The sequence below is a fragment of the Pseudomonas sp. S9 genome (assembly GCF_000222125.1).
In the GTDB taxonomy this organism is placed as follows: Bacteria; Pseudomonadota; Gammaproteobacteria; order Pseudomonadales; family Pseudomonadaceae; genus Aquipseudomonas; species Aquipseudomonas segetis.
In genome coordinates this window covers 230,686-287,049 of sequence record NZ_AFFX01000003.1, presented here as the reverse complement: position 1 = coordinate 287,049, position 56,364 = coordinate 230,686, and the positions used below count along the sequence as shown (strand labels likewise).

Annotated in this window: 51 protein-coding genes, 4 pseudogenes and 1 riboswitch (2 of these 56 cut by a window edge); of the genes and pseudogenes, 28 read left to right on the top strand and 27 right to left on the bottom strand. The window is 57.3% G+C overall.

The features are described from left to right. The 3 genes in view from PSES9_RS0108035 to adeC are tightly spaced (at most 12 nt apart) and all read left to right on the top strand, a layout consistent with a single transcriptional unit that may run on beyond the window. Nucleotides 1–930, top strand: the 3' portion of a protein-coding gene (locus PSES9_RS0108035; protein ID WP_010485814.1) for an efflux RND transporter periplasmic adaptor subunit. Its footprint begins 255 nt before the window's first position; the window shows 930 of its 1,185 coding nt (coding positions 256–1,185); the start codon falls outside the window, past its left edge; its stop codon occupies nucleotides 928–930. Between the two features lie 12 nt (nucleotides 931–942). After that, nucleotides 943–4,080, top strand: a complete 3,138-nt coding sequence (locus PSES9_RS0108030; protein WP_010485813.1) for an efflux RND transporter permease subunit — start codon at nucleotides 943–945, stop codon at nucleotides 4,078–4,080. Continuing rightward, nucleotides 4,077–5,507, top strand: coding sequence for an AdeC/AdeK/OprM family multidrug efflux complex outer membrane factor (adeC, locus tag PSES9_RS0108025; protein ID WP_010485811.1), 1,431 nt, complete (start codon nucleotides 4,077–4,079; stop codon nucleotides 5,505–5,507). Before PSES9_RS0108030 ends, adeC begins: the two co-directional genes overlap by 4 nt. A gap of 13 nt (nucleotides 5,508–5,520) precedes the next feature. Here adeC and PSES9_RS0108020 read toward each other — a convergent pair whose 3' ends face one another. Further along, nucleotides 5,521–6,111: an NAD(P)H-dependent oxidoreductase gene (locus tag PSES9_RS0108020; RefSeq protein WP_010485809.1), complete on the bottom strand. Its 591-nt coding sequence runs from the start codon at nucleotides 6,109–6,111 to the stop codon at nucleotides 5,521–5,523. A 165-nt stretch (nucleotides 6,112–6,276) separates the two neighbouring features. Between PSES9_RS0108020 and PSES9_RS0108015 the strand changes: the two genes are divergently transcribed. From PSES9_RS0108015 to mdtD, 5 genes are all read left to right on the top strand, one after another. Next, nucleotides 6,277–6,612, top strand: a complete 336-nt coding sequence (locus PSES9_RS0108015; RefSeq protein WP_010485806.1) for a putative quinol monooxygenase — start codon at nucleotides 6,277–6,279, stop codon at nucleotides 6,610–6,612. Between the two features lie 79 nt (nucleotides 6,613–6,691). Next, nucleotides 6,692–7,282, top strand: coding sequence for a transcriptional regulator BetI (betI, locus tag PSES9_RS0108010; protein WP_010485805.1), 591 nt, complete (start codon nucleotides 6,692–6,694; stop codon nucleotides 7,280–7,282). A 299-nt stretch (nucleotides 7,283–7,581) separates the two neighbouring features. Then, nucleotides 7,582–9,054: a betaine-aldehyde dehydrogenase gene (gene betB, locus PSES9_RS0108005; protein ID WP_010485803.1), complete on the top strand. Its 1,473-nt coding sequence runs from the start codon at nucleotides 7,582–7,584 to the stop codon at nucleotides 9,052–9,054. 114 nt (nucleotides 9,055–9,168) lie between these two features. Continuing rightward, on the top strand, nucleotides 9,169–10,869 hold the full coding sequence (betA, locus tag PSES9_RS0108000; protein WP_010485801.1) for a choline dehydrogenase: 1,701 nt from the start codon (nucleotides 9,169–9,171) through the stop codon (nucleotides 10,867–10,869). A gap of 312 nt (nucleotides 10,870–11,181) precedes the next feature. Then, complete coding sequence (mdtD, locus tag PSES9_RS0107995) at nucleotides 11,182–12,603, top strand: multidrug transporter subunit MdtD (RefSeq protein WP_010485799.1); 1,422 nt, start codon at nucleotides 11,182–11,184, stop codon at nucleotides 12,601–12,603. Nucleotides 12,604–12,666: 63 nt separating this feature from the next. Here mdtD and PSES9_RS0107990 read toward each other — a convergent pair whose 3' ends face one another. Continuing rightward, a complete protein-coding gene (locus PSES9_RS0107990) occupies nucleotides 12,667–14,352 on the bottom strand; it encodes an aspartate:alanine antiporter (RefSeq protein WP_010485797.1) in 1,686 nt (561 codons plus the stop codon). A 242-nt stretch (nucleotides 14,353–14,594) separates the two neighbouring features. Between PSES9_RS0107990 and dbpA the strand changes: the two genes are divergently transcribed. From dbpA to PSES9_RS0107970, 4 genes and pseudogenes are all read left to right on the top strand, one after another. Then, entirely contained in the window at nucleotides 14,595–15,932 is a 1,338-nt protein-coding gene (gene dbpA / locus PSES9_RS0107985) for an ATP-dependent RNA helicase DbpA (RefSeq protein WP_051120954.1), read from the top strand. A gap of 100 nt (nucleotides 15,933–16,032) precedes the next feature. Further along, nucleotides 16,033–16,494, top strand: coding sequence for a DUF302 domain-containing protein (locus PSES9_RS0107980; RefSeq protein WP_010485793.1), 462 nt, complete (start codon nucleotides 16,033–16,035; stop codon nucleotides 16,492–16,494). A gap of 33 nt (nucleotides 16,495–16,527) precedes the next feature. Beyond that, nucleotides 16,528–17,787, top strand: a pseudogene (locus PSES9_RS23165) (NAD(P)/FAD-dependent oxidoreductase). Nucleotides 17,788–17,965: 178 nt separating this feature from the next. Further along, on the top strand, nucleotides 17,966–19,813 hold the full coding sequence (locus PSES9_RS0107970; RefSeq protein WP_010485791.1) for an SLC13 family permease: 1,848 nt from the start codon (nucleotides 17,966–17,968) through the stop codon (nucleotides 19,811–19,813). A 20-nt stretch (nucleotides 19,814–19,833) separates the two neighbouring features. Here PSES9_RS0107970 and ald read toward each other — a convergent pair whose 3' ends face one another. The 4 genes from ald to PSES9_RS0107950 all read right to left on the bottom strand — a co-directional run bounded on the left by ald (nucleotide 19,834) and on the right by PSES9_RS0107950 (nucleotide 23,200). Continuing rightward, nucleotides 19,834–20,955, bottom strand: a complete 1,122-nt coding sequence (gene ald, locus PSES9_RS0107965; protein WP_010485788.1) for an alanine dehydrogenase — start codon at nucleotides 20,953–20,955, stop codon at nucleotides 19,834–19,836. A gap of 165 nt (nucleotides 20,956–21,120) precedes the next feature. Further along, entirely contained in the window at nucleotides 21,121–21,810 is a 690-nt protein-coding gene (locus tag PSES9_RS0107960; protein WP_010485785.1) for a glutathione binding-like protein, read from the bottom strand. An 18-nt stretch (nucleotides 21,811–21,828) separates the two neighbouring features. Continuing rightward, nucleotides 21,829–22,509, bottom strand: a complete 681-nt coding sequence (locus tag PSES9_RS0107955) for a glutathione S-transferase family protein (RefSeq protein WP_010485784.1) — start codon at nucleotides 22,507–22,509, stop codon at nucleotides 21,829–21,831. 46 nt (nucleotides 22,510–22,555) lie between these two features. Then, nucleotides 22,556–23,200: a TetR/AcrR family transcriptional regulator gene (locus PSES9_RS0107950; RefSeq protein ID WP_238530373.1), complete on the bottom strand. Its 645-nt coding sequence runs from the start codon at nucleotides 23,198–23,200 to the stop codon at nucleotides 22,556–22,558. A gap of 134 nt (nucleotides 23,201–23,334) precedes the next feature. Between PSES9_RS0107950 and yccS the strand changes: the two genes are divergently transcribed. Continuing rightward, nucleotides 23,335–25,512: a YccS family putative transporter gene (gene yccS, locus PSES9_RS0107945; protein WP_010485779.1), complete on the top strand. Its 2,178-nt coding sequence runs from the start codon at nucleotides 23,335–23,337 to the stop codon at nucleotides 25,510–25,512. 26 nt (nucleotides 25,513–25,538) lie between these two features. Here yccS and PSES9_RS0107940 read toward each other — a convergent pair whose 3' ends face one another. Further along, nucleotides 25,539–25,769 (bottom strand): hypothetical protein, encoded by a 231-nt coding sequence (locus tag PSES9_RS0107940; protein WP_010485777.1) that lies wholly within the window; start codon nucleotides 25,767–25,769, stop codon nucleotides 25,539–25,541. 171 nt (nucleotides 25,770–25,940) lie between these two features. On the opposite strand from PSES9_RS0107940, the gene PSES9_RS0107935 reads away from it, so the two are divergent. The 4 genes from PSES9_RS0107935 to PSES9_RS23155 all read left to right on the top strand — a co-directional run bounded on the left by PSES9_RS0107935 (nucleotide 25,941) and on the right by PSES9_RS23155 (nucleotide 28,153). Further along, complete coding sequence (locus PSES9_RS0107935) at nucleotides 25,941–26,423, top strand: GreA/GreB family elongation factor (protein WP_010485775.1); 483 nt, start codon at nucleotides 25,941–25,943, stop codon at nucleotides 26,421–26,423. A gap of 62 nt (nucleotides 26,424–26,485) precedes the next feature. After that, the gene (locus PSES9_RS0107930; protein WP_010485773.1) at nucleotides 26,486–26,719 is read left to right on the top strand and encodes a DUF2789 domain-containing protein; all 234 of its coding nucleotides are present in this window, start codon (nucleotides 26,486–26,488) and stop codon (nucleotides 26,717–26,719) included. Between the two features lie 88 nt (nucleotides 26,720–26,807). Then, nucleotides 26,808–27,587: a DUF2092 domain-containing protein gene (locus tag PSES9_RS23160; RefSeq protein WP_010485771.1), complete on the top strand. Its 780-nt coding sequence runs from the start codon at nucleotides 26,808–26,810 to the stop codon at nucleotides 27,585–27,587. Continuing rightward, nucleotides 27,584–28,153, top strand: coding sequence for a hypothetical protein (locus PSES9_RS23155; protein WP_010485769.1), 570 nt, complete (start codon nucleotides 27,584–27,586; stop codon nucleotides 28,151–28,153). Before PSES9_RS23160 ends, PSES9_RS23155 begins: the two co-directional genes overlap by 4 nt. Nucleotides 28,154–28,166: 13 nt before the next feature. Here the strand turns inward: PSES9_RS23155 and PSES9_RS0107915 are convergent, their stop codons facing one another. The 10 genes and pseudogenes from PSES9_RS0107915 to tkt form a co-directional block, all read right to left on the bottom strand. Next, on the bottom strand, nucleotides 28,167–28,670 hold the full coding sequence (locus tag PSES9_RS0107915) for a M48 family metallopeptidase (protein ID WP_010485766.1): 504 nt from the start codon (nucleotides 28,668–28,670) through the stop codon (nucleotides 28,167–28,169). Nucleotides 28,671–28,717: 47 nt separating this feature from the next. After that, nucleotides 28,718–29,830, bottom strand: a complete 1,113-nt coding sequence (locus PSES9_RS0107910; RefSeq protein WP_010485765.1) for a PQQ-dependent sugar dehydrogenase — start codon at nucleotides 29,828–29,830, stop codon at nucleotides 28,718–28,720. A 26-nt stretch (nucleotides 29,831–29,856) separates the two neighbouring features. Further along, nucleotides 29,857–30,300 (bottom strand): hypothetical protein, encoded by a 444-nt coding sequence (locus PSES9_RS0107905; RefSeq protein WP_010485762.1) that lies wholly within the window; start codon nucleotides 30,298–30,300, stop codon nucleotides 29,857–29,859. A 202-nt stretch (nucleotides 30,301–30,502) separates the two neighbouring features. Next, nucleotides 30,503–31,592 (bottom strand): annotated as a pseudogene (locus PSES9_RS23150) (class II fructose-bisphosphate aldolase). An 89-nt stretch (nucleotides 31,593–31,681) separates the two neighbouring features. Then, nucleotides 31,682–32,011, bottom strand: coding sequence for an MliC family protein (locus PSES9_RS0107895; protein ID WP_010485757.1), 330 nt, complete (start codon nucleotides 32,009–32,011; stop codon nucleotides 31,682–31,684). A 12-nt stretch (nucleotides 32,012–32,023) separates the two neighbouring features. Beyond that, nucleotides 32,024–32,248 (bottom strand): hypothetical protein, encoded by a 225-nt coding sequence (locus tag PSES9_RS0107890; RefSeq protein WP_029529438.1) that lies wholly within the window; start codon nucleotides 32,246–32,248, stop codon nucleotides 32,024–32,026. A 27-nt stretch (nucleotides 32,249–32,275) separates the two neighbouring features. Further along, entirely contained in the window at nucleotides 32,276–32,470 is a 195-nt protein-coding gene (locus PSES9_RS0107885; RefSeq protein WP_138943046.1) for a hypothetical protein, read from the bottom strand. 68 nt (nucleotides 32,471–32,538) lie between these two features. Beyond that, nucleotides 32,539–33,717: a phosphoglycerate kinase gene (locus tag PSES9_RS0107880; protein ID WP_010485751.1), complete on the bottom strand. Its 1,179-nt coding sequence runs from the start codon at nucleotides 33,715–33,717 to the stop codon at nucleotides 32,539–32,541. 4 nt (nucleotides 33,718–33,721) lie between these two features. Further along, complete coding sequence (gene epd, locus PSES9_RS0107875) at nucleotides 33,722–34,780, bottom strand: erythrose-4-phosphate dehydrogenase (RefSeq protein WP_010485749.1); 1,059 nt, start codon at nucleotides 34,778–34,780, stop codon at nucleotides 33,722–33,724. Between the two features lie 83 nt (nucleotides 34,781–34,863). Continuing rightward, nucleotides 34,864–36,861: a transketolase gene (gene tkt / locus PSES9_RS0107870; protein ID WP_010485747.1), complete on the bottom strand. Its 1,998-nt coding sequence runs from the start codon at nucleotides 36,859–36,861 to the stop codon at nucleotides 34,864–34,866. Nucleotides 36,862–37,233: 372 nt separating this feature from the next. Here tkt and PSES9_RS0107860 point away from each other — a divergent pair, with 372 nt between their 5' ends. From PSES9_RS0107860 to PSES9_RS0107845, 4 genes and pseudogenes are all read left to right on the top strand, one after another. Further along, on the top strand, nucleotides 37,234–38,271 hold the full coding sequence (locus PSES9_RS0107860; RefSeq protein WP_010485745.1) for an ArsR/SmtB family transcription factor: 1,038 nt from the start codon (nucleotides 37,234–37,236) through the stop codon (nucleotides 38,269–38,271). A gap of 12 nt (nucleotides 38,272–38,283) precedes the next feature. Next, nucleotides 38,284–39,474, top strand: a pseudogene (gene metK / locus PSES9_RS23145) (methionine adenosyltransferase). 141 nt (nucleotides 39,475–39,615) lie between these two features. After that, a complete protein-coding gene (gene ligB, locus PSES9_RS0107850; protein WP_010485739.1) occupies nucleotides 39,616–41,310 on the top strand; it encodes an NAD-dependent DNA ligase LigB in 1,695 nt (564 codons plus the stop codon). A 99-nt stretch (nucleotides 41,311–41,409) separates the two neighbouring features. After that, nucleotides 41,410–41,811, top strand: a complete 402-nt coding sequence (locus PSES9_RS0107845) for a DUF1090 family protein (protein WP_010485738.1) — start codon at nucleotides 41,410–41,412, stop codon at nucleotides 41,809–41,811. Nucleotides 41,812–41,911: 100 nt separating this feature from the next. Here PSES9_RS0107845 and PSES9_RS0107840 read toward each other — a convergent pair whose 3' ends face one another. Continuing rightward, nucleotides 41,912–42,361 (bottom strand): c-type cytochrome, encoded by a 450-nt coding sequence (locus PSES9_RS0107840; protein WP_010485736.1) that lies wholly within the window; start codon nucleotides 42,359–42,361, stop codon nucleotides 41,912–41,914. A gap of 153 nt (nucleotides 42,362–42,514) precedes the next feature. Beyond that, a complete protein-coding gene (locus tag PSES9_RS0107835; RefSeq protein ID WP_010485733.1) occupies nucleotides 42,515–42,901 on the bottom strand; it encodes an MAPEG family protein in 387 nt (128 codons plus the stop codon). Nucleotides 42,902–43,204: 303 nt separating this feature from the next. Next, nucleotides 43,205–43,288, top strand: a riboswitch (S-adenosyl-L-homocysteine riboswitch). A 23-nt stretch (nucleotides 43,289–43,311) separates the two neighbouring features. Here PSES9_RS0107835 and PSES9_RS0107830 point away from each other — a divergent pair. The 3 genes from PSES9_RS0107830 to PSES9_RS0107820 all read left to right on the top strand — a co-directional run bounded on the left by PSES9_RS0107830 (nucleotide 43,312) and on the right by PSES9_RS0107820 (nucleotide 47,786). Continuing rightward, nucleotides 43,312–44,721, top strand: a complete 1,410-nt coding sequence (locus tag PSES9_RS0107830; RefSeq protein ID WP_010485731.1) for an adenosylhomocysteinase — start codon at nucleotides 43,312–43,314, stop codon at nucleotides 44,719–44,721. 61 nt (nucleotides 44,722–44,782) lie between these two features. Then, a complete protein-coding gene (gene metF, locus PSES9_RS0107825) occupies nucleotides 44,783–45,628 on the top strand; it encodes a methylenetetrahydrofolate reductase [NAD(P)H] (RefSeq protein ID WP_010485729.1) in 846 nt (281 codons plus the stop codon). Between the two features lie 289 nt (nucleotides 45,629–45,917). Next, nucleotides 45,918–47,786 carry a DEAD/DEAH box helicase gene (locus tag PSES9_RS0107820; protein ID WP_010485728.1) on the top strand — a complete coding sequence of 623 codons (1,869 nt, stop codon included), beginning with the start codon at nucleotides 45,918–45,920 and terminating at the stop codon, nucleotides 47,784–47,786. Between the two features lie 129 nt (nucleotides 47,787–47,915). Here the strand turns inward: PSES9_RS0107820 and PSES9_RS0107815 are convergent, their stop codons facing one another. After that, nucleotides 47,916–48,494 (bottom strand): YceI family protein, encoded by a 579-nt coding sequence (locus PSES9_RS0107815; RefSeq protein WP_029529436.1) that lies wholly within the window; start codon nucleotides 48,492–48,494, stop codon nucleotides 47,916–47,918. A gap of 100 nt (nucleotides 48,495–48,594) precedes the next feature. Further along, nucleotides 48,595–49,143 (bottom strand): cytochrome b, encoded by a 549-nt coding sequence (locus PSES9_RS0107810; RefSeq protein ID WP_010485723.1) that lies wholly within the window; start codon nucleotides 49,141–49,143, stop codon nucleotides 48,595–48,597. A 319-nt stretch (nucleotides 49,144–49,462) separates the two neighbouring features. Between PSES9_RS0107810 and PSES9_RS0107805 the strand changes: the two genes are divergently transcribed. From PSES9_RS0107805 to PSES9_RS0107795, 3 genes are all read left to right on the top strand, one after another. Continuing rightward, nucleotides 49,463–50,869 (top strand): adenosylmethionine--8-amino-7-oxononanoate transaminase, encoded by a 1,407-nt coding sequence (locus tag PSES9_RS0107805; protein WP_010485721.1) that lies wholly within the window; start codon nucleotides 49,463–49,465, stop codon nucleotides 50,867–50,869. A 58-nt stretch (nucleotides 50,870–50,927) separates the two neighbouring features. After that, nucleotides 50,928–51,614, top strand: coding sequence for a CatB-related O-acetyltransferase (locus PSES9_RS0107800; RefSeq protein WP_010485711.1), 687 nt, complete (start codon nucleotides 50,928–50,930; stop codon nucleotides 51,612–51,614). Between the two features lie 289 nt (nucleotides 51,615–51,903). Next, nucleotides 51,904–52,206, top strand: coding sequence for a hypothetical protein (locus PSES9_RS0107795; RefSeq protein WP_010485710.1), 303 nt, complete (start codon nucleotides 51,904–51,906; stop codon nucleotides 52,204–52,206). A gap of 75 nt (nucleotides 52,207–52,281) precedes the next feature. Here the strand turns inward: PSES9_RS0107795 and PSES9_RS0107790 are convergent, their stop codons facing one another. From PSES9_RS0107790 to PSES9_RS0107770, 6 genes are all read right to left on the bottom strand, one after another. Further along, nucleotides 52,282–52,674 carry a DUF2846 domain-containing protein gene (locus PSES9_RS0107790; RefSeq protein ID WP_010485705.1) on the bottom strand — a complete coding sequence of 131 codons (393 nt, stop codon included), beginning with the start codon at nucleotides 52,672–52,674 and terminating at the stop codon, nucleotides 52,282–52,284. A 481-nt stretch (nucleotides 52,675–53,155) separates the two neighbouring features. Further along, complete coding sequence (locus tag PSES9_RS0107785) at nucleotides 53,156–53,542, bottom strand: DUF6960 family protein (protein WP_010485703.1); 387 nt, start codon at nucleotides 53,540–53,542, stop codon at nucleotides 53,156–53,158. Next, on the bottom strand, nucleotides 53,532–53,804 hold the full coding sequence (locus PSES9_RS0107780) for a hypothetical protein (protein WP_010485702.1): 273 nt from the start codon (nucleotides 53,802–53,804) through the stop codon (nucleotides 53,532–53,534). The genes PSES9_RS0107785 and PSES9_RS0107780 overlap by 11 nt, the downstream gene beginning before the upstream one ends. 1,073 nt (nucleotides 53,805–54,877) lie before the next feature. After that, on the bottom strand, nucleotides 54,878–55,285 hold the full coding sequence (locus PSES9_RS0107775; RefSeq protein ID WP_029529434.1) for an Imm63 family immunity protein: 408 nt from the start codon (nucleotides 55,283–55,285) through the stop codon (nucleotides 54,878–54,880). A 2-nt stretch (nucleotides 55,286–55,287) separates the two neighbouring features. Beyond that, a complete protein-coding gene (locus tag PSES9_RS25680) occupies nucleotides 55,288–55,404 on the bottom strand; it encodes a hypothetical protein (RefSeq protein WP_443216052.1) in 117 nt (38 codons plus the stop codon). A gap of 49 nt (nucleotides 55,405–55,453) precedes the next feature. Further along, the gene (locus PSES9_RS0107770; RefSeq protein WP_010485698.1) at nucleotides 55,454–56,152 is read right to left on the bottom strand and encodes a transposase; all 699 of its coding nucleotides are present in this window, start codon (nucleotides 56,150–56,152) and stop codon (nucleotides 55,454–55,456) included. A 143-nt stretch (nucleotides 56,153–56,295) separates the two neighbouring features. Here PSES9_RS0107770 and PSES9_RS23140 point away from each other — a divergent pair. Then, a pseudogene (locus PSES9_RS23140) lies at nucleotides 56,296–56,364 on the top strand (IS5 family transposase); its annotated part runs 435 nt beyond the window's last position; the annotation flags it as partial.

The window sequence follows — 56,364 nt, the reverse complement described above, 5'->3', positions numbered from 1 at the left end:
GCAGGCCAGGTGCTCTACCAGATAGACCCGGCCACTTATCAAGCAACACTGAAGAGTGCCGAGGCGACGCTTGCTTCAGCCAGGGCCAAAGCCAAGCGCTACCAGTTATTGGTCGCCAGCCAGGCGGTGAGCCAACAGGATTACGAAGCCGCACGGGCCGCCAGCCTCGAGGCCGAAGCCGCAGCGGACCAAGCCAGGATCAACCTGCGCTATAGCAAGATCACGGCTCCCATCAGCGGCCGCATCGGGCGCTCGGCCATTACCGAGGGCGCGCTGGTGACCAATGGCCAAAGCACCGCCCTGGCCACCATCAAGCAATACGATCCTATTTATGTCGACGTTACCCAGTCGGTCAAAGACCAACTGGCGCTGCGCTCGGCCATCGCCGCAGGAGAGCTCGACAAGGCCGGCAAGAACCAGGCGCAAGCCCGGCTGATTCTTCCGGACGGCAGTCAATACCAGCACACTGGCACGCTACAGTTTTCCGAGGTTTCTGTTGACGAGACCACCGGCTCGGTCACCTTGCGTGCAGTATTTCCCAACCCCGACCATATCCTGCTGCCCGGGATGTTCGTGCATACCAAGTTGATTAGCGGCGTGCGTAAAAAAGCCATACTCGCGCCCCAGCAAGGCATTACCCGCGACCACAAGGGCGAGCCTGTTGCCATGTTGGTAGATGCAAACAACAAGGTTGTGCTGCGCCCAATCACGACCCACAGCACCTCCGGCAGCAACTGGCTGGTTACCGCAGGGCTCAAGGAGGGCGACCGCCTGATCACCGAAGGCCTGCAATATGTATTGCCTGGCGACAGCGTCAAACCTGTACCAGCCCAGAACATCAAGGCCGAAGTTGAAGCTGAACCGCAAGCCGAGGTCGAGACAGAAGTCGACCCTGCCACCATTCCGGCACCTGCCGCTGACCCTCAATAAGGAGCGGCACGCATGTCTCGTTTTTTTATCAACCGGCCGATCTTTGCCTGGGTCATTGCCCTGATGATCATGCTGGTCGGCAGCCTGGCCATCCTCAATCTGCCAATCAACCAGTACCCGAACATCGCCGCACCGGCCATCGGCATCAGGGTCAACTATCCCGGCGCCTCAGCACAAACCGTCCAGGACACTGTCGCCCAGGTGATCGAGCAGCAACTCAATGGCCTCGACAACCTGCGCTATATCTCCTCGGAAAGTAACTCAGATGGCACCATGACCATCACGGTGACGTTCGACCAGGGCACCGATGCCGATACCGCTCAGGTACAGGTGCAGAACAAGTTGCAACTGGCAACGCCTCTGCTGCCGCAAGAAGTGCAGCAGCAAGGAATTCGTGTCACCAAGGCCGTGCGTAACTTCCTGATGATCGTCGGTGTGGTATCGACAGACGGCAGCATGGATCGTGACGACCTCGCCGACTACATAGTCTCCAATATCCAGGATCCACTGCTGCGGGCCAAAGGCGTCGGCGACTTCCAGATTTTTGGTGCGCAATACGCCATGCGTATCTGGCTCAACCCGGAAAAGCTGAACAACTACCAACTGACGCCGGTGGATGTCAAAACCGCCATTCAAGCGCAGAACGTGCAAATTTCATCGGGCCAGTTCGGTCAATTACCCGCCCAGTCTGGCCAGCAACTGAATGCGACCATCATTGGCAAAACCCGGCTGCAAACCCCGGAGCAATTCGAAAACATCCTGATCAAGGTCAACGCTGATGGTTCCCAGGTCCGTCTTGGCGATATCGCCAAGGTTGAACTGGGAGGAGAAAACTACAGCACCTCGGCAGAATATAACGGCAAGCAAGCCGCTGGCATGGCCATCAAGCTGGCCACTGACGCCAACGCGCTGGAGACGTCAGCAGCCATTCGCAGCACCCTCGAAGACCTCAAGCCATTCTTCCCGAAAGGCCTTGAAATTGTTTACCCCAACGACACCACTCCAGTGATCGCCGGCTCGATCAAAGAGGTGATTTTCACCCTGATGGAAGCCATAGTCCTGGTGTTCTGCGTGATGTACCTGTTCTTGCAGAACTTCCGCGCCACGCTGATCCCGACCCTGGCCGTGCCGGTTGTGTTGCTTGGCACTTTTGCGGTGCTCGATGCATTCGGCTTCAGCATTAACACCCTGACCATGTTCGGCATGGTGCTGGCCATTGGCTTGTTGGTGGATGACGCCATCGTAGTGGTCGAAACCGTTGAGCGGGTGATGGCCGAGGAAAAGCTCTCCCCGCTTGAAGCCACACGTAAATCCATGGGCCAGATCCAGGGGGCGCTGGTCGGCATTGCCTTGGTGCTGTCTGCCGTATTCCTGCCGATGGCGTTCTTCGGTGGCTCGACCGGCGTTATCTATCGTCAGTTCTCAATCACCATTGTTGCCGCCATGAGCCTTTCGGTACTGGTTGCACTGATCTTCACCCCAGCGCTGTGCGCGACCCTGCTCAAGCCGATCAAGGACGGCCAGGTTCACAGCAAGCGTGGCTTCTTCGGCTGGTTCAACAACACCTTCGAGCGCGGCGTAAGCGGCTATGAGCGTAGCGTTGGCAGTATTCTCAGGCACAAGCTGCCCTACCTCATCCTCTACGCATTGATCCTGTGCATCATTGCCTGGATGTTCAGCCGTATTCCCAGCGCCTTCCTGCCCGAGGAAGACCAAGGCTCGTTCTACGTTCAGGTGCAAACACCCGCAGGCTCCAGCATGGCCCGGACCAAGGATGTAGTGGATCAGGTGCGCGATTATCTGCTCGATGAAGAAGGCGATATCGTCGAGTCGGTGTTCAGCATCAGCGGTTTCAACTTTGCAGGGCGCGGTCAAAGCTCCGGCATGGCCTTTGTTACCCTCAAGCCTTGGGAAGAACGTCCCGGCGAGGTCAACAGCGTGTTCAGCCTGGTAACCCGCGCCCAGGCGCGCTTTCGCTCGATCACCGACGCCCTGGTGTTTGCCTTTGCCCCGCCCTCGATCCGTGAGCTGGGTAACTCCAGCGGCTTTGACATGTTTCTGCAAGACCGTGCAGGCGTCGGCCACGAGGTCATGACTGAAGCGCGGGATCAGTTGCTCAGGATGGCACGTGAGAACCCGGCACTCGCCGGCGTGCGGGCCAACGGCCTGAAGGACGAGCCGCAATACCAACTGGAAATCGACGATGAGCGAGCGCGAGCCCTGGGCTTGAGCCTCAACGACATCAACAACACACTGTCGATTGCCTGGGGCTCCAGCTACGTTAACGACTTCATCGACAAGGGACGGGTAAAGAAAGTCTACCTGCAAGGCGAAGCGGCGGCACGCATGTCCCCTGAAGACTTGAACAAATGGTATGTGCGCAACAGCGACGGCAAAATGGTGCCTTTCAGCGCCTTTGCTGGCGGCAAATGGGTCTCGGGCTCACCAAAGCTGCAGCGCTATAACGGCGTTTCAGCCATGGAGGTTCTCGGCGCGCCAGCCGAGGGCTACAGCACTGGCGATGCCATGCAGGCGATGGAGGAAATGGCCGCCAAGCTGCCGGTGGGCGTGGGTTATTCCTGGACGGGCATATCCTATGAAGAACGGCTTTCTGGTTCACAAGCTCCAGCGCTGTATGCCTTGTCGATGATCTTTGTGTTCCTGTGCCTGGCCGCACTGTATGAAAGCTGGACCATTCCGCTGGCGGTCTTGCTCGTGGTGCCGCTGGGCATCGTCGGTGCGCTGCTGGCGACCAGCATGCGCGGACTGTCCAATGACGTGTTCTTCCAGGTTGGCCTGCTCACAACCATTGGCCTGGTGGCAAAGAACGCCATTTTGATCATCGAGTTCGCCAAAGAACTCAACGACCAGGGCAAGGGCCTTGTCGAGGCCACGCTGCAAGCCTGTCGCATGCGTTTGCGGCCGATCATCATGACCTCGCTGGCCTTTATCCTCGGCGTGGTGCCACTGGCCATATCCAGCGGTGCAGGCGCGGGCAGCCAGCATGCAATAGGCACAGGCGTTATCGGCGGCATGCTTAGTGCCACCCTGCTGGCCATCTTCTGGGTGCCATTATTCTTTGTCCTGGTCAGTTCCTGGTTTAAACCCAAAAGGCGTGCAAGGACTGCGCAGGATGAGGTGCGGCCATGAATAAATTTACCCTGAGCCTGCTCAGCCTCGCCCTGCTCAGCGGCTGCTCGATGAACCCGGAATACAGCCAGCCGGAGTCACCGGTTACTGCAGTTTACCCAAGTGCCGGTGCTTACCCCGCCCAGGGCACTACCGAAGCGGCGCAACTGCAGGAATGGCGCAGTTTTTTCAAGGACCCTGCGCTGATCAAGCTGATCGAGCAATCACTTAACAACAACCGCGACCTGCGTGTTGCGGCCTTGAATGTAGAGGCGTATCAGGCGCAATACCGCATCCAGCGGGCCGAACTCTTTCCCGAGGTAAACGCCAATGGCACGGGCACCCGCCAGCGCATACCGGAAGGCGTCAACCAGAGCAGCGACTCAAGCATCAACAGCCAATACAGCGCCACCTTGGGTGTCAGTGCCTGGGAGCTGGATTTCTTTGGCCGCCTGCGCAGCCTTAACCAGGCGGCGCTGGAGCAGTACTTCGCGACTATCGAGGCGCAACAAAGCGTGCGCATCAGCCTGATCGCCAGCGTTGCCAATGCCTGGTTTACCTTGCAAGCCGACCGACAACTGCTGGAACTCACAGAGCAGACGGTCAAGACCTACCAGGACAGCTATGACCTGACCAAGCGCAGCCTGGAAGCAGGGGCTGTTTCGGCGATTGTTCTGAGCCAGGCGAAAACCTCACTCGATAGCGCCAAGGTGGTATTGGCCCAGTATCGTCGGCAAGTGGCACAAGACCAGAATGCACTGGTGCTATTGCTCGGCAGCAACCTGCCGCAAAACCTGCCAGCCAGTCCGCAGCTGAGCGACACGTTGCTCACGGAAGTACCGGCCGGCCTGCCCTCGCAACTGCTGCAACGTCGCCCGGATATTCTTCAGGCAGAACACCGGCTCAAAGCCGCCAACGCCAATATTGGCGCTGCCCGCGCGGCCTTCTTCCCCAGCATCAGCCTGACCGCCAATGCAGGCACAATGAGCTCGTCACTGTCGGACTTATTCAGTGGTGGCAGCGGCACCTGGCTGTTCCAGCCAGAAATCAACCTGCCGATTTTCAACGCCGGACGCCTGAGGGCATCACTGGACGTGGCTGAAATCGAGAAAAACAGCCAGGTCGCGCAATACGAAAAAGCCATTCAACTGGCCTTTCAAGAAGTCTCGGATGGCTTAACCGCGCGCCTGACCTACAAAGAGCAGCTCGCAGCGCAACAGGCATTACTCGACAGCACCCAGCAGTACTTCGATTTGGCGCAGCAGCGCTACCATGGCGGGGTCGACAGCTACCTGATCTTCCTTGATGCCCAGCGCTTGCTGTTCCAGGTGCGCCAGGACTTGATCAGCGACCGCCTCGCCCAGCTCAGCAGCGAAGTGAACCTGTACAAAGCCCTGGGTGGAGGCTGGCAACCGGGAAGCGAGCTCGCCGACGGATCAGAACCCTAACCCGGGCTTGCCCTTACTGCGCCAGTGCGAACACCTCGGCCAGGTGCGCCGCATAGCGTTTGCGATCCTGTTCGATTGCCGGGGCCTTCATCACATCGTTACAGATGAAGGTCGGCAGGCCACTCATACCCAGAAACTGGTTGGCCTTGTGAAACGGCAGGTACACCGCATCAACGCCTTTGCCAGCGAAGAAGTCAGACGGGTCATCAAAGGCCTGGGTTGGCGCATTCCAGGTCAATGAAAGCATGTACTGCTTGCCCTGCAACAAACCACCGCTTCCGTATTTCTGCGAGCTGTCGGAGCGCGTTCGCCCATCATTGGCGTAGAGGCTGCCATGGCCTGCGGTAAACACTTCGTCTATGTACTTCTTGACAGTCCAGGGCGCGCCCATCCACCAGCCCGGCATTTGATAGATGATCACGTCTGCCCAGAGGAATTTCTCAACCTCCTGCTGAATATCGTAGCCCTCATCGATACGGGTTGTTTTCAGCTCAAGACCTGCGTGATCAAGCACCTGCAACGCAGTCTCATGCAGGGTGCTGTTATAGCGCCCTGCTGAGTGAGCGAACTGTTTACCACCGTCGAGCAGCAAAACTTTTTTCATAGTGTCGGCCATCCAATAAGTTCAAAGTTGCGCGCAGTCTAATGGCCCCGCGCGCAGCTAAAAACAGGCTGCCGGGCAAATAATAATTGCTTAAAAATCACGAATAAAACTTAATTTACTGACTTAAAGTGAAGCTATCAATCCAGCCTTCCTTGAGTGCATCTTATGAACCAGCCATACGCATTTATCCTCGACGCCTACACCCAGCCGGAACAGTCTGAGGCGTTTGCCGAACTGTTCGCCGGTTATATCCAGTCAAGCCGCGCCGAAAGTGGCTGCATCGAATACCACATGCTGCGCGATCCAACTGAGCCAAGCCGTTTTACCTTTTATGAGGTTTGGCAAGACCAGGCGGCCTTCGACAAACACGTCGCCCTACCCCACATGCGCCAATTCCATGAGCAACGCATGAACTACCTGAGTCGCGAGTTGCAGGTGCGCATGATCAATCCCATCACGCCATCCACCTGGCAGCCGATGCCGCCGGTTGGCAGCGCATAAGCGAGGCTAATATTGATTGATCGATCAATAAAAAAGGCCATAGACTGGCGCTCCTTTCATGTACCCGTTGGAGTCTCTGATGCCCAAGGTCGGAATGCAGCCGATCCGCCGTTCACAGCTAATAGCCGCCACGTTGCAAGCTGTTGACCAGGTTGGCATGAGTGACGCCAGCATTGCCTATATCGCCAAGCTGGCTGGCGTTTCCAACGGCATCATCAGCCATTATTTCCAAGATAAGAACGGCTTGCTCGAAGCCACTATGCGCCACTTGATGCTGGCCTTGAGCGATGCGGTCCGCTCAAGGCGCAGCGTGCTCAAGGACAACAGCCCAAGGGCTCACTTGCGTGCAATCATCGACGGCAACTTTGATGACAGCCAGGTCAACGGCCCGGCGATGAAAACCTGGCTGGCCTTCTGGGCCAGCAGCATGCACCAACCTTCGCTGCAACGCTTGCAACGGGTCAACGACCACCGCCTTTACTCCAATCTTTGCGGGCAATTTCGCCGCGTGCTGCCTCAAGAACGGGCACGCACCGCCGCACGGGGCATGGCCTCGCTGATCGATGGCCTATGGCTGCGTGGCGCATTGTCCGGCGAGGGTTTCGATACCGCCGAAGCACTCAACATCGCCTATGACTATCTCGATATGCAGCTCGGCGACGCTGCCTGACTCTCTGCACAACAGCGAAATACTCTGCAAGTTGCCAGCTCGCTGCAGGGCTGAGCACTGCTCTGGCTCGGCACTCAACAACCTGTAAACCGCGTAGAGCCTGTCGCTAACAGAGCGGTTTCGGTCGCCCGCAGGATTTTTGTTGATTGATCGTTCAATAAAAATAACGTAGCCTAATGGCATCATTTCCGGCCGTCACAACGCAGCTAAATACGCACTGCTCAACCGCCGACATATCCGACAAATGCGCATCAAGCATTTTGTCTGCCTTGCACAGCACCACGAAAAGAGGATTTCCCATGGCTCGTTTCGAAGACCAGAAACTCTATATTGGCGGCCGCTACGTCGACTCCAGCAGCGGCGCCATATTCGAAAGCATCAATCCCGCCACCGGTGAAGTCCTGGCCAATATCCAGCAAGCCAACCAGCAAGATGTCGATCAGGCGGTAGCCAGCGCTAGCGCAGGGCAAAAAGTCTGGGCCTCCATGACTGCCATGCAGCGCTCAAGAATTCTGCGCCGCGCTGTCGATATCCTGCGCGAACGCAACGATGAACTGGCTGAACTTGAAACCCTAGACACCGGCAAGCCCCTGTCGGAAACGCGCTTTGTCGATATTGTCACCGGCGCCGATGTACTTGAGTACTACGCGGGCTTGATCCCGGCTATCGAAGGCGAGCAGATTCCGTTGCGTGACAGTTCATTCGTCTACACCCGCCACGAACCCCTTGGCGTAGTGGCCGGTATTTGCGCGTGGGACTATTCAATCCAGATCGCCATGTGGAAATCCGCACCAGCACTGGCGGCTGGCAACGCGATGATCTTCAAGCCCAGTGAAGTCACCTCGCTGAGCGCGGTGAAACTGGCTGAAATCTACACCGAAGCCGGGGTTCCGGACGGTGTATTCAACGTCCTCACCGGAAGCGGCAGCACGGTTGGCCAGATGCTGACCGAGCATCCGGGCATCGCCAAGGTGTCTTTCACCGGCGGCACCGTCACCGGCAAGAAAGTCATGGCCAGCGCCTCCAGCTCCTCGCTGAAAGAGGTGACCATGGAGCTGGGCGGCAAGTCTGCATTGATCATCTTTGAAGATGCGGATCTCGACCGCGCCGCCGACATTGCGATGATGGCCAACTTCTACAGCTCAGGCCAGGTCTGTACCAATGGCACCCGGGTGTTTGTGCCACGCATGCTGCAATCGCGCTTCGAGAACAAGATTGCGGAGCGGGTCAAGCGTATTCGCCTGGGCGATCCGCAGGACGAAAACACCAATTTCGGCCCCCTGGTCAACGAAAACCACATGCACAACGTGTTGCGTTATATCGAGACTGGCAAGGCCCAAGGCGCACGTTTGCTCTGTGGCGGCGCACGCGTGACCGAGGGCGAATTTGCCAAAGGCACATATGTGGCGCCAACCGTATTCACCGATTGCACCGATGACATGACCATCGCCCGCGAGGAGATCTTTGGTCCGGTCATGAGCATTTTGGTCTACGACACCGAAGATGAAGTGGTGCGCCGCGCCAACGATACCGACTATGGCCTGGCCGCTGGCCTTGTGACCCGTGACCTGAACCGTGCCCACCGGGTTATCCACAAGCTCGAAGCCGGTATTTGCTGGATCAACACCTGGGGCGAGTCTGCCGCCGAAATGCCGGTGGGCGGCTACAAGCAGTCTGGTGTTGGCCGCGAGAACGGCCTGAGCACATTGACCCACTACACGCGCATCAAGTCGATTCAGGTTGAATTGGGCGATTACGCCTCGGTTTTCTAAACGCCAGCCACAGGGCCGGCAGCGCTGGCCGGCCCTCGTTTAGCACGACGCTCCAGGCAGTGCAGTCATTGTGCAGAGCGCGCCATCGCAACCGCCGCAACGCAGGTAAAGATCATGAAGCAGGAATTTGACTACATCATCATTGGCGCTGGCTCAGCTGGTAATGTGCTGGCCGCCCGACTCACCGAAGACAGCGATGTCAGCGTACTGCTGCTTGAGGCCGGTGGCCCGGATTATCGCCTGGATTTCCGTACGCAAATGCCTGCTGCGTTGGCCTTTCCCCTGCAAGGCCGTCGCTATAACTGGGCGTACGAAACCGACCCGGAACCGCATATGAACAACCGGCGCATGGAATGCGGTCGCGGCAAGGGCCTGGGCGGCTCATCGCTGATCAACGGCATGTGCTACATCCGTGGCAATGCCATGGATTACGACGGCTGGGCAAAAAATGCCGGGCTCGAAGACTGGAGCTATCACGACTGCCTGCCGTATTTTCGCAAGGCCGAGAGCCGCGACATTGGCGCCAATGCCTATCATGGCGGCGATGGGCCTGTGAGTGTATGCACGCCGAAAACCGGCAACAACCCGCTATTCCAGGCCATGATAGAGGCCGGAGTGCAGGCTGGTTACCCCCGCACCGACGACCTCAATGGTTTCCAGCAGGAGGGCTTCGGGCCAATGGATCGCACGGTCACGCCAAAAGGCCGTCGCGCCAGCACCGCTCGCGGCTACCTTGACCAGGCCCGTGAGCGCAGCAACCTGACGATAGTCACCCATGCCCTGACCGACCGTATCCTGTTCAGCGGCAAGCGTGCGACTGGCGTGGCCTACTTGCAAGGCGACAGCAATACCCCGGTGAACGTCACTGCACGCCGAGAAGTGCTGCTGTGCAGTGGCGCGATCGCTTCGCCGCAAATACTGCAACGCTCGGGTGTTGGCCCGGCAGCCTTGCTCAAGGAGCTGGACATTGCCCTGGTCCACGACCTGCCAGGCGTGGGTGAAAACCTGCAGGACCACCTGGAAATGTATCTGCAATACAGCTGCAAACAGCCGGTGTCGCTCTACCCTGCCCTCAAGTGGTGGAACCAGCCGGGCATTGGCGCCAAGTGGATGTTCATGGGTGATGGTGTTGGCGCCAGCAACCAGTTTGAAGCCGGTGGCTTTATTCGCTCACGCGAAGAGTTCGAATGGCCAAATATTCAATATCACTTCTTGCCCGTGGCGATTAACTACAACGGCAGCAATGCGGTCAGCGAGCATGGTTTCCAGGCGCATGTGGGTTCCATGCGTTCACCAAGCCGTGGCCGTGTGCGCGCCAAGTCTAAAGATCCACGCCAGCACCCAAGCATCCTGTTCAACTACATGGCGCACGAGCAAGACTGGCAAGAATTCCGCGACGGCATTCGCATCACCCGCGAGATCATGGCGCAAGTTGCGCTAGACCCGTACCGTGGCCGCGAAATCAGTCCTGGTGCCGATATCACCAGCGACGCGCAACTGGACAACTTTATCCGTGAACATGCCGAGACCGCATTCCATCCATCCTGCTCCTGCAAGATGGGTGAAGACGAGATGGCAGTGGTTGACGGCCAGGGCCGAGTGCATGGCCTGCAGGGCTTGCGCGTAGTCGATGCCTCGATCATGCCGCTGATCACCACCGGTAACCTGAACGCCCCAACCATCATGATGGCCGAGAAAATCGCCGATAAAATTCGCGGCCGCGAGCCTCTACCGCGCAGTACCGCCCCTTACTTTGTTGCCAATGGCGCGGCGGTGCGCGGGCCAGCCATGCGTACAACGGCAACCGCTCGATAAGCCGGCAAACAGCAGGCCGCGACAACGCGAAGCTTGTCCAGCGGCGTTCAATCAATAGCCGCAGGTTTGTCCTGTGGCTGGACACTGCTCGCGTATCTGCGAACAACGCTGGATAACGCTTTCTTCGGCAGTGAAGATTCGCTCTTTGGCTGATCGTTAGCGGGCTTATGTGCATGGTCGGCAAGCTTCGCGTTGCACAGCCTGCTCGTTGTCCCCACACCGTAAGCCGAACCCTCTAGCCCGCTGCATTGCTCAGCAAGGGTTCACAGATTGCATTACAGTTGTAAGGATCTGCTGTGACCGAGGTTCTCTATGCTGCCGCTTGACGCACGCACAGCCCGCCTGCTGCCCTGGATTGTTGCCATCGCGTTTTTCATGCAACCGCTCGATGGCACCATTCTCAATACTGCCCTGCCGAGCATGGCCCATGACCTGGCCGAAGACCCCTTGCGCATGCAATCGGTGGTCATCGCCTATATGCTCACCGTGGCCCTGCTCATTCCTGCGTCCGGCTGGATTGCCGACCGTTTTGGCACCCGGCGAATATTCTTTGGCGCAATCTTGTTGTTCAGCCTCGGTTCGCTGCTGTGCGCACTCTCGCAATCACTCAACATGCTGATCGGTGCCCGGGTCATCCAGGGCCTTGGCGGCGCCCTGATGATGCCGGTCGGGCGTCTGGTGGTGCTGCGAGCCTACCCGCGTAGCGATCTGGTGAGGATCATGAGTTTCATCACCCTGCCGGGCTTGCTGGGGCCCCTGATTGGCCCAACCCTGGGCGGTTGGCTGGTTGAATACACCAGTTGGCACTGGATTTTCCTGATCAATCTACCGGTGGGCGCACTGGGTTGCTGGGCAGCATTCAAGCTGATGCCTGATCTGCGCGGGCCGCACCGCACACGCTTTGATGCCATAGGTTTCATCCTGTTCGGCACCTCAATGGTGCTGATCACCATTGCCCTCGAAGGCTTGGGTGAGTTGGGCATGGCCCATGTCCGAGTGATGTTGCTGCTACTTGGCGGACTCGCCTGCCTGGCCGCTTACTGGCTCAGGGCCGGGCGCACGGAAAACGCGCTGTTTTCGCCCAAACTGTTTAACACCCGCACATTCGCCGTCGGGATACTGGGCAATATGTTCGCTCGACTGGGCAGCGGCTCGTTGCCGTTTTTGACGCCGTTATTGTTGCAACTGGCCATGGGTTACTCACCGTCTCAAGCGGGCATGAGCATGATCCCGCTGGCGCTCGCGGCGATGCTTATGAAGCCGCTGGCCAAACCATTGATTGATCGCCTCGGCTACCGCCGCATCCTCACGGGCAACACCTTGCTGCTCGGCGCGCTTATCGCCAGCATGGCCCTGGTTGATGGCAATAGCTCGCCACTACAGCTCATCGTCCAGTTGTCGCTCATTGGTGCCTTCAACTCACTGCAATTCACCGCCATGAATACCGTGACCCTGATCGATCTGCGCGACGATGAAGCAAGCAGTGGCAACAGCTTGCTGTCGGTGGTAGTGCAACTGTCGATGAGTATCGGGATTGCAGCGGCGGCGGCGTTATTGAGTGGTTTCAGTGCAGAAAACAAAGGTAATCCCGATGCGGTTGCCTGGGCGTTCCAAGCCACCTACCTGTGCATCGGTCTACTCTCGATGTTCGCGGCCGCGATCTTCCTGCAACTTTCCCCGGCCGAAGGACGCAGCCCAAGGCGGGCCAACCCTGAAGTCGACCCACAGGACTAGCCAGCCTGGCTCGCGAAATGCTGTGGCATGCGCAGGCGGCGACCTGTAACCCAGGGCGCGGCTTCAGCTGTAGAGCAAAATAACCACCAGCGGCCCAAGTGCGGTAAGCAACACGTTGGCAATCGCATAGGGTACGGTAAAGCCCAGTACCGGCAAGGTGCTGCCAGCGGCGTCAGATGCAGCAATCATCGCCGCGTCCTGGGTTTGCGAGCCTGCCAGCGAGCCGACCAGAATCACTGTCGGAATCGCCAGCACGAAGCGACCAAAAAACAAGCCGACCAACAGCGGGATAAACGTCACCAAGGCGCCACAGCCGAGCACCAACAAGCCCTGGCTTTGCAATGCGGCGTAGGCTTGCGGGCCTGCAGATAGGCCCACCGCGGCGCAAAACAGGGCCAACCCCAAATCCCAAAAGACGCGCCCAGCCGGTGCGGGCATGGCGGCATTGCGTGGTGAGCGCGCGTTCCACCAGCCAATCACCAAGCCGGCAACCAAAGCACCACCGCCACTGCCCAAAGTCACCGCCACGCCGCCGATAGTCACCGCGGCCAAACCAAACACCGTGCCGACACCCAAGCCAAGGCCCAGCCAGACCAGATCCGTGCGCTCATCACGCGACACAATCGGGCCAATCATCTGCTGGATCCGGGCGATATCTTCCGGCAATCCCGAGAGCACCAATACATCACCGTTAAGCAGCACCAAATCCTGATGCATGGGCAACTCACGCCCTGAGCGGGTGACACGCTCAAGAAAAACCCCACGCGCCATCTCGCCTGCGCGCAGGGCGATCTCATGCACGGGCAGGTTGTGGTATTGATGGTTACTGAACACCAGCTCAATGGTTTCGATGGTCGCGCCCAGCAGCTCGGGTTCCTGAACCTCGCGTCCGACTAAACGCCGGGCCTGGATAAGATCTTCCCGGCGCCCGACCATCAGCAATAAATCGCCGCGCTGCAAAACCACCCGGCCAACGGTTTCTATCCAGGCATTGCCGCGTTTAATCCGCTCGCAGGACGCGCGCCCCGGAAGCATGGCTTCGAATTCAGCAATGGTTCTACCCGCCAGGCGCCTTACTTTGTAGACCCTGCGCTCCACCGGCCGCAGATTCAAGCCGATGGTGTCGCCCTCGATATGCTGCGCCTCATAGCGTCGCGCATCTTCAGCCAGGTCGACCCCAAGCAGGCGCGGGCCGATTTGCGAACAGAACAGGACCACGCCCACGGTGCCGAGAATATAGGTCAGGGCATAAGCCACCGCGGCATTGCCCTCCATCAGCATCAGCTCATCATGACTGATTGGCAGCGAAGCCAATGCGCCATACCCCGTACCGAGCATGGCGGTCTGGGTCATGCCGCCTGCCGCCAACCCCAAAGTGGTGCCGATATCCAGCTGGAAATACCAGGACAACAGCATCGCTGTGCTCAAGCCGGTTGCGGCAATAACCAGGGTCACCACGGCCTGCTTCAAAGTTCCAAGGCCAAGGGATGCAAAAAACTCAGGCCCACCCCGGTAACCGACGGCAAATACAAAGAGTGAAAAGGCCAAGGTCTTGATTTGCCCCGACAAGGCAAAGCCATCGTCACCACCGAGCAGGCTGCTCAACACCGCAGACACCAACAGCACCCCGGCGGCATTGCCCAGGCTGAAGCCAAACAGCTGTATCCGGCCCAGGCCTACACCCAGGGCCAGGCTGAAAAACAGCATCACTTCGGGATGCTCACCCAGCCACTGGATTAAGACGTCCATTACAACCTCCTGTTGGCAAGCCAGCGGTACCCTGCGCGAAAGTTTCCGGATTCAAGGCTACTGTTCCAAAGCATAGGCGCAGATTTAAAAATCCCCTTGCCGGCATCCAACTATTTTCCGGTGCTTCGGTCGGCCCGAGCACAGTGCCGGGCGCCGCACCTGTTACACTGCGCGCCATTTCGTTTTTGCAGGTCTTTACCGTGACTAACACCGCCTTTTCATCTTTGCCACTTTCGCCCGCCATGCTGGCGAATCTAGAATCGCTCGGCTATGCGCAGATGACCCCGATTCAAGCGCAAAGCCTGCCGGTGATACTCAAGGGCATGGACCTGATCGCCCAGGCAAAACCCGGCAGTGGTAAACCCGCCGCCTTTGGTATTGGCCTGCTCAACCCGCTGAATCCTAGATTCTTCGGTTGCCAGGCACTGGTGATGTGCCCGACTCGCGAGCTGGCAGACCAGGTGGCCAAGGAAATCCGTCGTCTGGCGCGTGGTGCTGACAACATCAAGGTATTGACCTTGTGCGGCGGCGTGCCGTTTGGCCCGCAGATCGGCTCGCTTGAGCACGGCGCACAGATCATCGTTGGCACGCCGGGGCGTATTCAGCAGCACCTGGCCAAAGGCACGCTCAAGCTCGACGGCCTCAACACGCTGATTCTCGATGAAGCCGATCGCATGCTCGACATGGGGTTCTACGACAGCATCGCCGAGATCATCAGCCACACCCCGGATCGCCGCCAGACGCTGTTGTTCTCGGCCACCTATCCGAGTGCCATCAAGCAGTTGTCGGCCTCGTTCATGCGCGACCCGCAGCGGGTAAAAGCCGAAGCCCTGCACGATGACACGCAAATCGAGCAGCGTTTCTATGAGATCTCCCCGGAGGAACGCATGGATGCCGTGGTCAAGGTGCTGGCAAGCGCTCGCCCGGAATCAGCCGTAGCCTTCTGCTTCACCAAGCAGCAATGCCAGGAAGTGGTTGACCACCTGAGCGCCAATGGTATTTCCGCCGGTGCGCTCAATGGCGACCTTGAGCAGCGCGACCGTGACCAGGTGCTGGCGATGTTTGCCAACCGCAGCCTGAGCGTACTGGTGGCAACCGATGTGGCAGCGCGTGGCCTGGATATCGATGCCCTCGACATGGTGATCAACGTAGAGCTGGCCCGCGATTCGGAAACCCATATCCACCGCGTTGGCCGTACCGGTCGCGCAGGAGCCAAGGGTGTGGCCGTAAGCCTGGTTGCGCCACCTGAAGCGCACCGCGCCCAAGCGATTGAAAAGCTCCAGCAAGGCGCCCTCAACTGGCAGCCCCTGAGCAGCCTCAAGCCCCTGGTCGGCGAACCCTTGCAGCCACCGATGATTACCCTGTGCATTGGCGCCGGACGCAAGGACAAGCTGCGTCCCGGCGACATTCTCGGTGCACTGACTGGCGATGCCGGTATTGCTGGCACCCAGGTCGGCAAGATCGCCATTTTCGACTTCCAGGCTTACGTGGCAGTCGAGCGCGGTGTTGCCAAGCAGGCCCTCAAACGCCTCAACGACGGCAAGATCAAAGGCCGCAGCCTGCGCGTTAGAGCGCTTTAGGCCCGTCGACCCAGCAGTTTGCCAGTCAAGCGCTGAAACAAAACGGCCAGCGCTCGCTCTATTGCCTTGATGGACTCTCCAATCAAGGCAGGAGCAGCACATGAACGCTCGCAAATTATTTACCAGCCTGATCCTGATGGCGGTCAGCTCGATGAGGGCTGCAGCCGAAGGACTGGTTAGGCTTAAAAGCCCCTACGATGTCAGCCAGACGATGCAACGTGTCGAGCATGCAGTCGGCACCCGTGAGCTGACGGTTTTTGCCAAGGTCGATCATGCTGCCGGCGCGGCGAAGGTCGGCTTGCCCCTGCGGCCGACCCAACTGCTGATTTTCGGCAACCCCAAAGGTGGCACGCCGCTGATGGAGTGCGCGCAGACCTCGGCAATCGATTTACCGCTCAAGGTGCTGGTCTGGCAGGATGCCTCGGAACAAGTCTGGGTCGGTTACAACGATCCGGCGTACATAGGCGCGCGGCACAGTGCCGGCGACTGCCCGGTGATTGGCAAGCTGCAAGCCGCTCTGCAGGCCATCGCCGATGAGAGCGTCGCGCCTCAAGCACCCTGATCCGGCGATACGCGGCTGGCGCCTTCGGGTAATATGCCCGCACTTTGTGCCTGGGTTGAGGAAGTTGCTGTGCTCGCTGCGAATGTTGTGATCATCGGTGCCGGCGCCGCCGGACTTATGTGCGCCCTGACTGCGGCGGGGCGGGGGGCCGGACTTATGTGCGCCCTGACTGCGGCGGGTCGGGGTCGTAGTGTTCTGTTGCTTGACCACGCCAACAAAGGGGGCAAGAAGATCCTTATGTCTGGCGGTTGGCGCTGCAACTTCAACAACATGTATTGCGAGCCGGCCAACTTCCTTTCGGGCAACCCGCACTTCTGCAAATCAGCCCTGGCGCGCTACAGCCAGTGGGACTTTATCGGCCTGGTCGCCAAGCATGGCGTGCCCTATCACGAAAAAAAGCTCGGCCAGCTGTTTTGCGACAACAAGTCCAGTGACATCCTGCAAATGCTCTTGGCTGAATGCGCGGAAGCTGGCGTTGACCTGCGCCTGGATACCTCGTTCAAAACCATCAGCAAGCAAGAAAGCGGCTACAACCTTTAAACCACCCTTGGCCCGGTGCAATGCCAGTCGCTGGTCATTGCCACGGGCGGGCTTTCCATCCCGACCCTGGGCGCCACTGGCTTTGGTTATCAGGTCGCCAGGCAGTTTGGCCATGAGCTGCTGCCAACCCGCGCAGGCCTGGTGCCATTTACCATTACCGACCCGCAACTCAAAACCCTGTGCACGGAACTGTCCGGCACTTCGGTTGAAGACTGCATGGTCAGTTGCAACGGCACCAGCTTCCGCGAAAACATCCTGTTTACCCACCGTGGACTGAGTGGCCCGGCCATCCTGCAGATTTCCTCGTACTGGCAACCTGGCGACAGCATCGCAATCGACCTGCTGCCCCATATCGATCTTCCCCAATGGCTGGCCACCCAGCAACTTGAACGCCCTAACTCCGAACTCAAGACCCTGCTCGCGGAGCTTTTCACCAAGAAAATGGCAGCTTTGCTTGCCGACAGCTGGTTTGCCTCCAAACCCATGAAGCAGTACACACCGGGCGAACTGAAGACTATTGCCGAGGCGCTATCCAACTGGCAATTGGTGCCCTCAGGCACCGAAGGCTACCGCACGGCGGAAGTCACCCTGGGCGGAGTCGACACCCGCGAGGTTTCATCGAAAACCCTTGAGTCGTTGAAGTCCCCAGGGCTGTACTTTATCGGCGAAGTACTGGATGTCACCGGCCACCTGGGCGGGTTCAACTTCCAGTGGGCCTGGGCATCAGGCTATGCAGCCGCCCAATATGTCTAACCACTGAGCCGGGACCAAACCGACCTGAATAGACGGCTCGGCAGCCCAGAACTCTGGCGCAAATTAATCCTGGCATGGAACTGCCGCTTGGCTGTGTGATCTGCTTTATTAGATAGAGTATTTGTAGCACGAGTGTCTCGCTGACAGTTTTCCGACCCTGCACAGGATTATCCGCTACATGACTCAAGACCAAGGATTGATCTTTGCCATTCTCGCCATCACCATGGGCTTGTTTATCTGGGGTCGCTGGCGACACGACATAGTCTCGCTCGGCGCATTGCTTGCCTGTGTTATCTGCGGCCTGGTGCCCGACCGGGACGCCTTCGCCGGCTTCGGCCACCCTGCGGTAATCACGGTCGCCTGCGTGCTCGTGCTCAGTCACGGCCTGCAGATTACCGGCGCGGTGGATGCCTTGGCGCAGCGGGTTATCCCCAAGAAAGCCGGGCCATTGCTCACCATGGCCGCACTGACCATTCTCGGCGCCATGTTGTCGGCCTTTATGAACAACGTCGGCGCGCTCGCCTTGCTGATGCCGATCGCCTTGCAGGTCGCCAACAAGCAATCGATGCCGCCAGGCCGCGTCCTGATGCCGCTCGCCTTCGGCACCATCCTTGGCGGCATGACCACCTTGATCGGTACGCCACCCAACTTGATAGTCTCCAGCTTCCGCGCGAAAACCGATGCGGGTCCATTTAGCATGTTTGACTTCAGCATGGTCGGCGTCGCTGTCGCCCTGATCGGCATTGCCTTTATCTTGCTGATTGGCTGGCGCCTGGTGCCAAAACGTCAGGTCGGCAATGCGGCCAGCTTCGAAACCGGCACCTACCTCACCGAAGCACGCGTACTCAAGGGCGGCAAGGCCGTTGGCCAGAGCATTCGAGAAGTCGAGCAATCGCTGGAGGAAGCCGACGCACAGATTGTAGCCATGGTGCGCAACAAAATGCGTCTTTCCGCGCCCAACCCGCGCCGGGTGCTTGAGATTGACGACGTGCTGGTGATCGAGGCCGAACCCGAATCATTGGGCAGCGTCTTGAGTAATCTCGGGCTGACCCTGGAAGCCAGTGACTCGGCGAAAAAGAACAAGGAAGCAGACCCGAAAAATGAACGCGAGCCCAGTACCGGCGAAGACCAGCCCGAGGCCGAGGATTCGGACAAGAAGGACAATGGTGAAGCCAGCGTGCTGCAGGAGCTATTGGTCAGGCCTGATGCCCAGCTGATCGGCCGCACGGCCAGCGGCACCAGGTTGCGCAGCCGGTACTCCATCAACCTGCTGGCCATTTCCAGGCAAAGCCACCGCTCTGTCAAACGCCTGCGCTCGACACAAATCCAGAGCGCCGATGTATTGCTGATGCAGGGTTCATTGGATGACATTGCCGAGTTTGCCGCAGACTATGGCTGCGTGCCCCTGGCTGATCGCGCAATCAGCATTCCCAACCCGGGTCAGGCCGGGCTGGCCATTGGTGTAATGGTCTGCGCTATTGCCCTGTCTGCGTTCGGGCTGTTGTCTGCTGCGGTTGCCTTTGCCTGCGGGGTACTGGTGTTTATGGTGATGCGCGTGGTGCCGTTGCGTTCGCTGTACGAGTCGATCGACTGGCCGGTGATTGTCTTTCTCGGCGCCTTGATCCCCGTGGCTGGCGCCATGTCCAGCAGCGGCGCGGCGGACTTGCTGGCCCGGCTGCTGATGGAAAACATCGCGCAGGGGCAACCTGTCGTGGTGCTTGCGGTATTGCTGATCGTCACCATGACCCTGTCAGACTTTATGAATAACGCCGCTACCGCCGCCGTGATGTGCCCGATTGCGTTGAGCCTGGCGACTCAGCTTGAGGTCAACTCAGACCCCTTGCTGATGGCGGTGGCCATTGGTGCATCCTGCTCCTTCCTCACCCCAATCGGCCACCAGAACAACACTTTGATCCTCAGCCCTGGCGGGTTTCGCTTTGGCGATTACTGGCGCCTCGGTTTGCCGCTGGAAATTGTCGTGGTGTTGGTCAGCGTGCCAATGCTGCTGTGGGCCTTGCCGCTGTAACGACCAGGCCCGCAAGCAACTCAGAGCTGTTCAAGCATGCCGGTTGCGCTGTGATACTCCAAGCCATGGGCTTCTGCCACACTGGAGCAGGTCAGCCTGCCCTTGGCAACGCTGAGGCCGTTGCACAGGTGCTGGTTTTCTTCGAGGGCACGACGTGGCCCCTTTTGCGCCAACTCGATAACAAAAGGCAGGGTTGCGTTATTGAGCGCCAGTGTCGAGGTGCGCGCCACAGCGCCCGGCATATTGGCCACGCAGTAATGCACCACATCATCGACTACATATGTTGGCTCTGCATGGGTTGTGGCTTTGGATGTTTCAGCGCAACCGCCCTGGTCAATGGCAACATCCACGAGTACGGCACCTGACTGCATCTGCTTGACCATTTCGGCACTGATCAACTTCGGTGCAGCAGCCCCTGGAATCAGCACCCCGCCGATTACCAGGTCGGCCGCCAGGATCTGCTCACGCAAGGTCGAACCCGTCGAATACAGGGTAGTGATGCGGTTACCGTATAACGAGTCGAGTCGACGCAGGGCATCGACGCTTTTATCCAGCACAGTGACATCAGCCCCCAGGCCAACGGCCATGGCCAAGGCATGACTGCCAACCACACCGCCGCCGAGAATCACCACTTTACCTGGCGCCACGCCAGGCACCCCGCCGAGCAGCACGCCACGGCCGCCCTTGGCTTTTTCCAGGCAATTGGCGCCGGCCTGGATCGACATGCGCCCCGCCACCTCGGACATGGGCGCCAGCAAGGGCAAGCGACCATGGGCATCGGTCACGGTTTCATAGGCGACGCAGGTGGCACCGCTGTTGATCAGGTCATCGTTTTGCGGGCGGTCCGGGGCCAGGTGCAAATAGGTGAACAGGGCCTGCTCCGGGCGAAGCCGGGCACGCTCTTGGGCCAGCGGTTCCTTGACCTTGACGATCAGTTGCGCGTCAGCGAAGAGCGCCTCGACGCTGGTCATTATTTGCGCCCCGGCGGCCACGTAATCGGCATCGCTAAAACCGATTGCAGCACCAGCCTGTGTTTCGACCAGCAACTCATGGCCCAATGCAGATAATTCAGCAACAGAGTGAGGTGTCAGGCCGACACGGTATTCATGGTTCTTGATTTCTTTGGGTACGCCAATACGCATAGCCACCTCCGGCAGGTCAGGTATGTCAGTGTTGTATTTCCTAAGTTTAGGAAAACTGACGTACAAGCCCGTCTGAAATAACCACTGATTTCAGTTAAAACGCCTGAAATCCAGAGTAATTCGGCACTAATCAGGCGCTTGATCAGGCAACAAGCACATCGCGGGTCAGTTGCCTTGGCCAAACAACAACTTGCGCGCCTGCGCCGAAACCAGGGCATCCGGGTCCGGGTTTATCTGATCGACCAGGGCATAGGCGCGCTGCACTGCAGGTCGCTCGGCAACACGCTCCAGCCAGGCAGCCATATTGGGAAAGTCAGCAAGATCCTGCTTCTGCCCTTCCCAGCCCCTGGCCCAGGGGTAGATGGCCATATCGGCAATCGAGTAGTCACCGGCAACGTAGTCGCGCCCCTCAAGCTGTCGGTTGAGAACGCCATACAGACGCGCCGTTTCCTTCACGTAACGCTCGATTGCGTAAGGGACAGGCTCAGGCGCATAACGATTGAAATGGTGATTCTGCCCGGCCATTGGGCCGAGCCCACCCATCTCCCAATGCAGCCATTGCAAAACCTCGGTACGGGCGCGCAACGAGCGCGGCAAAAACTGCCCGCTCTTGTCACCCAGGTATTCAAGGATCGCGCCCGACTCGAACACGGCAAGCGGTTCACCGCCATCGGCGGGCTCATGATCGACAATGGCCGGGATACGGTTGTTCGGCGCTATCTTCAGGAAGTCAGCGGCAAATTGTTCCCCTTTACCGATATGCACTGCACGAACCTGGTAGCTCAACCCCGATTCCTCAAGGAAGATACTGATCTTGTGGCCGTTGGGCGTTGTCCAGTAATACAGGTCGATCATGGCTTACCTCCGATCAATTCAAGCCGCGCGTTTTACCACCCCGAACTCAGCCTCATAGCGCTTTAGGATGCGCTGGAACCAAGCGTCGACTGCCGATTCGGCAGGCCATGGCTGCTCGCCAAGGCACCAGGCCCAGAAGAACAGACCTGCGACCAGATAGTCGGTGCCTGCAGGTTGCTCGCCATCCAGATACGGCTGTGTCTTGAGCCAGGCTTCAAGCGGGCCAACCGCCAGTACAAATGAGTCCAGGCCAAGCTGCCTGTCGGCAAAGGCTTCCAAGGTCATGCCAAGGGCTTTCTCACGGCTAGTGCGGAAATAGTCCTTGTCCGCGTCATCAATTGCAGCGTACACCCGGGGTACCAAGAGCTTCAGCAGTGGCATGCGCAATGCGGTAAAGGTCAGCTTTTCCAGCAATCGCGCGCGGTTGGCAGCCAGGCTGTCGCCGAGCAAGGGTTGCTGTGGATAAGTTGCGTCCAGGTACTCGAATATGGCGACACTGTCGTTCACCACGGTTTCACCATCGCGAATGACCGGAACCAGGTTTTGCCCCGAGCACGCCAAGGGCTCTTTGTCGGTAAAGCGCAAGGGGCTCGCAGTAAATGGCAAGCCCTTGTGCGCCAGTGCCAAGCGCACCCGCCAGCAATAGGGCGAAAACAGAATCTCTGGGTCAGCGCCCCGCAGTTCGAATAGCTCCAGCATGCATGCCTCCTTTTTTAGGACTGATCAGTCCATATTTTGCTAAAAATTACCTTAACTGGCTCATCACCAGGTCCACGGTGGATGCGATTCGCTGCGCCGACACCCCCGACTTTACTTGCGTGCGCAAACCACTGATCACGGCTTGCAGGTAAAACCCCAAGGCTTCGGTGTCAGCCTGCGCACTCAATTCCCCCACGACCTGGGCGCGCTTGAGCGCAGCGCCCAAGACCTGGGAAAAACCTTCTGTGGCCTGTTTGGTCAGGCTCAGGATCTCGGGTTGATTGAGCGAGAACTCATTGGCCACATTGACCAGCATGCAGCCGCGCGGTATGCCATCAAGGCCATCGTCGTCGAGCACGCCCAGCAAGCGACCGCGAATGTACTCAAGGGGCGAGCTTGCTTGCTCGAGTGACTCGATCAACAGTGCCTGGCGGTGCTGGCAATAACGCGTAAAGGCCGCCTCGAACCAGGCCTGTTTGCTCGGGTAGGTTTGATACAGGCTGCTTTTCGACAAGCCGGTAGCCGCAAGCAGATCTTGCAGCGACGTGGCTTCGTAGCCGCGCTGCCAGAACACCTGCATGGCGCTTTCAAGGGCTTGCTCAGGGCAAAATGATTTAGGGCGTCCGCGATTCATTGGCACATTTAGAACCGATCGGTTCCAAATATCAAGCCCGAGGTTCAACCCGTTCATTGGCGGCTGCCCGCAGCCTCGCATGTATCGCCTGACCGGTAGCACTCGTCATAACTGATCCGTTAATCTGCAAGCACTCATGCAGCAAGGACTGATCCGTTAATCTGCAAGCACTCATGCAGAAAGCCCAGCCGATGACTCGTCCTTCATTACGCCAATCTTTGCGCCGTCTCTGGGCGTTGGACAAATTCAGCTACAGCCTGCGCGTCTTTATCGCACTGAGCGGCAGCCTGATCCTGTGCTGGTCGCAGGACCAGATGCACGCGCTGATCCCACTCTTCCTCGGAGTTATCGCCAGCGCCCTGGCCGAGACCGATGACAGCTGGCAAGGTCGCCTGACGGCGCTCTTGGTGACACTGTGTTGTTTCAGTGCCGCTGCGCTGACTGTGGAGTGGGTCTTTGGCTACCCTTGGCTATTTGCCGCTGCGCTGGCCGCCTCGGCCTTCTCACTGACCATGCTTGGCGCACTGGGCGAGCGCTACGCAACACTGGGCTCGGCGACACTGATCCTGGCGATCTACAGCATGATCGGCGTAGAGCAGCGTGGCGGCACCAGTGGTTCGCTTGTGCAGCCCATGCTGTTGGTTGCGGGCGCCGCTTGGTATGGCTTGCTGTCGGTAGTCTGGCATGCGCTGTTTTCCAATCAGCCGGTCCAGTTGAGCCTGGCCCGGTTGTTCCGTGAACTGGGCCGCTACCTGAAGCTCAAGGCGGCCCTGTTCGAGCCGCTGCGCCAACTGGATGTCGAGGAGCGCAGGCTGGCACTGGCGAAACAGAATGGCCAGGTGGTCGCCGCGCTCAATGCCACCAAGGAAATAATCCTGCATCGCGTCGGCAACGGTCGGCCTGGACGCAAAGTCAGTCGTTACTTGAAGCTGTATTTCCTGGCCCAAGACATTCATGAACGCGCCAGCTCATCGCACTACCCGTACAACGAACTGGCTGAAGCCTTCTTCCACAGCGATGTGATGTTTCGCTGCCAGCGCCTGTTGCGGCTACATGGCGAAGCCTGTGAGCGGCTGGCTGAGGCGGTCGAGTTACGTCAACCCTTTATGTTTCGCGAGCTGTGCAGCCAGGCCCTGGCCGATCTGCATGACTCGCTCGACTATCTGCGCCAGCAAGCCAGCCCCACGCAGCGTCATCTACTGCGCTCACTCAATGCCCTGGCCAACAACCTGGGCACCCTGGACAACCTGTTCAGCAATGCCAGCAACCCCGATGCGCTGGCGGACGAAAAAGACAGCAGCCTGCTCGATCGCGAACCACAGTCGTTCAAAGAAGTTCTTAACCGCTTCCGCGCCCAGCTCACACCCAGCTCATTCCTGTTTCGCCACGCATTGCGCCTGGCGATTGCGCTGACAGTCGGCTATGCCGTGCTCAACTGGATTCATCCGGCGCAAGGCTACTGGATATTGCTGACCACGGTGTTTGTCTGCCAACCCAATTACGGCGCGACACGGCGCAAGCTGGTCCAGCGGGTGAGCGGCACGGTACTTGGCCTGCTGATTGGATGGGCATTGTTTGACCTGTTCCCAATCCCGCTGATCCAGTCGCTGTTCGCCGTAGCAGCCGGGGTTGCATTCTTCGCCACGCGCACCAGCCGCTACACCCTGGCCACCGCCGCTATCACCTTGCTGGTGCTGTTCTGTTTCAACCAGGTGGGCAATGGTTACGGGCTGTTTATACCGCGCCTGGTCGATACCTTGCTCGGCAGCTTGATTGCAGGGCTGGCTGTGTTCCTGATCCTGCCAGACTGGCAAGGCCGCAGCCTCAACCGCATGGTCGCCACAACCCTGAGTTGCAACAGCACTTATCTGCGACAGATCATTGAGCAATACGCCCAGGGCAAGCGTGACGACCTCCGCTACCGGCTGGGGCGGCGCAATGCCCACAACGCCGATGCTGCGCTGTCGACCACGCTGGCCAACATGCTCATGGAGCCAGGCCATTTCCGCAAGGAGTCGGACATTGGTTTTCGCTTCCTGGTGCTGTCGCACACCTTGCTCAGCTATCTATCCGGCCTAGGCGCGCATCGCGGTGAAATCCAGCTGGATGAAACCCAGCAACACCTGCTGACCAGTGCCGAGCAACTGGCGGCCAGTCTCGGTGAAATCGCCAGGGGCCTGATTGATAAAAGCGGGGTGGAGATTCACAGCGACGCAGAAGAACAGCTTGCCCTTGAACTGGAACAGGTTCCCGATGAACTGGACGACCAGCAGCGCCTGGTGCAAACCCAGCTGGCGCTAATTTGTCGGCAGTTGGGCCCTATTCGCACGGCCTCGGCGCACTTGCTCAAAGGCGCAGCCCCCGACTAGGCCCGTGCACGCCGCCAATAGCAGGCTCAGGCCAGTCGCGCCTTGGCCGCCTGCGCCCGGCGTCGAATGGTCAGGTCGATCTTCAGGCAAATGGCCGCCAGCGCCAGAAAACCAATACCCAGCGAGGCGCGGGTGACATCCGTGCCGAACAGCTCGGATAACCACTGCGCGATTCCCGAGGGATTACTCGCCAACAGAGCCCCCAGCGGCACTACTATTCCCAGGAAGCAAAAGCCAATTGCACGTAACAGGTCCATCAAAGATCCTCCGGCCGGGCCTAACCAGCGCAGTATTTTCAGCAGTGACCAACTATCGTCCAAGCACTGACTTGGCAACACTAGACCTTGGTGCAAGACAGTTGCAACGTTCCCGCAACTCGGTCATTTCAGTTACCCTGCGCGCCAGCTCCCACCCAGTAGCCACTGCCCATGGATAAATCACTGCTGCAACAACTCGTACTGACCCGCCTTGAGGCAGACCTGCAGGCTGCGACGCACGCTGCGCAAGTCGCGCACGAAAGCGCAACCCATGAAGAGAACATCGCCGAGAACAAATACGACACCCTGGGCCTGGAAGCGGCCTACCTGGCAACCGGCCAGGCGCGCAGGGTCGAGGCAATCCGTCAGGCAATCACCCTGTGGCGTCAGTTGCAGCTGCGCCCTTTCACAGAAGAGTCCGGCATCGCCCTGGGCGCATTGATTTGCCTGGCGGATGAAGATGCAAGCGAGCAGTTGTTTCTGCTCGGCCCAAACGGTGCGAGCATGAAGCTGCACCATGGCGAGCGGAGCATTCAGGTAATCAGTCATGAGGCCCCGCTGGGCAAAGCCATGCTCGGCAAGACCCTTGGCGATGAAGTGATCTTGAAAATTGCCAATGGTACGCAACACTTCGAGGTTCTATGGGTCAACTAACCTAAGATTAGAAGGCTGAGCAACACTAGGTTGCAACAGCCACATCATCGACGGAGAGCCCCATGGAACAGCCTGTTCATGATCTACCCAGCTTGTTTGCCCAACTCGGCTTAGCCAACGACCCCGCAAGCATCGACGCATTTATCAGCACCCATTCGCCACTGCCTCAAGACTGTGTACTGGCCGAAGCCAGCTTCTGGAACAAGGCCCAGGCCGCTTTCCTGCGTGAAGAAATACGCGAGGATGCCGACTGGGCGGAAATCGTCGACCAGTTGAACCTGATGCTACGCGGTTGACGCACCTCAAATAGCAGCCAGGCACTAACGGCCAGCCCGATGCTGGTCTAGGCTCATACAGCCATCACTTTAGATTGTTGGAGCCTGTATGAGAGTCCTTCGCCTTACGCGACTGTGCTTGCCCCTGTGCTTAGCTGTAGTTGGCCCATCGGCGCTGGCCGCCGAATCGAAAGAGGCCCCGGACAGCGCGGTGACCGCCGAGGCCCGGGCTGTCTATGAGCGTATGCGCACCAGCCTGCAGGCGCTCAAACGGTACTCCGTCAGCGTGCAGGCGAGCCAGGACGAGGTCCTCGACTACGGCTACAAGCTGCAACACAACCCACAGGCAACCCTCGATGTGCAAGCGCCCACGCACTTGCGAGCGCAGATCAGCGGCGAAGCGCCGCGCCTGATCGTCTACGACGGTAAAACCCTGACCCTGGCCAGCCCAGAACAGGGTTATTACGCCCAAACGCCCGCACCGGCGACCCTCAACCAACTGGTCAACGGGCTGATTGCCCATGATGTTGAAATGCCCCTGGTCGACTTTCTCAGCCAAACCCGGCAAGCGCAATTCCTCGCGGGTGTTAAGCGTGGCCTGCTGGTCGATAGCGAACAGATCGATGGGCAAACCTGTGACCACCTGGCCTTTCGCGAACCAACTATCGACTGGCAACTCTGGGTCAGCCAAGGCGCGCAGGCGTTGCCTTGCAAGCTGGTGATTACGACCCGATACACCCTCGGTGATCCGCAGTACCAGGCGACCATGAAGTGGAATACCGATCCCGGTTTTGCAGCCGATCACTTCACCTTCGTGGCCGGCAAGGATGCCAAGCGTATTCCCTTCACCCGAGACAGCGTTGCGCCCCAACAGGAGCCACAGCCATGACAGCTCAAGTACCGCAGCTCCTTGGTTATTTGGCCCTGTCATTGCTGCTAATCGGTGCGCCACTGGTTGAAGCCGCTCGCCTCGGCGGGCACGGCGCTGGTGGAGGCGTGAGGGCACACAGCTCGGTGAGCCATGCGCGTGCCGCTAGCCAGCCGCGGGTGCAACCGAACCGCAATATTCAGCGTCCGCCAGTCAGGCGCGACAATAACGTCAATATCAATAAAAACATCAACATCAACGATAACCGCAACTATCGCCACGGCGACGTCGATATAGATGTCGACCATCACGGCTGGGGCTGGGACGAAGACGTAGATATCGACGTTGACCACAATGGTCGGGGTGACTGGGATATCGACGTCGATGTCGACCATCACCACCCGGTGGCGACTGCGGCCATTGTCACTGGCAGTGTCTTGGCCATCGGCTCGATGATCAACAGCCTGCCGCCCAACTGCCAGCAGGTCTACCGCCACGGCAACGAATATTACTACTGCAATAACCAGTACTACCAGGCGCAATGGAACAACAACTCGGTGGTCTACGTTGTGGTCAACAATCCATAGGCCACCGGCGCATTCAAGCCTGCGCCTTGGGCAGTTCCAGCCAGGTCAGGTAAACACGCAGGTCGAACTCGATTTGCTGGTAGCCCGGCAGCATGTATTCGCAAAGCTTGTAGAAGGCCTTGTTGTGCTCGGACTCTTTAAGGTGCGCCAGCTCATGCACCACGATCATGTTCAGGAACTCTGGGGCTGCATCCTTGAACAGCGCAGCCACGCGAATCTCTTTCTTGGCTTTGAGCTTGCCGCCCTGCACCCGTGAAATCGCAGTGTGCAGCCCCAATGCACGATGCGTCAGGTCGAGGCGGTTATCGAATAGCACCTTGTCGATATTCGGCGCATTGCGCAGGTGCTCTTGCTTGAGCCCCATTGTGTAGCTGTACAGGGCCTTGTCGCTCTGCACACTGTGCTTGCCACTGTATCGCTGCGCCAGGTAGTCACCCAGGCGACCCTGGTCCATTAACTGGCGTACCTGATCTTGCAGTGCAGCGGGATAGGCCTGCAGGTATTTAAGCGGCGTCATGGTCACAGATTAGAGCGCAATGAGGCAGACCATTATGCCGCAATGCCTCACTCGGTCGGAATGACTTTGAGCACCCGCCCTTCAGCGTTGTCGGTAAGCAGGTAGATGTTGCCATCCGGACCGCCGAACACCCCGCGAATCCGCTCATCGAGCTCTTCGAACAGCACTTCCTGGCCCGCCAACATGCCATTTTTCATGCGGATTCGCCTGACGCTTTTTTCCGCCAGTGTCGAGGCAAACAAATCACCCTTCCAGTATTTGAAGCCTGAGCCGCTGTAGAGCATCAAGCTGGAAGGCGCAACCGAAGGTGTCCATTGCAGCAAGGGTTGCTCCAACCCAGGAAGCTCGGTGTAAGGCGAGATTTGCGCGCCGTTGTAATCGACTCCGTAGGTGATCAACGGCCAGCCATAGTTGACGCCCGGCTTGATCAGGTTCAGCTCATCGCCGCCCCGCGGGCCATGCTCGTGACTGTAGACACGCTTGAGCTGCGGCGCATAAACAATGCCTTGCACGTTGCGATGGCCGTAGCTGTATACCTCTGGCGCCGCATCTTTGACATCCACAAAAGGATTGTCCTCAGGCACGCTGCCATCGCGGTTGATTCGAACAATCTTGCCCAGGTGATTGCTCAGGTCTTGCGCCTGTTCGCGGTAGTCGAAACCATCGCCCAGGGTTAGCAACAAGCTGTTGTCCGGCAGAAAAGCTATCCGCCCGCCATAGTGAGAACTGCCAGCCTTGGCGGGCAGTGCGGTGAACAGGGTTTTCACATCCTGTAACTGTCCATCGACCAGCCGGGCACTGGCAAGGCGCGTGTTGTTGGCGCTGCGATCGCCGTAGGAATAGCTGAAGAAAATGCGCTGGTTTTGCTCGAACTCAGGGTCCAGCACCACGTCCAGCAGGCCCGCCTGGGAGGTTGCGTATATCTCGGGCAACCCGCCAACGGCTTTTTCCTGCAACTGGCCGCTGGCGGCGATGATGCGCAAACGGCCGCCACGCTCGGTCACCAACATGCGCCCATCGGGCAAAAATGCCATCGACCAGGGATACTCAAGACCTTCGGTAAAGGTCTCTATACGATAATCGGTGGTGGCTGACGCCGGGCTCAGCCAGAAGCAGGCAAGCAAGAGTACGGCGGATGGGCTACGCGCTTTTTCGATCATGGTAAAACCTTCTAGTCGGCGCAAAATTACGTTGCGGTTCGGCAACGCACGGCAAAAAACAATGCGCCAACACTACCGCTGGCCATTAATCCAAGAGTGCCCACGAACGAACGGTTGGCACCAATAAAGGTCGGCATCGGCAGCACTGCATTAACCAGCGTAAGGCCTAGGAAAATTCCCAGGGCACCCGCCAGGGCGAATAGCATCCAGCGGGCATCAGGTACCTTTTTGCTCAGCCAGGCGGCCATGGGCAGTGCGCAAGCGAAACCCAGCAACACCAGGATCGCAAATACCGGGCTAAATCCCAGAACATCCAGGCAGGTCGTTTCCACGCGCACATCGATTGGCATCGGGGCGCCCAAGGCCTGCAACTGAGCGAGGTTGTACTGTGTTTGTAGAATGCTTCCCACCAGCGTTGTCACCAACACGGCGAGGACAAACTGCAGCAAGACTCGCGAGTTGTTGGGCATAAAGGAGAACATCCTGGGCGAATTATCAGGCAAGTATGAGCCAGACCCGCGCAAGAGGGGCGTTAGGAGTTTTACATGGTTTTTCGTAAAGCCCTCGAGGGCCGTAAAACATGCGAACAGAGCGCAGCCCAGCGCTACCAAATTCAATGTTCCAGACACCAGAAAGCCCGCAATTGCGGGCTTTTTGGCTGCTGCAGAGGCTTTACTTGACCTTAGAGGCCAGTTCGCCGCTTGCATAACGTTGAAACATAGCTTCGAGTGAAACGGGCTTGATCTTTGATGCATTACCCGCTGTGCCGAAGGCTTCATAGCGCGCAATACAAATATCACGCATGGCTTCTACGGTTTTACCGAAGAACTTGCGCGGATCGAACTCGCTCGGCTGTTCAGCCATCATGCGACGCATGGCACCGGTTGATGCCAGGCGCAGGTCGGTATCGATGTTGACCTTGCGTACACCGTGCTTGATGCCTTCAACAATTTCCTCGACTGGCACGCCGTAGGTTTCCTTGATGTCGCCACCGTACTGGTTGATGATCGCCAACCACTCCTGCGGGACCGAAGATGAACCGTGCATGACCAAGTGGGTGTTGGGAATGCGCTGGTGAATCGCCTTGATACGGTCGATCGCCAGGATGTCGCCAGTTGGTGGCTTGGTGAACTTGTAGGCCCCATGGCTTGGTGAACTTGTAGGCCCCATGGCTGGTACCAATCGCGATCGCCAAGGCATCAACCTGAGTGCGCTTGACGAAGTCGGCGGCCTCTTCCGGGTCAGTCAGCATCTGGCTGTGATCCAGAATGCCTTCGGCACCGATACCATCTTCTTCGCCAGCCTGACCAGTTTCCAGGCTGCCCAGGCAACCTAACTCCCCCTCTACCGAAACACCGCAGGCATGGGCCATGGCCACGGTTTCCTGGGTGACACGCACGTTGTAGTCGTAGTCAGCCGGGGTCTTGCCGTCTTCTTTCAGTGAGCCGTCCATCATCACCGAGCTGAAGCCCAGCTGAATCGAACGCTGGCAAACCGAAGGGCTGGTGCCGTGATCCTGGTGCATGCACACGGGGATATGCGGGAATTCTTCGATTGCCGCCAGAATCAGATGGCGCAAGAACGGCGCACCGGCATATTTGCGAGCACCTGCCGAAGCCTGAACGATGACCGGTGAATCGGTCTTGTCAGCAGCTTCCATGATGGCGCGCATTTGCTCAAGGTTGTTAACGTTGAATGCTGGAACGCCGTAACCAAACTCGGCGGCGTGGTCGAGCATCTGGCGCATGCTGATAAGTGCCATATTTTCCTGTCTCCCGATTGGGCTGTTAATCATCAAAGCCTGTCGCAAGAACAGGCTTAGTTAAATAGTGCTTAACCTTAGGCTACCGCTTAAGGTGCTTTACAACCACGACCAATCAAATCGTCAGTGGCAGTACGGTAAATCAAGCCTTCGTTGCCCTTGGTATGAAAGGTCAACATGCCATCGCTGTACATGGCGCCGGAACCCGAAGGCTGGCGCTCAAGGCGATGTACGATATCGCCACCGCCGACCCGCACATCCACTGCGTCCTGGGACGAATCGACAAAGCGCCACAGCACTTCAGCCTGACTGTCACAAACCCAGCGTGTCCAGTTATCGGTCGGCGCCTCGGTCGCACATCCAGCGACAAGGCCCAAGCCTGTGAACACAACTGCAGCGCAGAGTGCCTTAACGTTCATCGCATTGCCCCATTAGCAATCGTTCATCAATTCTGGTCCCGCCGCCGGAACCTCATGCTGCAGCACATGCCGGCTAACGCCGTCACGACTGTAACGGTCGTATGTCACCGCCGGCCGTTCTGGCTGCATAAACACCATGTCGCAGTGTTGCTCCTGATCGTCTGCCGCCGAACTGCAGGCTACAACTGACAGGCAAGCGCACAGCAACATGGTCAAGGCACTTAAAGACTTCAACATCACACCAGCCGTTTACAGGTCAGCCAATCAGCAGTTGGTTTCTTCATAAGAGGTACCTGTTGGATCGCCGGTGCTCTGCGATTCGATACGCATATCCTGGTTTTCAGTCGGTGACTCGATGTTGGCAGGGCTGAATATCTTGCAGGCACGCTCATGACGCGCCTCGCTCAAGCAACCTGCCAGCAAGGTGGCAGACGCCAACAAAACCATAGTATTTCGCATCTTAACTTACTCCTTATCCATTCAGCCCAGCTCCTGCTAGGTCATTATGTGACGCCGCAAGGCCAGGTTTAGCCTTTAGCGCGCTGTTCCAACATATCCACAGCAGGCAATACCTTACCTTCAACAAACTCAAGGAAGGCGCCACCGCCAGTGGAAATGTAAGAGATCTTGTCGGCGACTGCGTATTTGTCGATTGCCGCCAGGGTATCGCCACCGCCAGCAATGGAGAATGCCGAGCTTTCGGCAATGGCCAGCGCCAGCGCCTTGGTGCCTTGGCCAAACTGGTCAAACTCGAAGACACCAACCGGTCCATTCCACAGGATAGTCTTGGAAGACTTGAGCAACTCGGCAAATTGCGCGGCGGTTTGCGGGCCGATATCGAGAATCATGTCGTCTTCAGCCACATCAGCGACCAGTTTGACCGTGGCCGCTGCTGACTCGGCGAACTCCTTGGCAACCACCACATCAACTGGCAAGGGTACATTGACCTTGGCCGCGATGGCCTTGGCAGTCGCCACCAGATCCGCTTCGTACAGCGACTTGCCGACCGGGAAACCGGCGGCGGCAAGGAAGGTATTGGCAATACCGCCACCGACGATCAACTGATCGCAAATTTCACTGAGGCTATTGAGCACATCGAGCTTGGTCGAAACCTTGGAGCCAGCAACGATTGCAGCCATTGGCTTGGCGGGATTGCCCAGGGCCTTACCCAGGGCATCCAGTTCGGCGGCCAGCAACGGGCCAGCTGCAGCCACCTTGGCGAATTTGGCTACGCCATGGGTCGAGCCCTGGGCGCGGTGCGCGGTACCGAATGCGTCCATCACGAAAACATCACACAAAGCGGCATATTGCTGCGCCAATTGATCGGTGTTCTTCTTTTCACCGGCGTTGAAACGCACGTTTTCCAGAAGCACCAGATCACCGGAGGCCAGTTCAACACCGCCCAGGTAATCCTTGATCAGCGGGACCTCGCGGCCGAGCGCCTTGCTCAGATAGTCAGCCACGGGCTTGAGGCTGTCTTCTTCTGAGTACTGGCCTTCGGTCGGGCGGCCGAGGTGCGAGCAAACCATGACCGCCGCGCCTTTCTCCAATGCCAGCTTGATGGTTGGCAAGGAGGCCAGAATGCGAGCGTCGCTTTTTACAACACCGTCTTTTACCGGCACGTTGAGATCTTCGCGAATCAGTACGCGTTTACCTTGCAGATCAAGGTCGGTCATTTTCACTACGGGTTTAAAAGCAGAGGCCATGTATTCAGTCCTTCACGGGGGCTGTTTGGGTGGAAACATTCAAATAGTGTTCGGCAACATCGAGCATGCGATTGGCAAAGCCCCATTCATTGTCGAACAAAGTCAGTATATTCACCAGCCGCGGGCCAGAGACGCGCGTTTGGCTGCCATCGACAATCGCAGAATGCGGGTCATGGTTGAAATCGCAACTGGCATGCGGCAGTTCAGTGTAGGCCAGCAAACCACGAAGCGGACCAGCTTGCGAGGCTTCACGCAACACCCGGTTGATTTCCTCGGGGCTGGTGTCACGGCCAGTCTGAATCGTGATGTCCAAGCACGACACGTTAACCGTTGGCACGCGTATAGCTTTGGCCTGAATCCGCCCGGCAAGTTCCGGCATTAACCGCTCAATGCCACGGGCAAGGCCTGTGGACACCGGAATCACTGACTGGAACGCCGAGCGGGTGCGACGCAAATCTTCATGGTGATAGGCATCAATGACCGGCTGATCGTTCATCGCCGAGTGAATCGTGGTGATCGAAACATACTCGATGCCAACCGCTTCATTGAGCACCTTCAACAAGGGCACGCCGCAGTTGGTGGTGCAGGATGCGTTGGACACCAAGCGCTCGGCACCGGTCAAGGCATGCTGGTTAACGCCAAATACGATGGTCGCGTCGATATCCGCTTCACTGGCCATGGGTTGTGACATCAACACCCGTGGCGCGCCCGCGTTGATAAAACGCTGCGCCTCGATACGCGTGGTGTATTGCCCCGAGAATTCGAGAAGCAAGTCGATATCAAGCGCCGCCCAATTGATGCTTTCCGGGGTTTCGCCGCGCAGTACCTTTACGCAATCACCATTGATATGCAGACAGTCGCCGTCGACCCGAACCTCGCCGGGGAAACGCCCGTGGGTTGAGTCAAAACGCGTCAAATATTCAATGCTCGACTGATCAGCCAGGTCGTTAAGCGCGACAATCTCAATACCCGCGCCCTCTCCGCGCTCATGCAAGGCACGCAGCACGCAGCGACCGATACGACCGTAGCCATTGAGTGCGATTCTGTAGGGACGCTTGGACATGCTGGGCTCAGCTCTCGACAAGGTGCGGGAATAGACTGCAAGTCAGCCGGCAACACCGGCCAACCTGCACGTACAGAGGTTCCTTAGCCTTCAAGCATTTCGGCAGCGGTTTCCAGAATATTCTCGACTGTGAAACCAAAATGCTCGAACAACGCAGGTGCCGGTGCAGACTCACCAAAGGTGGTCATGCCGATGACCTGGCCCTCAAGGCCGACGTACTTGTACCAGAAGTCTGCGTGAGCAGCCTCGATGGCGATACGCGCGCCCACCTGGACCGGCAATACGGACTGCTTGTAGCCGGCATCCTGTGCGTCGAAAACGCTGGTGCACGGCATCGAAACCACACGCACATTCTTGCCCTGGGCCGTCAGCTTGTCGTAGGCCTCAACCGCAAGGCCAACTTCCGAGCCGGTGGCAATCAGGATCAGCTCTGGCTCGCCAGCGCAATCTTTAAGCACATAACCACCACGGGCGATGTCGTTCAACTGGGCGACTTCACGGCCTTGGTGCGGCAGGTTCTGACGCGAGAAGAACAGCGCCGACGGGCCATCGTTACGCTCGTTTGCGTATTCCCAGCCCACTGCCGATTCGACCGCATCGGCTGGACGCCAGGTATCGAGGTTCGGCGTTGAGCGCAGGCTAGTCAATTGCTCGACCGGCTGGTGAGTCGGGCCGTCTTCGCCCAGACCGATTGAGTCATGGGTGAATACATAAAGCACGCGCTTCTTCATCAGCGCCGACATACGCACCGCATTGCGTGCGTATTCCATGAAGATCAGGAACGTCGCGCCATACGGCACGAAACCGCCGTGCAGGGCGATACCGTTCATGATCGCGCTCATGCCGAACTCGCGAACACCGTAGTACATATAGTTGCCGGATGCGTCTTCAGCCGAGACGCCCTTGCAGCCCTTCCACAAGGTCAGGTTGGAACCAGCCAGGTCAGCCGAGCCGCCAAGGAACTCAGGCAACAGCGGGCCAAAGGCATTCAGGGTGTTCTGGCTGGCCTTGCGGCTGGCAATGGTTTCGCCCTTGACCGCAACTTCAGTGATATAGGCAGCGGCTTTCTCGGAGAAATCAGCTGGCAGCTCACCGGCCATGCGGCGTTTCAGCTCGCTGGCCAACTCTGGGTGCGCGGCGGCGTAGGCAGCGAAGCGCTGATCCCACTCGGCTTCAACAGCAGCACCCGCTTGCTTGGCCTCCCACTGCGCATAGATATCGGCAGGGATTTCAAAAGGGCTGTGGTTCCACTCCAGCGCCGCGCGGGTCAGTGCGATCTCGTCATGGCCCAGTGCTGCACCGTGGCAATCTTCCTTGCCCTGCTTGTTTGGCGAACCAAAACCGATGATGGTTTTGCAGCAGATCAGCGTCGGCTGTTCGCTTTTGCGGGCAGTCTCGATGGCGATCTTGATTTCTTCGGCGTCGTGGCCGTCAACATTGCGGATCACTTCCCAGCCATAGGCTTCAAACCGCTTCGGCGTATCGTCGCTGAACCAGCCTTCAACTTCGCCGTCGATGGAAATGCCGTTGTCATCGTAGAAGGCAATCAGCTTGCCCAGGCCCAGGGTGCCCGCCAGGGAGCACACTTCGTGGGAGATGCCTTCCATCATGCAACCGTCGCCCATGAAGGCGTAGGTGTAGTGATCGACAATCTTGTGACCATCGCGGTTGAACTGCGCCGCCAGGACTTTTTCAGCGATGGCAAAGCCTACGGCGTTGGCAATCCCCTGGCCCAACGGACCGGTGGTGGTTTCAACGCCCGGGGTGTAGCCGTACTCAGGGTGACCAGGCGTGCGGCTGCCCATCTGGCGGAATTGCTTGAGGTCTTCGATACCCAGGTCATAGCCGGTCAGGTGCAGCAGCGAATAAATCAGCATCGAGCCATGGCCGTTGGACAGTACAAAACGGTCACGGTCGGCAAACTCAGGGTTATTCGGGTTGTGCTTGAGGTAATCGCGCCACAATACTTCAGCGATATCGGCCATACCCATTGGGGCACCCGGGAGGCCGCTGTTTGCTTTCTGCACGGCATCCATACTCAAAGCACGGATGGCATTGGCGCATTCACGACGGCTGGGCATCGCTGATCTCCTGAGGGACAAATTTGAAAAGGCACCCATTTTCGCCCACCAAGGCGGTGCGGGGCAATGACAGATAGTCATGCAGCGGCGAATACTTGAGGAAAAGCTGCAATCTTGTCGATTTTCAGCCGTGTAACCGGCAAATCTGCCGTCAGAGCGACATATTTGCAGTCATCTCCCGCCGAGTTCGCTCAAGCAGGCACAAGCCAGCCCGATTCGCGCTCGAACAGTTGCACCTGGAGCGATGATCGCAAGAAACACTTGGCGAAGGCTCTACCTGAAGCACTGCAACCAGGCTCAGCAACAGCAATATCAAAATATTTTGATATTGCTGTTGCTGGATGAAAATTGACCGCTTAGACTGCCCACCTTATGAACATGCGGGTGCCCCAGCTCCTTTTTGAGCCAGCCGATGAACTGGCCGCCCTGTGTAAAGCTGGCGGCGACCCATTGCGCCTCAATGTATTGCGCGCCCTGAGCAACGATTCATTTGGCGTACTGGAACTGGCGCAGATATTTGCCATTGGCCAATCAGGCATGAGCCACCACCTCAAGGTGCTGGCGCAAGCCAAGCTGGTGGCCACGCGTCGCGAAGGCAATGCGATTTTTTACCGTCGCGCCTTCGCCGACAACAAACGTTTTGGTGGCCGGCTGCACAGTGCCTTGCTTGATGAAGTTGATGCTCTAGCCTTACCCGCCGAGGTGCAGGCCCGTATTGCTGCGGTCCACGCCCAGCGTGCAAGCGCCAGCCAGGAGTTTTTTGCGCGCATGGCAGATAACTTTCAAGCCCAGCAGGACTTGATCGCAGGTCTGCCACAGTATCGCGACAGCGTGCTGGCGGTACTGGATACGCTGGGCTTTGCCGCCAGCGCCAGCGTGATTGAAGTAGGCCCCGGCGACGGCGGTTTTCTGCCTGAGCTTGCGAGTCGCTTTAGCCAGGTGACGGCGCTGGACAATAGCCAGGCGATGCTCGAAATAGCACGCCAGACATGCGACAAAAGCAGCTTGAGCAATGTGCAACTGGTGCTCGCTGATGCGTTGAATGATTCATACCCAAGCGCCGATTGCCTGGTGCTGAACATGGTGCTTCACCATTTTGCAGCGCCGGCAGAAGCCCTTAAACAGCTTGCGGCGCGGGTTAATCCCGGCGGCAGCTTGCTGGTAACCGAGTTATGCAGCCATAACCAGAGCTGGGCCAGGCAGGCCTGCGGCGATCTTTGGTTGGGCTTTGAACAGGGCGACTTGGCCCATTGGGCCATCGCCGCAGGGCTGACGCCAGGTGAAAGCCTGTATGTCGGCCTACGCAATGGATTTCAAATTCAGGTGCGGCACTTTGCCAAGCCCGATGAATACACAGGCTTCAGAGCGAATTTCCGCCCGCAGCCCATCTCACCCACCGGTATTAATTAGGAAGACCGATAGATGAGCGAATACTCCCTGTTTACCTCTGAGTCTGTGTCTGAAGGGCACCCGGACAAAATTGCTGACCAGATTTCCGATGCAGTGCTCGACGCAATCATCAGCAAAGACAAGCACGCACGCGTGGCCTGTGAAACCATGGTCAAGACCGGTGTTGCCATTATCGCCGGTGAAGTCAGCACCTCGGCCTGGGTTGACCTTGAAGACCTGGTACGTAAAGTCATTATCGACATTGGCTAAGACAGCTCGACCGTTGGTTTCGACGGCGCGACCTGCGGCGTGTTGAACATCATCGGCAAGCAGTCGGTAGACATCAACCAGGGCGTTGACCGCAGCAAGCCGGAAGACCAGGGCGCCGGCGACCAGGGCCTGATGTTCGGCTACGCCAGCAACGAAACCGACGTACTGATGCCTGCACCAATCTGCTTCTCGCACCGTTTGGTCGAGCGCCAGGCAGAAGCCCGCAAGTCTGGCCTGCTGCCTTGGCTGCGTCCCGATGCCAAATCACAAGTCACTTGCCGTTACGACAATGGCAAGGTTGTCGGCATCGACGCCATCGTATTGTCGACCCAGCACAACCCGGAAGTCAGCTACAACGACCTGCGCGAAGGCGTGATGGAGCTGATCGTCAAGCACGTGCTGCCAGCAGAATTGCTGCACAAGGACACCCAGTTCCACATCAACCCAACCGGTAACTTTGTGATTGGCGGCCCGGTTGGCGACTGTGGCCTGACCGGCCGCAAGATCATCGTCGACACCTACGGCGGCATGGCCCGCCACGGCGGCGGCGCGTTCTCCGGCAAGGACCCATCCAAGGTTGACCGCTCGGCAGCCTATGCCGGTCGTTATGTTGCCAAGAACATCGTGGCGGCTGGCTTGGCCGAGCGCTGCGAGATCCAGGTGTCCTATGCCATCGGCGTGGCGCAACCGACCTCTATCTCGCTGAACACCTTCGGCACCGGCAAGATCAGCGATGACAAGATCATCCAGCTGGTTCGCGAGCACTTCGATCTGCGCCCATACGCAATCACCAAGATGCTCGATCTGCTGCACCCGATGTACCAGCCGACAGCTGCCTACGGCCACTTCGGGCGCAAACCTTATGAAATGACCTATGACGGTGACACCTTCACCGCATTCACCTGGGAACGCACCGACAAGGCTGCGGACCTGCGCGCTGCCGCTGGCTTGTAATTCAAGCAAGACCCTAAGCCCCGCCAAGTGCGGGGCTTTTTTTGGGCTGAAATTTATAAATCAGCCAGGCCCCGTTAAAAGTCGGGCTGCTGCCAGTGCCTTGGACAACTAGGCTGAGCGGGGTATCAAGGCAACGCAAGGATGCGCATGAACAACCCACTGCTATTACTCATAGCGGTCGCGACTATTGCCCTGCACAGCGAACCTGGCCTCAGCGCTGATTGTCCGCAATGGCCTGCACAGCAGGCACGGGCTGAGATCAGCCAACTGAGCAGGCAAATTGCCGAATGGGACGACGCCTACCATCGCCAGGGCATCTCCCTGATCGCCGACGAACTCTATGATCAAGCCCTGGCCAAGCAGCAACGCTGGCAACGCTGTTTTCCCTTCGCAGCACAAGACTCGGGGCAACCATTGGCCACCAGTCGCGGCACGATCAAACACCCGATCGCCCAGACCGGCCTGAACAAACTGGCCAGTACCCAGGAGCTGGATGCCTGGATCAGCACACGACAGGACATCTGGGTGCAACCCAAGGTCGACGGCGTGGCGGTTAGCCTGATCTATGACAAAGGCCAGCTTCAGCAGATGATCAGCCGGGGCGACGGCCTGCACGGCCAAGACTGGACATCGCAAGCATTGCTGATAACCGCCATTCCCAAGCGGATTGCCTCTCAAGACCCGCTCGTTCTCCAGGGCGAGCTGTATTGGCGACTGGAAAATCACATTCAAGCCAAAGCAGGTGGCGTCGGCGCGCGCAGCAAGGTCGCAGGCCTGCTCGCTCGCAAACAGCTCGACATTGAATTGGCTGATCGCGTGGGACTGTTTGTCTGGGACTGGCCACAAGGCCCAGCCGATATGAGTGAACGCCTGCAGCGCTTGGATGAACTGGGATTTCGCGATAGCAAGGACTTCAGCCAGCCCATTCAAAATGCTCGACAAGCCCAGGACTGGCGCACCACCTGGTATACCAGCGCCCTGCCCTTTGCCACCGATGGCATTGTCTTGCGCCAAAATGCCCGCCAGGCAGCGCAACACTGGCAGGCCAGGCCACCCTCCTGGGCCGTGGCCTGGAAATACCCGGTTAGCCAGGCGCTGGCGGAGGTGCGTGAAGTCAGGTTCAAGATCGGTCGCAGCGGACGCATCATCCCGATACTGAGGCTCCCCGCCACAAAACTGGATGACCGCATCATCCAGTATGTCAGCGTCGCAAGCATGCAACGTTGGCAGGCAATGGATATCCGCCCCGGTGACCATGTTGCGATCCGGCTATCAGGCCTGACGATTCCGACGCTTGAAAGCGTGGTCATGCGCAGCAGCATTCGCCAACCGCTTACAGCCCCCGATACGGCAACCTACAACCGCTTGAGCTGTTGGCAATATTCAGCAGCCTGCGCCCAGCAATTTATCGCCCGTCTCAGCTGGCTTGGCGGCAAAGGCGGCTTGGACATGCAAGGCGTTGGCGTAGGCACATGGCGCAAGCTTATCGACGCACGGCATCTTGTCGGTTTACTTGACTGGCTCGACCTGAGCCGCGAACAGCTTGAACAAACCGCAGGACTCGGCGACCGCAGCGCCGCTCAGTTAAGCCAGCGCTTTAATGCAGCCCGCCAGCGACCATTCGCGACCTGGCTGGCCGCCCTCGGAGCACCGCCCGGACTGCGCCTGCAGCCTGGCGACAACTGGCAACGGCTAGCCCGGCGAGACGCTCGTGCCTGGCGGCAACAACCAGGGATCGGCGAGGTTCGCGCCAAACAGCTTCAAGCATTCTTTGCCCATCCGCAGGTCGTCAGGCTCCAGGAGAAGCTGCACGCGGCTGGAGTTAATGGCTTTTAGCTGTGGTTTCGGCGCCCAGCAAGCGCAGCGCGCGGAAAACTTTAGCGAACAACCGCAGTCAAAATCAGTTCGCAAAAATAATAAAACGGAGCGAACAGCATGCTTAAGCGACCAACACTTATTTTCCTACTCAGCGGCGCCGCACTATTAACCAATGCCGTGATCACGGCCCAAGCCAGCGACCCGCTAAAAAACTGCATCAGTAAACGCCAGGAACTCAGAGACAAAACCGAAGAAGTTGGCAAACTCGGCGATGCAACCCGGCTGGCGAATATCCAGCAAGAACTGGGCAAGCTGGAAGCACAATGCGCAAAACTAGGCTTGCACTCAACCCAAGGCACAGAAGTGTCCGAAGCCCAGTTAAAGGTCAGCGCCCGCAAGAAAAACCTGGTTGCAGCACTCGGCGCGGGCGATGCCAACAGCATCGCCGAAAGCCAGAAACTACTGAGCAAGGCCCGCAAAACCCTTGAGCAAGTGGAGTCCCAATCTACGCGCAGCTAGGAAAGCCTTGGGAAGCTCTGAAAAAAGGAAGCGAGCGAAGACAGGACAAAGCGCAACGGGAGTAATAGCCAAGGGCCAGCGCAGCCGTTCCAGGGGCTCCTCAGTGGTTGCGGAACTCCTGATGGCAGGCCTTGCAACTGTCTTCAACAGCCTGCACCGGCGCAACAAGGTCCGTGCTTTTCAATGGCTTGGCAGTGGTTGCCACCACCAGTGCAGCAGTGTTGGCCTCAAGCTCATCTGCTAGCTGCTTGAACCGCGCCTGACGCTTCCAGACATCATCACGGGCATTGGTAGCATCTTGCTCCTTGACCTGCGGAAAGTGCTGCCATGGCGTTTTCGACAATGCATCCAGCTTGGCAGCCCCCTCAATAAACCGCTGCTGGTCAAAAACGATACGCCCGCGCATCATGCCGCCAAGGTCTTCGCTGGTCTTGAGCATCTGCTTGAAAATAGCCTGGCGCTGACCCAGCGGTGAATTGGGATCAACACCCCCACAGGCGACGAGGGTCAGACTGGCCAACAGAACAAGTAAAACATTTCTCAGCTTCATAACACCTTCGCGCCGCAATCAGGCTCAACAAGCCCGACAGTATCCATGCTCCGACCGCGCCGGCCAAGCGCGGTAATTTGCCGCATGCAGCGACTGCCACGGGATTTGTCGCATAAATACCTGGTCGCCCAACTGCCGCATAGCCCCTTAGGCTCAGGCCGCAACCACAAACAAGCTGATAATCAGGCCCATATTGATAAACCACATGAGCGAACGCACGGGCGCAAGATCGGCAAGGTAACAGGCGGTGTAGAGGATCCGGCTGATGATAAAAGCAATCGCCAGCTGATCAATTACGCTTTGCTGGGCACCACCTGCCAGGTGGGCGATGATCACCGCAGCAGCAAAGGCTGGGGTGACTTCAAAACCATTTAGCTGGGCATTGTTGGCACGTCTGGCGACGCCTTCAACACTGCCAAGATAGGCCCTCGGGTCATGGTTGTTTCGCGGGGGAAAGACTTTGCTAAGGCCTTTGGCCAGCACGGTCGACACATAAGGCAGGAAGATCGCAATCAGTACGCACCAGAAGGCAATGGTCATAACAGCTCCGCTGTAAGTCAGATAGGCCCTACAGCTTGAGCTGCAGGGCCCTGATCGTCCATTGTCAGAAGCGCTAACTTGAAGGCAAATCAGGCAATCATGCGGCTAATTTGCCGTTGGCTAATACACAGGCGAGCGACGTCGCGACCCGCTCAGACCTTTACCCCCCAAAATTGCCAAGTAATTGCCCAAGACGACCACAGTGTTACACCCATGGCGACAGAAAGCCTTGGGCAAAACCGCCTGGCCCGCTATAATCGCCCGGTTTCACGTGACCGACACCGCTTCGGTTACGCCCGCCACCCATCCGAGGGGCGCTGCAGCAGACCCTGGTCTGTCAGGCTCGGATGGGGCGTTAACCATACGCATCAACGGCGCCCATTCGCAGACAACGAATGGAGACTCATTTTATGAGCGCTGTTATGACGCCTGAAGGTTTTACCGATTTTAAAGTGGCTGATATTTCCCTGGCTGCCTGGGGCCGCCGCGAAACCATCATCGCTGAATCCGAAATGCCAGCCCTGATGGGCCTGCGCAGCAAATATGCTGGCCTGCAACCGCTCAAAGGCGCCAAGATCATCGGCTGCATCCACATGACCATCCAGACCGCCGTGCTGATCGAAACCCTGGTGGCGCTGGGTGCAGAAGTGCGCTGGTCATCATGCAATATTTTCTCGACTCAAGACCAGGCCGCTGCTGCTATCGCCGCTGCTGGCATCCCGGTATTTGCCTGGAAGGGCGAAACCGAAGAAGAGTACGAGTGGTGCATCGAGCAGACCATTCTCAAGGATGGCCAGCCTTGGGATGCCAACATGATCCTCGACGACGGTGGCGACCTGACCGAGATCCTGCACAAGAAATACCCGGCCATGCTGGATAAAATCCACGGTGTGACCGAAGAAACCACCACTGGCGTACACCGCCTGCTGGATATGCTGGCCAAGGGCGAGCTGAAAATCCCGGCAATCAACGTCAATGACTCTGTCACCAAGAGCAAGAACGACAACAAGTACGGTTGCCGTCACAGCCTTAACGACGCCATCAAGCGCGGTACCGATCACTTGCTCTCGGGCAAGCAAGCGCTGGTAATTGGCTACGGTGACGTGGGCAAGGGTTCCTCGCAGTCGCTGCGCCAGGAAGGCATGATCGTCAAGGTCTCCGAGATCGACCCAATCTGTGCCATGCAAGCCTGCATGGACGGTTTCGAACTGGTTTCGCCCTACATCGACGGCCTCAACGACGGCACCGACGCCTGCATCGACAAGGCCCTGCTGGGCAAGATCGACCTGATCGTGACCACCACCGGCAACGCCAATGTGTGTGACGCAGGCATGCTCAAGGCCCTGAAAAAGCGTGCCGTTGTCTGCAACATCGGTCACTTCGACAACGAAATCGACACCGCTTTCATGCGCAAGAACTGGGCATGGGAAGAAGTCAAACCGCAGGTACACAAGATCCACCGTACCGGCACTGGCAGCTTCGACGCGCACAACGATGACTACCTGATCCTGCTGGCCGAAGGTCGCCTGGTCAACCTGGGTAACGCCACTGGTCACCCAAGCCGCATCATGGATGGCTCGTTCGCCAACCAGGTTCTGGCGCAGATCTTCCTGTTCGCGCAAAAGTACGCCGACCTGACTGCCGAGCAAAAAGCTGAGCGCCTGACGGTTGAAGTCTTGCCGAAGAAACTCGACGAAGAAGTGGCACTGGAAATGGTCAAGGGCTTTGGCGGCGTAGTCACTCGCCTGACCCAAACCCAAGCTGATTACATCGGCGTAACCGTTGAAGGCCCTTTCAAGCCGGATGCTTACCGCTACTAAGTAGCCGACTGGCCGCATGCCTGCACACAGTTGTGCGGCCAGTGCTCACAAGGACATCGTCATGAGTCAAGAACGCCGTTTCAGCTTCGAGTTTTTCCCGACCAAAACCGAAGCCGGACACGAAAAGCTGATGGCCACCGCGCGCCAGTTAGCAACCTACAACCCGGACTTTTTCTCCTGCACCTATGGCGCAGGCGGCTCTACCCGCGATCGCACCGTCAATACCGTCTTGCAGCTTGATGGCGAGGTCAAGGTTTCGACCGCGCCACACCTTTCCTGTGTCGGTGACAGCAAGGCCGAGCTGCGCGAACTGCTGGACCTCTACAAGAGCAACGGCATCAAGCGCATCGTCGCCCTGCGTGGTGACTTGCCGTCAGGGATGGGGATGGCCAGTGGCGAGTTGCGCTATGCCAATGAACTGGTCGGCTTTATCCGCGAAGAAACAGGTGATCACTTCCACATCGAAATTGCTGCATACCCGGAAATGCATCCGCAAGCACGCAACTTTGAAGATGACCTGGCCAACTTCGTGCGCAAGGCCAAAGCCGGTGCCGACAGCGCCATTACCCAGTACTTCTTCAATGCCGACAGCTACTTCTACTTCGTCGAGCGCGTGCGCAAGATGGGCATCGAGATTCCGATTGTGCCGGGCATCATGCCAATCACCAACTACAGCAAGCTGGCGCGTTTTTCGGATGCCTGTGGCGCCGAGATCCCACGCTGGGTGCGCAAGCAACTGGAAGCCTACGGCGATGACATCGACAGCATCCAGGCTTTCGGCCAGCAAGTGATTACAGAAATGTGCGAGCAACTGCTGCAAGGTGGTGCGCCAGGTCTGCACTTCTATACGCTGAACCAGTCCGAGCCTAGCCTGGCGATCTGGAACAACCTGAAGCTGCCGCGCTGACCAATGCTTCAAGGCCGTTGTTACACAGATTGAAGCCTTGGGCCTGTGCTCTGCCGCAGGCCCAAGGCAGTGCTATAAATACCCCTGTATGCAGCAATTTCAGCGCCATTAAGCAGGCAACTACTGCGCAACGGCCAAGCTCTGTTATACTCGGGACTTCCCGCCAGGCTTGCGCCCGGATGCTAGCCCCTCCCAGAGGCAGCAGTACCGGACGGGATTGCGCGCCCCACGTGCGATTCAAGCCAGGCAATACACCATAGGGCTACGCCCTCACTAGACAGGATTTCACATGTCCTTTGCTTCCCTCGGTCTCTCCGAGGCTTTGGTTCGTGCGGTCGAGTCCGCCGGCTACACCCAGCCAACTCCGGTGCAACAGCGGGCTATTCCCGCCGCGTTGCAAGGTCGCGACCTGATGGTAGCGGCACAGACTGGCACGGGTAAAACAGGCGGTTTCGCCCTACCAATCCTTGAGCGCTTGTTCCCCAACGGTCACCCGGACCGCGAACAACGTCACGGCCCGAAACAACCACGCGTACTGGTGCTGACACCAACCCGTGAACTGGCCGCCCAGGTGCATGACAGCTTCAAGCTGTATGCCCGCGATTTGAAATTCGTCAGCGCCTGCATCTTTGGCGGCGTTGGCATGAACCCACAGGTCCAGGCACTGGCCAAGGGCGTTGACGTTCTCGTCGCCTGCCCCGGCCGCCTGCTCGACCTTGCCGGCCAAGGCAGCATCGACCTGTCGCACGTCGAGATCCTGGTGCTCGACGAAGCCGACCGCATGCTCGACATGGGCTTTATCCATGACGTCAAAAAGGTCCTGGCCCGCCTTCCGGCCAAGCGCCAGAATCTGTTGTTCTCGGCAACATTCTCCAAGGACATTACCGACCTTGCAGGCAAGTTGCTGCACAACCCCGAGCGCATTGAGGTCACGCCGCCGAACACCACGGTAGAGCGTATCGAGCAGCGCGTATTCCGCCTGCAGGCCAGCCACAAACGCGCACTGCTGGCTCATCTGGTAACCGCCGGTGCCTGGGAACAAGTGCTGGTCTTTACCCGCACCAAACATGGCGCCAACCGCCTGGCCGAATACCTCGACCAGCGCGGCCTGCCCGCAGTTGCGATTCACGGCAACAAGAGCCAGAACGCTCGCACCAAGGCTTTGGCTGACTTCAAGGCCAACAAGGTCCGCATTCTGGTTGCCACGGATATCGCCGCTCGCGGCCTGGATATCGACCAACTGCCGCACGTGGTCAACTTCGAACTGCCTAACGTTGAAGAAGATTACGTGCATCGCATTGGCCGTACAGGCCGTGCGGGTCGCAGCGGTGAAGCGATCTCGCTGGTAGCGCCAGACGAAGAAAAGCTGCTGCGCGGCATCGAACGCATGACCAAGCAGAAGATTGCCGATGGCGACATGATGGGCTTCGACCCCAGCACTGTTGAAGCTGAGCGCCCGGAAGTCCGTGAACCACGTCAACCGCGCCAACAGCGTGCCCCGCGCCCGGCTACACCGGATGGCGAGCGCCATGGTGGCGGACGCAAAGACAAGGGCAAGGACACCGGTCGTGCAACCAAGCCTGCTGGCAGCCGTGATGGCCGTGGGCGCAAGCCTAGACCGCAAGGTGAACGCAGCAATCGCCCGGAAGTAGCGGCCATTCCTGTATTGCCTCCCGACCGGGCTCCTGACGAGTTCCGCGACGACGAAATTGATAACTTTGGTAACCGTGTAGACTACGTCAGCCCGAACCAGAGCAAGCCACAGAACCGTGGCCGTCGCCCCGCAGCCGCCGCAGCACAGCCAGCAGGTCAACCACGCAGCCAGGGCCGCGGCCCACGCAACAATGGCAGCGCTGAGGGCGCTAAAAAGCCACGCGGTAGCGGCCAAGGCAAGCGCCAGGCAGGCCAGGGACGCAATGGCTCCGGCGCCAATCGTTCGCGTCCGCCACGCGACCGTGAACGCAGCACCTCACTCAATCGTGACGAACTGCCACGTAGCGAGAGAAGTGCAAGCAAGGCGACAGAGAAACAACCTGTCATCATGCATAAAAGCTCGCGCCTTGATCGGTTCCCGACCCCGGAACAACTCGATCAGCTACCAAGCAGCCGCCCACGCGGCGAAAAGCCAGCCCTGCTAACGCGTAACCGCGACGAGTAACCTGGCATTGGCTGCACCCAACAACGCCAGCCGAGTGCTGGCGTTGTTGTATCTGCAGGTCACGAACTGCAGATGCGTCGCCCATAAAAACGCCGGCACTAGGCCGGCGTTTTTATGGGCAGCCAGCAATTACTGACGAACACCTTCGAACGAAATGATCAGCTCAACTTCTTGCGAAGCAGGGCCCAGGTCTTTTTCGATGTTGAAGTCTTTCATCTTGATCGTGGTGGTGCCTTCAAAACCCGCGCGGTAGCCGCCCCATGGATCATCACCTTCACCCACGAACTTGGCCTTGACGACAACAGGCTTGGTCACGCCATTGAGGGTCAGGTTGCCGGTCACGTCGGCAGTGCCATCGCCAGTCGATTTAACCGAGGTCGACTCGAAGGTGGCAGTCGGGTTTTTGCTGACGTTGAGGAAATCGCCGCTGCGGATGTGCTTATCGCGCTCGGCGTGGTTGGTATCAACGCTTTCGGTCTTGAGGGTTACTTTAACTTTGCTGGCTTCTGGCGCTTTGGCGTCGTAGCTGAAGCTGCCATCGAACTCTTTAAAGGTGCCGTACAGCCAGCTGTAGCCCAAGTGGTTGATCTTGAAGTTAACAAAGGCGTGCTGGCCTTTGGTGTCGATCACGTAATCGGCAGCAGAAGCCTGACCCGCGCCGATCAAAGCAGTACCTAGTGCAAGTGCAGCAAGCGTTTTTTTCAACATGGAATCGTCCTTTCAAAGTGATCTTGCAAAAATCATGGTGCAAGGTTTCAGGGATGCGCGGAGCAGGCCGCGCGATTCAACAACTAAGGAACCTCTGAATTTATTCGCGACCGAGCATGCGTTTCAGCGTGCTGTCACGGTCAATAAAGTGGTGCTTGAGCGCCGCCAAGCCGTGCAGACCGGCAAATATGACGATGGCCCAGGCCAGATATTCGTGGACCAACCCGGCCCAATCCTCTTGATCAGGAATGCTGGTCAAGGTCGCCGGCACTTCGAACCAACCAAAAACGCTGATACCACGGCCATCCGCGGTTGAAATCAGGTAGCCGGCGATCATCAACAAAAACAAGCCGATATACAAAAACGCGTGGCCCCATGTGGTGGCCAACTGCGTCATGCGGCCATGGCTTTGCAAATGCCCCGGTGGCGGGCTGATCCAGCGCCAGGTCAGCCGCAGAAGCATGGCGACAAACAGCAAAATACCGATACTTTTGTGGACCATCGGAGCAACGGTGTAAACGCTGCTGTAGTAATCAAGGTCGACCATCCAGAAGCCGAGGCCGAACAAACCAAATACCGTCACTGCCACCAGCCAATGCATCAAAATACTGATCACGCCATAACGTGATGAAGAGTTGCGCCACTGCATCAATATGTTCCACAAAACCATGACTATTTAAGTTGGGCCAAGATTAGCAACAAAACTATCGATATAAAGCGTAAATTTTCGCTTTGAAATATCGGGAAATACGATAGCTAATCATGCCCCGCTGTTTTCACACTGAACCTCTGTGAATCTAGAGCCTAATGACCGGCCTGCGTTACAACAAGGCTGCGCAGTGACCAGGGCATCAGGGGCGTCCGTCTCATCGGCTCGCCAAGCCTGGCGGCTTGAAACCCAATCATCAATTGAGCCCAAGCCCGGCATTGCCATCTGGTAGGCTGTGCCTAAAGATTTGGAGAACCCAATGAGCCTGAACGATCAATGGATGCAACGCGACCTCGCCGTAGTTTGGCATCCTTGCACGCAGATGAAAGACCACGAGCAACTGCCCCTTGTACCGATCAAGCGCGGCGAAGGCGTATGGCTCGAAGACTTCGATGGCAAGCGCTACCTTGATGCGGTCAGCTCCTGGTGGGTCAATGTCTTTGGCCACTGCAACCCGCGAATCAATCAACGCATCAAGGATCAGGTCGACCAACTTGAACATGTGATCCTCGCCGGGTGCAGCCACCAACCCGTCATTGAATTATCCGAGCGCCTGGTCAAGCTGACCCCGGACGGGCTCGACCGGGTGTTTTATGCCGACAACGGCTCGTCGTGCATCGAAATCGCCCTGAAGATGAGCTTTCATTACTGGCTCAATATCGGCCAACCTGCGAAGAAGCGCTTCATCACCCTGAGCAACAGCTACCACGGCGGAACCGTCGCAACCATGTCGGTCGGGGATGTCGCCCTGTTCACCGACACCTATAAAGCCCTGCTGCTCGACACGATCAAAGTCCCCAGCCCGGACTGCTACAACCGTCCGGAAGGCGTCAGTTGGGAAGAACATTCGCGCCTAATGTTCACCCATATGGAGCAAGCCCTCGCCGAGCATCATCACGAGGTTTCAGCCGTCATCGTCGAGCCGCTGATCCAGGGCGCGGGCGGTATGCGCATGTATCACCCGGTCTACCTGACGCTGCTGCGAGAGGCCTGTGACCGTTATGGCGTGCACCTGATCCTGGATGAGATAGCCGTTGGCTTTGGTCGCACCGGCACCATGTTTGCCTGCGAGCAGGCTGGGATTCGCCCGGATTTTCTATGCCTGTCCAAAGCACTGACAGGCGGCTATCTACCGCTGGCCGCCTGCCTGACCACCGACACCATTTATCAAGCCTTCTACGACGACTACTCCACCTTGCGCGCGTTTCTGCACTCCCATAGCTACACAGGCAACCCGCTGGCGTGCGCTGCGGCGTTGGCGACACTGGATATCTTCGAGCAGGACAATGTCATCGAAGCCAACCGTGCACTGAGCCAACGCATGGGCGATGCGACTGCTCATCTGGCAGACCACCCAAACGTTGCCGAAGTCCGTCAGACCGGCATGGCCCTGGCAATCGAAATGGTCGCTGACAAAGGCAGCAAGACCCCGTACCCCTGGCAGGAACGGCGCGGCCTGAAAGTCTACCAGCACGCCCTGGAACGCGGCGCATTGCTGCGTCCACTGGGCAGCGTTGTGTACTTCCTGCCGCCGTATGTAATCACCCCGGAGCAGATCGACTTTCTCGCAGAAGTGGCGAGCGAAGGGATTGATATTGCCACCCGCACCTCGGTCAGCGTGGCCCAGGGCAATAGCAACTATCCCGGCTTTCGTGATCCGGGCTAAGCGATTCAGGTGTGAATTTCAGGCTGCTAATGCCAAATATGGGAATGGAGAACGAAAGATGGAGTGGGTGTCATTAGCCCTATCGGCCAGCGCGCTGATAATTGTGGTGCTGTATGTCGGTGTTGCCAGCCCTGGGGCAAAGAGAAAACGGCTCAAGCGGGCACTCAAGGCTGTGCCTGAGTTTGATCGAGGCCAATACCTGTTCAAGCGCCGTTACCCGCACTTTGAATATGGCACCGGCAGCTATGGCGTGCCTGACGTGAAGTTCATACACGAAGGCACGACCCTGAAAATTGGCGCCTACTGCTCAATTGCCAAGGGCGTCTTGATCCTGCTTGGGGGCAACCACCGCACCGACTGGGTGAGCACCTACCCTTTCCCAGCCATGTTGAAACAAGCCCGCCATATCAAGGATTACGAAGAATCACGAGGCGATGTGCTTATCGGCAGCGATGTCTGGTTGTGCGCCAACAGCACGATTTTATCCGGCGTCACCATCGGCCATGGAGCTGTGGTGGCGGCCGGGGCGCTGGTTTGCAAGGATGTCGCACCCTTTTCGATTGTCGCGGGCAATCCCGCTCGAGTAATTGGCTGGCGTTTTGATGAGCAAACCCGTGAAGCACTGTTAGCCAGCGAGTGGTGGAACTGGCCACAAGAAGAAGTCGCCAGCGTTGTCGAGCGCCTGTGCTCTGAAGATACGGCAGATTGCCTTGAGTACCCCCCCAGCCGCAAACCAGCACCTTGAGTTTTTGTTTAATACTCGACCCTTTTGCAAACCCAAACCCCTGAGGCAGCCGCTTGCATCAACCGCGTGAGGCCTTGGTCTTTCTGGCCGGTACTCGCGAGCGCTGATGGCCCGAAGGCGTTTATTTCCAGCTCCCGAAAGAGCCGGTATCACCGGCGTCGGTGCCTTTTAATCAGGAGTTCGACACCGAGCTATACTGCCTGAGCCCACAATTGAGATGCAATTTTCTGAATTTTACCTCTGACCCCAAGTCCTAATAAGAACAATGCTGAATCTAGAGGTTCTCGCTATGGTAATGCACTACGAAACAACCGATGGTCAAGTTGCATGCGGTCGAGACAACGACAATTTGGATTCCACCAGCAAAGCAAACAAAGTGACCTGTAAAACCTGCCTTGGCTCGCATGTAATGCAGGACATTGCTGGAGCCGCGAAACCCAAGAAAAAAGCCAAGAAGCCGGCAAAGAAACAACCCAAGAAAAAAACTGTACCGAGTTCAACATTCGACTGGAAATACGAATGGGCGGTCATGTGCCATGACCTTCGACCTAATGATCGACTTCCACGCGGTTTCGAGTCGATTGAAGTCTGACGCTGAAGTGATCAAATGAGATCAAGGGCTGTCTCTTTCTACCGGATGGATAAACAGGAACAGCCCGACACTGCGTTACTTGGCTTCTTTAATCACGGTTCCCAAAGAGGCATCTTTTACCAAATAGCGGCCCTCTAACTCACTGAGAGAAACCAAGCTGTTTCGTGCCATTAAAAAGCCTACTTCGACATTTTGTTTAACATACTGGATTTCACCTGCTTTGACATTCACGACCAACTCGGCCCAGTTTTCAGCCTTCGAGCTTAGTGTGTGCTGACCAGGCTCAACATAGAAATAGATATACTCATTGGCACGTGTATATCCCATTTCGGAGTCTGACTCCTGATCATCAAGAAACACGTTAAAACGTACCAGCCCGCCAGCCAAGCTAGGGCGGACAATATAAAGCAGCCCTTTATCGGCAACCGCCTCTTTCGGCAATGTGTACCCAGCCAGCTCTGCTTGCATCTTGTCTGGTGAAGGCGTCGAGGCACATCCATAAAGAAGGCTCATGCACACAAGTGAAAGTATTTTAATTATTTTCGCAGTCATTTTTAGCTCCCTGGCTACGTGCGCCATTATCGTTATGTTAAGAGTTGCTATCACCTCAGCCTCTCAGCAAAACCGATGACCCGCCTTGTCGGTGTGCGGCGTGAGAACTCTTGGAGGGTGGGCATGGTGCGCCGAACACTAGCGGACAACACAATGCACAAGCCAAATAAAGGCAAAAAGCCATCATTCAGATTGTGCGCGCGACACTAGCACGATGCGGAAGCTTTGCTACAGGCGAATTGATGGATATGTGACAGAGGTTTTGCCCTACTGCACGAGAGCCATCAAAAAGTCAGGCCACAGTTTCAACAATCAGCTGTCACCGGTAGAGTTTGAAAAGCGTTACGCAGCGAGCTTGGAGAGTGTCTAGAAAATCCGGGGCGATTCACTCCGAGCTTTATTGAGCCGGTACAAGCTCGGACGGGGAATACTGTTTAGATGATCTCTTACCACTAAACTCCAGATAAAAAATTGGCTCTGCCCTTTTGTGGTGCCACTCAATATCAATAATCAAACCGACCTTTCCAGTCCGAACGACCTTCGCCTCATCTAAAAATCCAAAGCTGGGGCATTGCACGGCAACATAGAGATCAGGCCTTACAAAAATCTCCTGATCCCTATACCTCAAAATTAAATATCCATTAGAAAAACCTGAGCAATTAAATAGCTTTCCATACATCCTAATGGACTTGGCCACACCCAGAGAGCCGGGGGCGACCAAATCATCGCCCAGCTCGGGAAACCACGGATAAACCCCCCAAGAACCAGCCAAGTCAGTCCGCATAGGGTTTGTACCCCTGAAAGTCTTTACTGAAGTACTTTTCCGGGATATTGCCAAAGGTGTTCTTTGCAGCCTCCAGCGACCCGGTGCCTGGCTTAAAGTGGCCTGATGCGTTATCCACCGAGTAGATCTTGCCGGCCCTTATCTCAACAATGCCAGCTCCCAGAACCTGAGGATTCTCACCTCTGATAAGTGTTGGATGAGGCGTTTTCTGACCAGAGCGCGTACCCAATATCAGATTACCTTTCTGGTCGACTACATACATGAATTGACCATTTGTAGTTTTACTTCCCACCCGCCCTGAGTCAGTCAGTAACAATAAGGGGCATAACAATAGGAGACAGACCACGTTTAATTCAAATCTCAGCCAGAAAACGTGGTCTGTCCCCTATTTACCGCTCCTCAAGCTGCTGCGTCCCTGCAGTATGACGATTCTGCTTCTGGCTTATTTTTGTTGAGACCTCAGGAAAGTCTTTGGGTGTAAGTAGTCCTTTTGGACCAACTTATTCGTGAGAAGCTAAAGTCTTAGTCGCCTGATGCAAAGCCGTCATAAAGTCCTCAAGTTTGAAGTTCCATCTACCTCCCTCAATAGGGGGATAAATTTCTATCTCAATTGGTCTTCCTGGCTCATGTGATACCTCAGCCAACTGATTCGCCCCCGCCCAAATCTCGAATACACAATTCTCTCGATCTGGGGGGCTTGTTATCACAGTAGATAAAATATTCATGGCTTCGGCGGCTCCAATAAACCAATAAATTTTCCATTTGAATCGTAGCGAAGCCCACGGCCATCGGGGGCAATCACGTCCAGAATAATAGGGGACAGACCACGTATAATTCAAAATCTCAGCTAGAAAAACGTGGTCTGTCCCCTATTTACGACCTGCATGAGTCTCGGAAGTTTGTTTGTTTGGCGACTACCAAACTGCCCGAATCATGCAGGCGCTTTCAAGCTATCCAGCTGATGCAAAAGGGAATTTTGTGGGGATTCCTCAGGGTCTGCCCCCTATTTACAGTCCCCTATTTACGCCAACTAATCAGGCAACACGACCAAAGAACTCCACAATGGGGGGAGGCCAAGCTCCTCCATGCAAGTACCAAAGTCTACGAAAGACTCGACTCCCACAGCCTCAGCCGAAAACCATGTAGCCTCACACTCTTGGCAAACATACACCAATTCCCCATTAGACTTAATCTGAGCCTTGCAAACATCACCCTGCTCACATCTTGGACAAAGCATTTTTCACCTCTATTTGACAGAAACAATGGGGGACAGACCACGTTTAATTCAAAATCTCAGCCAGAAAACGTGGTCTGCCCCCTATTTACTCCCGCCATTTAACTATCTATGTATGGAGATGACTTTAGTATTTCATCAATATCCAGCTTTGCTAGCTCCGCCCACTCATGCCTTATCTGACCGAGCAGTTGTATAAATTTAAAAAAATAAAGCCTTCTTGTATCGCAATTGCCCGCTCTATTTTCAAGCTCATACTTAACCGCCATCTGCCGCACGGCTCTGGCCAAAATCCAATAAAGTAACTCATCCAAGGAACTGGTCGACTTACGATATATTTCATATCCTCGCTCAGAAGACACATAGCTAAAGCTATTTTCGTGAATCTCGACGTAAGGTGCTCCATCATCTGCGGGGGTAGTCAGGACGATCAATAACGGTTTTGGCGCATCAATTTTTGCTCCAAGCTCGGCTACCATAGATTGTAATTCACGAATAGAAGTGACCACTTTTACCTAACCTCTTTTATAAAGTGATTATCAATAAGCCATTGCACGTTAACTCTCTCAGAAAGGTCTGGCAGAATCTGCACTCCACCACCTGGCTCATTGAATGCGGGGGCAACTATCCCTTGAATCAGGAAACAATAGGGCGAACAATAGGGGACAGACCACGTTTTAATCTAAACCCTGAGTGCGTCTCGGCCTACCAGGCGTCCCGGCAACCACCGTCCTCCCCAAAGCATTCGCCACTTCTACCGCAAATTTTGGACTGCCTAGCGCATAATTACTATTAGTAGCTGAGCGGATTTGATCGACCAAACCCGGATCCAACTCATAGCGAAAAAGCTCACGGTAGGCACTAGCCCTCTGCTCACAGTCCTCACCCAGCCTACTGAACAACAAATGCGGCTTGATCAAAGACGAAGACTCGCCTTGGGCGTTCACTCGATAACTCGACCATCGATACTCGGCAGGATGATCAACCATGCCCGCTCGAACCGGATTCATCTCAATATACCGATAGCAGGCAAGCACATAGCTTTCCTCGTTCAGTAAACAGGAGCGATAACGGCCTTCCCAGAGTGTGCCACTACGACGATATGTTCGATTGATGTACTGCACATAACGCTGACCAAGCCCCTTCATCAGCCGCCCAACGCTTTCGACTGTGCTTGGGGTTATGAGCAAGTGAACGTGATTGGTCATCAGGCACCAAGCATGGACTGCGCAGCCATGCTTTTGCGCCTGATCTGCTAAGTGCTCTAAATAGAATTGATAGTCTTCATCCCTATAGAAACAAACCGAGCGGTTGTTTCCCCTCTGAATCAGATGCAGAGACATCCCAGGCAACAGTAGTCTTGCTCGACGTGGCATTGGAAACTCCTTTTCCATTCGCAACAGTCTGAGACTAGGGTAGAGTAAATCAATAGTCAGGTCGAAGGTAAACTAGAGACGGATCTATTGCCGTTCCGACTTAAAAACGTGGTCTGTCCCCTATTTAGTCGTCCCCTATTTACGATCCTGAGATGCATCAGACCAAGAAAGGTAATCAGTATTTCTTCGGGATGAAGGCCCATATTGGCGCC

Excerpts from the sequence above, each read along its gene's own strand:
- PSES9_RS0107950 (WP_238530373.1), bottom strand. The coding sequence starts at position 23,200 with ATGAACGGGTTGAACCTCGGGCTTGATATTTGGAACCGATCGGTTCTA.
- PSES9_RS0107795 (WP_010485710.1), top strand. The coding sequence starts at position 51,904 with ATGGTAATGCACTACGAAACAACCGATGGTCAAGTTGCATGCGGTCGA.
- betI (WP_010485805.1), top strand. The coding sequence starts at position 6,692 with ATGCCCAAGGTCGGAATGCAGCCGATCCGCCGTTCACAGCTAATAGCC.
- PSES9_RS0107990 (WP_010485797.1), bottom strand. The coding sequence starts at position 14,352 with ATGGACGTCTTAATCCAGTGGCTGGGTGAGCATCCCGAAGTGATGCTG.
- PSES9_RS0107800 (WP_010485711.1), top strand. The coding sequence starts at position 50,928 with ATGGAGTGGGTGTCATTAGCCCTATCGGCCAGCGCGCTGATAATTGTG.
- PSES9_RS0107910 (WP_010485765.1), bottom strand. The coding sequence starts at position 29,830 with ATGATCGAAAAAGCGCGTAGCCCATCCGCCGTACTCTTGCTTGCCTGC.
- PSES9_RS0108030 (WP_010485813.1), top strand. The coding sequence starts at position 943 with ATGTCTCGTTTTTTTATCAACCGGCCGATCTTTGCCTGGGTCATTGCC.
- PSES9_RS0107905 (WP_010485762.1), bottom strand. The coding sequence starts at position 30,300 with ATGCCCAACAACTCGCGAGTCTTGCTGCAGTTTGTCCTCGCCGTGTTG.
- PSES9_RS0107880 (WP_010485751.1), bottom strand. The coding sequence starts at position 33,717 with ATGGCCTCTGCTTTTAAACCCGTAGTGAAAATGACCGACCTTGATCTG.
- PSES9_RS0107780 (WP_010485702.1), bottom strand. The coding sequence starts at position 53,804 with ATGTATGTAGTCGACCAGAAAGGTAATCTGATATTGGGTACGCGCTCT.
- PSES9_RS0107890 (WP_029529438.1), bottom strand. The coding sequence starts at position 32,248 with ATGTTGAAGTCTTTAAGTGCCTTGACCATGTTGCTGTGCGCTTGCCTG.
- PSES9_RS0107835 (WP_010485733.1), bottom strand. The coding sequence starts at position 42,901 with ATGACCATTGCCTTCTGGTGCGTACTGATTGCGATCTTCCTGCCTTAT.
- PSES9_RS0107805 (WP_010485721.1), top strand. The coding sequence starts at position 49,463 with ATGAGCCTGAACGATCAATGGATGCAACGCGACCTCGCCGTAGTTTGG.
- PSES9_RS0107960 (WP_010485785.1), bottom strand. The coding sequence starts at position 21,810 with ATGATCGACCTGTATTACTGGACAACGCCCAACGGCCACAAGATCAGT.
- PSES9_RS0108015 (WP_010485806.1), top strand. The coding sequence starts at position 6,277 with ATGAACCAGCCATACGCATTTATCCTCGACGCCTACACCCAGCCGGAA.
- ald (WP_010485788.1), bottom strand. The coding sequence starts at position 20,955 with ATGCGTATTGGCGTACCCAAAGAAATCAAGAACCATGAATACCGTGTC.
- PSES9_RS0107785 (WP_010485703.1), bottom strand. The coding sequence starts at position 53,542 with ATGCGGACTGACTTGGCTGGTTCTTGGGGGGTTTATCCGTGGTTTCCC.
- PSES9_RS23160 (WP_010485771.1), top strand. The coding sequence starts at position 26,808 with ATGAGAGTCCTTCGCCTTACGCGACTGTGCTTGCCCCTGTGCTTAGCT.
- PSES9_RS0107790 (WP_010485705.1), bottom strand. The coding sequence starts at position 52,674 with ATGCAAGCAGAGCTGGCTGGGTACACATTGCCGAAAGAGGCGGTTGCC.
- PSES9_RS0107860 (WP_010485745.1), top strand. The coding sequence starts at position 37,234 with ATGAACATGCGGGTGCCCCAGCTCCTTTTTGAGCCAGCCGATGAACTG.
- PSES9_RS0107930 (WP_010485773.1), top strand. The coding sequence starts at position 26,486 with ATGGAACAGCCTGTTCATGATCTACCCAGCTTGTTTGCCCAACTCGGC.
- dbpA (WP_051120954.1), top strand. The coding sequence starts at position 14,595 with ATGCTGGCGAATCTAGAATCGCTCGGCTATGCGCAGATGACCCCGATT.
- metF (WP_010485729.1), top strand. The coding sequence starts at position 44,783 with ATGAGTCAAGAACGCCGTTTCAGCTTCGAGTTTTTCCCGACCAAAACC.
- betB (WP_010485803.1), top strand. The coding sequence starts at position 7,582 with ATGGCTCGTTTCGAAGACCAGAAACTCTATATTGGCGGCCGCTACGTC.
- PSES9_RS0107830 (WP_010485731.1), top strand. The coding sequence starts at position 43,312 with ATGAGCGCTGTTATGACGCCTGAAGGTTTTACCGATTTTAAAGTGGCT.
- tkt (WP_010485747.1), bottom strand. The coding sequence starts at position 36,861 with ATGCCCAGCCGTCGTGAATGCGCCAATGCCATCCGTGCTTTGAGTATG.
- ligB (WP_010485739.1), top strand. The coding sequence starts at position 39,616 with ATGCGCATGAACAACCCACTGCTATTACTCATAGCGGTCGCGACTATT.
- PSES9_RS0107895 (WP_010485757.1), bottom strand. The coding sequence starts at position 32,011 with ATGAACGTTAAGGCACTCTGCGCTGCAGTTGTGTTCACAGGCTTGGGC.
- PSES9_RS23155 (WP_010485769.1), top strand. The coding sequence starts at position 27,584 with ATGACAGCTCAAGTACCGCAGCTCCTTGGTTATTTGGCCCTGTCATTG.
- betA (WP_010485801.1), top strand. The coding sequence starts at position 9,169 with ATGAAGCAGGAATTTGACTACATCATCATTGGCGCTGGCTCAGCTGGT.
- PSES9_RS0107915 (WP_010485766.1), bottom strand. The coding sequence starts at position 28,670 with ATGACGCCGCTTAAATACCTGCAGGCCTATCCCGCTGCACTGCAAGAT.
- PSES9_RS0108020 (WP_010485809.1), bottom strand. The coding sequence starts at position 6,111 with ATGAAAAAAGTTTTGCTGCTCGACGGTGGTAAACAGTTCGCTCACTCA.
- epd (WP_010485749.1), bottom strand. The coding sequence starts at position 34,780 with ATGTCCAAGCGTCCCTACAGAATCGCACTCAATGGCTACGGTCGTATC.
- PSES9_RS0107840 (WP_010485736.1), bottom strand. The coding sequence starts at position 42,361 with ATGAAGCTGAGAAATGTTTTACTTGTTCTGTTGGCCAGTCTGACCCTC.
- adeC (WP_010485811.1), top strand. The coding sequence starts at position 4,077 with ATGAATAAATTTACCCTGAGCCTGCTCAGCCTCGCCCTGCTCAGCGGC.
- PSES9_RS0107980 (WP_010485793.1), top strand. The coding sequence starts at position 16,033 with ATGAACGCTCGCAAATTATTTACCAGCCTGATCCTGATGGCGGTCAGC.
- PSES9_RS0107885 (WP_138943046.1), bottom strand. The coding sequence starts at position 32,470 with ATGCGAAATACTATGGTTTTGTTGGCGTCTGCCACCTTGCTGGCAGGT.
- PSES9_RS0107815 (WP_029529436.1), bottom strand. The coding sequence starts at position 48,494 with ATGTTGAAAAAAACGCTTGCTGCACTTGCACTAGGTACTGCTTTGATC.
- PSES9_RS0107820 (WP_010485728.1), top strand. The coding sequence starts at position 45,918 with ATGTCCTTTGCTTCCCTCGGTCTCTCCGAGGCTTTGGTTCGTGCGGTC.
- PSES9_RS0107955 (WP_010485784.1), bottom strand. The coding sequence starts at position 22,509 with ATGCTGGAGCTATTCGAACTGCGGGGCGCTGACCCAGAGATTCTGTTT.
- PSES9_RS0107810 (WP_010485723.1), bottom strand. The coding sequence starts at position 49,143 with ATGCAGTGGCGCAACTCTTCATCACGTTATGGCGTGATCAGTATTTTG.
- PSES9_RS0107940 (WP_010485777.1), bottom strand. The coding sequence starts at position 25,769 with ATGGACCTGTTACGTGCAATTGGCTTTTGCTTCCTGGGAATAGTAGTG.
- PSES9_RS0107970 (WP_010485791.1), top strand. The coding sequence starts at position 17,966 with ATGACTCAAGACCAAGGATTGATCTTTGCCATTCTCGCCATCACCATG.
- PSES9_RS0107845 (WP_010485738.1), top strand. The coding sequence starts at position 41,410 with ATGCTTAAGCGACCAACACTTATTTTCCTACTCAGCGGCGCCGCACTA.
- mdtD (WP_010485799.1), top strand. The coding sequence starts at position 11,182 with ATGCTGCCGCTTGACGCACGCACAGCCCGCCTGCTGCCCTGGATTGTT.
- yccS (WP_010485779.1), top strand. The coding sequence starts at position 23,335 with ATGACTCGTCCTTCATTACGCCAATCTTTGCGCCGTCTCTGGGCGTTG.
- PSES9_RS0107935 (WP_010485775.1), top strand. The coding sequence starts at position 25,941 with ATGGATAAATCACTGCTGCAACAACTCGTACTGACCCGCCTTGAGGCA.
- PSES9_RS0107770 (WP_010485698.1), bottom strand. The coding sequence starts at position 56,152 with ATGCCACGTCGAGCAAGACTACTGTTGCCTGGGATGTCTCTGCATCTG.